Source organism: Novosphingobium sp. RL4 (genome assembly GCF_035658495.1).
Lineage (GTDB): Bacteria > Pseudomonadota > Alphaproteobacteria > Sphingomonadales > Sphingomonadaceae > Novosphingobium.
The window spans coordinates 1,053,529-1,111,199 of the sequence record NZ_CP141945.1 but is presented as its reverse complement, the minus strand read 5'-3'; the positions used below and the strand labels follow the sequence as shown (position 1 = coordinate 1,111,199).

The 57,671-nt window shown below is 64.7% G+C and carries 46 protein-coding genes (2 of these 46 only partly in view); 10 read left to right on the top strand and 36 right to left on the bottom strand.

Annotation, left to right across the window (positions count from 1 at the left end):
- The 3 genes in view from U9J33_RS21920 to U9J33_RS21910 are tightly spaced (at most 2 nt apart) and all read left to right on the top strand, a layout consistent with a single transcriptional unit that may run on beyond the window.
- Positions 1-1,852, top strand: the 3' portion of a protein-coding gene (locus U9J33_RS21920; RefSeq protein ID WP_165913296.1) for a TonB-dependent siderophore receptor. Its footprint begins 254 nt before the window's first position; only the last 1,852 of its 2,106 coding nucleotides appear in the window; its start codon lies off the left edge, out of view; it ends in the stop codon at positions 1,850-1,852.
- A 2-nt stretch (positions 1,853-1,854) separates the two neighbouring features.
- The gene (locus tag U9J33_RS21915; protein WP_324699172.1) at positions 1,855-2,415 is read left to right on the top strand and encodes a hypothetical protein; all 561 of its coding nucleotides are present in this window, start codon (positions 1,855-1,857) and stop codon (positions 2,413-2,415) included.
- A complete protein-coding gene (locus U9J33_RS21910; RefSeq protein WP_221937258.1) occupies positions 2,400-3,905 on the top strand; it encodes a PepSY-associated TM helix domain-containing protein in 1,506 nt (501 codons plus the stop codon). Before U9J33_RS21915 ends, U9J33_RS21910 begins: the two co-directional genes overlap by 16 nt.
- Here U9J33_RS21910 and U9J33_RS21905 read toward each other — a convergent pair.
- Entirely contained in the window at positions 3,877-4,338 is a 462-nt protein-coding gene (locus U9J33_RS21905; RefSeq protein ID WP_054436426.1) for an Lrp/AsnC family transcriptional regulator, read from the bottom strand. The two genes, U9J33_RS21910 and U9J33_RS21905, sit on opposite strands and share 29 nt — an antisense overlap.
- A 137-nt stretch (positions 4,339-4,475) precedes the next feature.
- Between U9J33_RS21905 and U9J33_RS21900 the strand changes: the two genes are divergently transcribed.
- Positions 4,476-5,531: a Leu/Phe/Val dehydrogenase gene (locus U9J33_RS21900; RefSeq protein WP_186000062.1), complete on the top strand. Its 1,056-nt coding sequence runs from the start codon at positions 4,476-4,478 to the stop codon at positions 5,529-5,531.
- 8 nt (positions 5,532-5,539) lie between these two features.
- On the opposite strand, the gene U9J33_RS21895 is transcribed toward U9J33_RS21900, so the two are convergent.
- The 16 genes from U9J33_RS21895 to cpaB all read right to left on the bottom strand — a co-directional run bounded on the left by U9J33_RS21895 (position 5,540) and on the right by cpaB (position 22,372).
- The gene (locus tag U9J33_RS21895) at positions 5,540-6,460 is read right to left on the bottom strand and encodes a diguanylate cyclase (protein ID WP_185999221.1); all 921 of its coding nucleotides are present in this window, start codon (positions 6,458-6,460) and stop codon (positions 5,540-5,542) included.
- Entirely contained in the window at positions 6,457-9,309 is a 2,853-nt protein-coding gene (locus tag U9J33_RS21890; protein ID WP_324699170.1) for a hybrid sensor histidine kinase/response regulator, read from the bottom strand. Before U9J33_RS21890 ends, U9J33_RS21895 begins: the two co-directional genes overlap by 4 nt.
- Positions 9,306-9,644 (bottom strand): hypothetical protein, encoded by a 339-nt coding sequence (locus U9J33_RS21885; protein ID WP_054436423.1) that lies wholly within the window; start codon positions 9,642-9,644, stop codon positions 9,306-9,308. The genes U9J33_RS21890 and U9J33_RS21885 overlap by 4 nt, the downstream gene beginning before the upstream one ends.
- Before the next feature lie 207 nt (positions 9,645-9,851).
- Positions 9,852-11,057: a GGDEF domain-containing protein gene (locus tag U9J33_RS21880; RefSeq protein WP_231635776.1), complete on the bottom strand. Its 1,206-nt coding sequence runs from the start codon at positions 11,055-11,057 to the stop codon at positions 9,852-9,854.
- 127 nt (positions 11,058-11,184) lie between these two features.
- On the bottom strand, positions 11,185-12,195 hold the full coding sequence (locus tag U9J33_RS21875; protein WP_292636583.1) for a response regulator: 1,011 nt from the start codon (positions 12,193-12,195) through the stop codon (positions 11,185-11,187).
- A 29-nt stretch (positions 12,196-12,224) separates the two neighbouring features.
- Entirely contained in the window at positions 12,225-12,647 is a 423-nt protein-coding gene (locus U9J33_RS21870) for a hypothetical protein (protein ID WP_231635774.1), read from the bottom strand.
- A 39-nt stretch (positions 12,648-12,686) separates the two neighbouring features.
- Positions 12,687-13,124 (bottom strand): TadE/TadG family type IV pilus assembly protein, encoded by a 438-nt coding sequence (locus U9J33_RS21865; RefSeq protein ID WP_054436441.1) that lies wholly within the window; start codon positions 13,122-13,124, stop codon positions 12,687-12,689.
- Positions 13,125-13,132: 8 nt separating this feature from the next.
- The gene (locus U9J33_RS21860) at positions 13,133-13,306 is read right to left on the bottom strand and encodes a Flp family type IVb pilin (RefSeq protein ID WP_054436420.1); all 174 of its coding nucleotides are present in this window, start codon (positions 13,304-13,306) and stop codon (positions 13,133-13,135) included.
- 74 nt (positions 13,307-13,380) lie between these two features.
- Positions 13,381-15,198 (bottom strand): TadG family pilus assembly protein, encoded by a 1,818-nt coding sequence (locus U9J33_RS21855; RefSeq protein WP_054436419.1) that lies wholly within the window; start codon positions 15,196-15,198, stop codon positions 13,381-13,383.
- Positions 15,199-15,200: 2 nt separating this feature from the next.
- Positions 15,201-15,923, bottom strand: a complete 723-nt coding sequence (locus U9J33_RS21850) for a tetratricopeptide repeat protein (RefSeq protein WP_132469605.1) — start codon at positions 15,921-15,923, stop codon at positions 15,201-15,203.
- The gene (locus U9J33_RS21845; protein WP_185999219.1) at positions 15,920-16,816 is read right to left on the bottom strand and encodes a type II secretion system F family protein; all 897 of its coding nucleotides are present in this window, start codon (positions 16,814-16,816) and stop codon (positions 15,920-15,922) included. Before U9J33_RS21845 ends, U9J33_RS21850 begins: the two co-directional genes overlap by 4 nt.
- Positions 16,816-17,718 (bottom strand): type II secretion system F family protein, encoded by a 903-nt coding sequence (locus U9J33_RS21840; protein WP_185999218.1) that lies wholly within the window; start codon positions 17,716-17,718, stop codon positions 16,816-16,818. The genes U9J33_RS21845 and U9J33_RS21840 overlap by 1 nt, the downstream gene beginning before the upstream one ends.
- Positions 17,712-19,079: a CpaF family protein gene (locus U9J33_RS21835; protein ID WP_185999217.1), complete on the bottom strand. Its 1,368-nt coding sequence runs from the start codon at positions 19,077-19,079 to the stop codon at positions 17,712-17,714. The genes U9J33_RS21840 and U9J33_RS21835 overlap by 7 nt, the downstream gene beginning before the upstream one ends.
- Positions 19,076-20,242: an AAA family ATPase gene (locus U9J33_RS21830; RefSeq protein WP_054436414.1), complete on the bottom strand. Its 1,167-nt coding sequence runs from the start codon at positions 20,240-20,242 to the stop codon at positions 19,076-19,078. The genes U9J33_RS21835 and U9J33_RS21830 overlap by 4 nt, the downstream gene beginning before the upstream one ends.
- A gap of 1 nt (position 20,243) precedes the next feature.
- Positions 20,244-21,422 (bottom strand): type II and III secretion system protein family protein, encoded by a 1,179-nt coding sequence (locus U9J33_RS21825; protein ID WP_082370258.1) that lies wholly within the window; start codon positions 21,420-21,422, stop codon positions 20,244-20,246.
- Positions 21,423-21,427: 5 nt separating this feature from the next.
- On the bottom strand, positions 21,428-22,372 hold the full coding sequence (gene cpaB, locus U9J33_RS21820) for a Flp pilus assembly protein CpaB (protein ID WP_054436413.1): 945 nt from the start codon (positions 22,370-22,372) through the stop codon (positions 21,428-21,430).
- Between the two features lie 652 nt (positions 22,373-23,024).
- Between cpaB and U9J33_RS21815 the strand changes: the two genes are divergently transcribed.
- Positions 23,025-24,329 carry a hypothetical protein gene (locus U9J33_RS21815; protein WP_292636586.1) on the top strand — a complete coding sequence of 435 codons (1,305 nt, stop codon included), beginning with the start codon at positions 23,025-23,027 and terminating at the stop codon, positions 24,327-24,329.
- Here the strand turns inward: U9J33_RS21815 and U9J33_RS21810 are convergent.
- The 15 genes from U9J33_RS21810 to U9J33_RS21740 all read right to left on the bottom strand — a co-directional run bounded on the left by U9J33_RS21810 (position 24,309) and on the right by U9J33_RS21740 (position 42,545).
- Positions 24,309-25,454, bottom strand: coding sequence for a sensor histidine kinase (locus U9J33_RS21810; RefSeq protein ID WP_185999216.1), 1,146 nt, complete (start codon positions 25,452-25,454; stop codon positions 24,309-24,311). The genes U9J33_RS21815 and U9J33_RS21810 overlap by 21 nt on opposite strands.
- Positions 25,451-25,843: a response regulator gene (locus tag U9J33_RS21805; RefSeq protein ID WP_054436411.1), complete on the bottom strand. Its 393-nt coding sequence runs from the start codon at positions 25,841-25,843 to the stop codon at positions 25,451-25,453. The genes U9J33_RS21810 and U9J33_RS21805 overlap by 4 nt, the downstream gene beginning before the upstream one ends.
- Positions 25,844-26,005: 162 nt before the next feature.
- On the bottom strand, positions 26,006-26,701 hold the full coding sequence (locus U9J33_RS21800; protein ID WP_132469604.1) for a helix-turn-helix domain-containing protein: 696 nt from the start codon (positions 26,699-26,701) through the stop codon (positions 26,006-26,008).
- Positions 26,698-26,910, bottom strand: a complete 213-nt coding sequence (locus U9J33_RS21795; protein ID WP_132469603.1) for a hypothetical protein — start codon at positions 26,908-26,910, stop codon at positions 26,698-26,700. Before U9J33_RS21795 ends, U9J33_RS21800 begins: the two co-directional genes overlap by 4 nt.
- Before the next feature lie 65 nt (positions 26,911-26,975).
- Entirely contained in the window at positions 26,976-28,325 is a 1,350-nt protein-coding gene (locus U9J33_RS21790) for an EAL domain-containing protein (protein WP_132469602.1), read from the bottom strand.
- Between the two features lie 68 nt (positions 28,326-28,393).
- Positions 28,394-29,866 (bottom strand): hypothetical protein, encoded by a 1,473-nt coding sequence (locus tag U9J33_RS21785; protein WP_324699167.1) that lies wholly within the window; start codon positions 29,864-29,866, stop codon positions 28,394-28,396.
- Between the two features lie 481 nt (positions 29,867-30,347).
- Positions 30,348-32,672: a hypothetical protein gene (locus U9J33_RS21780; protein ID WP_324699166.1), complete on the bottom strand. Its 2,325-nt coding sequence runs from the start codon at positions 32,670-32,672 to the stop codon at positions 30,348-30,350.
- A gap of 698 nt (positions 32,673-33,370) precedes the next feature.
- Positions 33,371-34,399 carry a ParB/RepB/Spo0J family partition protein gene (locus U9J33_RS21775; protein WP_054436438.1) on the bottom strand — a complete coding sequence of 343 codons (1,029 nt, stop codon included), beginning with the start codon at positions 34,397-34,399 and terminating at the stop codon, positions 33,371-33,373.
- Between the two features lie 138 nt (positions 34,400-34,537).
- Entirely contained in the window at positions 34,538-35,758 is a 1,221-nt protein-coding gene (locus U9J33_RS21770; protein ID WP_186000059.1) for an autotransporter outer membrane beta-barrel domain-containing protein, read from the bottom strand.
- Between the two features lie 328 nt (positions 35,759-36,086).
- Positions 36,087-36,614 (bottom strand): prepilin peptidase, encoded by a 528-nt coding sequence (locus U9J33_RS21765; RefSeq protein ID WP_324699165.1) that lies wholly within the window; start codon positions 36,612-36,614, stop codon positions 36,087-36,089.
- 24 nt (positions 36,615-36,638) lie between these two features.
- Positions 36,639-37,256 carry a 2OG-Fe(II) oxygenase gene (locus U9J33_RS21760; RefSeq protein ID WP_231635770.1) on the bottom strand — a complete coding sequence of 206 codons (618 nt, stop codon included), beginning with the start codon at positions 37,254-37,256 and terminating at the stop codon, positions 36,639-36,641.
- A gap of 37 nt (positions 37,257-37,293) precedes the next feature.
- Positions 37,294-39,027 (bottom strand): ShlB/FhaC/HecB family hemolysin secretion/activation protein, encoded by a 1,734-nt coding sequence (locus U9J33_RS21755; RefSeq protein WP_185999213.1) that lies wholly within the window; start codon positions 39,025-39,027, stop codon positions 37,294-37,296.
- Between the two features lie 496 nt (positions 39,028-39,523).
- On the bottom strand, positions 39,524-40,525 hold the full coding sequence (locus U9J33_RS21750; RefSeq protein ID WP_324699164.1) for a dipeptide epimerase: 1,002 nt from the start codon (positions 40,523-40,525) through the stop codon (positions 39,524-39,526).
- On the bottom strand, positions 40,525-41,535 hold the full coding sequence (locus U9J33_RS21745; protein ID WP_185999211.1) for a DUF1611 domain-containing protein: 1,011 nt from the start codon (positions 41,533-41,535) through the stop codon (positions 40,525-40,527). Before U9J33_RS21745 ends, U9J33_RS21750 begins: the two co-directional genes overlap by 1 nt.
- A 122-nt stretch (positions 41,536-41,657) precedes the next feature.
- Positions 41,658-42,545 (bottom strand): LysR family transcriptional regulator, encoded by an 888-nt coding sequence (locus U9J33_RS21740; RefSeq protein ID WP_054436405.1) that lies wholly within the window; start codon positions 42,543-42,545, stop codon positions 41,658-41,660.
- Between the two features lie 134 nt (positions 42,546-42,679).
- On the opposite strand from U9J33_RS21740, the gene U9J33_RS21735 reads away from it, so the two are divergent.
- The 5 genes from U9J33_RS21735 to U9J33_RS21715 all read left to right on the top strand — a co-directional run bounded on the left by U9J33_RS21735 (position 42,680) and on the right by U9J33_RS21715 (position 49,178).
- The gene (locus tag U9J33_RS21735; RefSeq protein WP_082370256.1) at positions 42,680-43,825 is read left to right on the top strand and encodes a sensor domain-containing diguanylate cyclase; all 1,146 of its coding nucleotides are present in this window, start codon (positions 42,680-42,682) and stop codon (positions 43,823-43,825) included.
- Positions 43,826-43,887: 62 nt separating this feature from the next.
- A complete protein-coding gene (locus tag U9J33_RS21730; protein ID WP_324699163.1) occupies positions 43,888-44,889 on the top strand; it encodes a GSU2403 family nucleotidyltransferase fold protein in 1,002 nt (333 codons plus the stop codon).
- A 196-nt stretch (positions 44,890-45,085) separates the two neighbouring features.
- Positions 45,086-46,279, top strand: coding sequence for an AAA family ATPase (locus U9J33_RS21725; protein ID WP_054436403.1), 1,194 nt, complete (start codon positions 45,086-45,088; stop codon positions 46,277-46,279).
- 94 nt (positions 46,280-46,373) lie between these two features.
- On the top strand, positions 46,374-47,468 hold the full coding sequence (locus U9J33_RS21720; RefSeq protein WP_054436402.1) for a ParB/RepB/Spo0J family partition protein: 1,095 nt from the start codon (positions 46,374-46,376) through the stop codon (positions 47,466-47,468).
- Between the two features lie 474 nt (positions 47,469-47,942).
- Entirely contained in the window at positions 47,943-49,178 is a 1,236-nt protein-coding gene (locus U9J33_RS21715) for a replication initiator protein A (protein WP_185999210.1), read from the top strand.
- A gap of 1,430 nt (positions 49,179-50,608) precedes the next feature.
- Here U9J33_RS21715 and U9J33_RS21710 read toward each other — a convergent pair.
- The 4 genes from U9J33_RS21710 to U9J33_RS21695 form a co-directional block, all read right to left on the bottom strand.
- Positions 50,609-51,976 carry a helix-turn-helix domain-containing protein gene (locus U9J33_RS21710; protein ID WP_324699162.1) on the bottom strand — a complete coding sequence of 456 codons (1,368 nt, stop codon included), beginning with the start codon at positions 51,974-51,976 and terminating at the stop codon, positions 50,609-50,611.
- A gap of 99 nt (positions 51,977-52,075) precedes the next feature.
- Complete coding sequence (locus tag U9J33_RS21705) at positions 52,076-54,550, bottom strand: glycoside hydrolase family 3 protein (RefSeq protein WP_324699161.1); 2,475 nt, start codon at positions 54,548-54,550, stop codon at positions 52,076-52,078.
- 41 nt (positions 54,551-54,591) lie between these two features.
- Entirely contained in the window at positions 54,592-56,877 is a 2,286-nt protein-coding gene (locus U9J33_RS21700; protein WP_054436399.1) for a beta-glucosidase family protein, read from the bottom strand.
- Positions 56,874-57,671 carry the 3' portion of a tryptophan halogenase family protein gene (locus U9J33_RS21695; RefSeq protein WP_132469598.1) on the bottom strand. Its footprint extends 759 nt past the window's final position, so 798 of the gene's 1,557 nt are visible here — the last part of the coding sequence; the start codon falls outside the window, past its right edge — the gene reads right to left on this strand; its stop codon occupies positions 56,874-56,876. Before U9J33_RS21695 ends, U9J33_RS21700 begins: the two co-directional genes overlap by 4 nt.

Sequence of the window (57,671 nt, the reverse complement as noted above, 5' to 3'; positions counted from 1 at the left end):
CGCGACCGGCGTAAACGTGGACAGTGCCGAGACCGATCGGACCTACTACAACGCCCGCGGCTTCGACATCGTCAACTTCCAGTTCGATGGCATCGGCCAGCCGCTTAGCTATGGGCTCCAGAACGGTACCATCGACACGGCCCTGTTCGACCGCGTGGAAGTGGTGCGCGGCGCCACCGGCCTGCTTTCGCAAACAGGCAACCCGTCGGCGGCCATCAATTTCGTCCGCAAGCGTCCGACCCGCGACCTCGGCGGCTTCGCCAGCCTGAGCTATGGCTCCTACGACCATGTTCGCGGCGACGTGGACATCAACACGCCGCTGACCGAAGACGGCAGCATCCGCACGCGCTTCGTAGGTGCCTATGACACGGGCGATTCCTATCTCGACTACTACCATTCGTCGCTGCTGACGCTTTACGGTGTTGCCGCGGCCGACCTTGGACCGGACACGGTCGTTACCGCCGGATATTCCTGGCAGGAAAGCGACCCCCGAGGCGTAAGCTGGGGCGCCCTGCCGTTTCTTTATGCCGATGGCTCTCCAGTGACCTACGATCGTTCGGCGAATTCGGCCCAGCCGTGGTCGTCCTGGTACTCGCTGGACCGCAACTTCTTTGCCGATGTCACTCATCAGTTCAGCGAAGACTGGAACGCCAAAATCTCGGTTCTGCGCCGCGCCCGCGACCAGGATTCCAAGCTGTTCTATGTTTACGGCGCACAGGATCCCGAAACCGGCGATGGACTGTTTTCCTATCCCGGCGCCTATCTCGACAGGCTGCGCGAGACCACCATCGATGCCCATGTCACTGGCAAGGTCCACCTGGGCGGGCAGGAGCATGACGTTGTCCTTGGCGTGAACTATGGAGAATCCCGTCTGGTCGAGCAGGAATCGGTGGATGCAGATGCCATCGGCGTCGCTCTGCCGGGTAACAGCGCCTTTGACGGCGATTTCGCTTACCCGAACTTCGGCGACTATGCCGTGACGGCCGACTTCAAGACCAAGATCGCCAGTGTCTACGGCCTGGCACGCATCTCGCTGGCCGATCCGCTCAAGGTCATGATCGGCGGCAATGTCACCAATGCCAAGCGAACCGGCATCTCCTATGACACGCCCTATTCGTTCGACCGGACCAAGTTCCTGCCGTTCGCCGGCCTGACTTTCGATCTCACCGGCACTCTCACCGCCTATGCCAGCTATGCGACGATCTTCAGCCCGCAGGTGCAACTCGCAGCGGACGGATCGATCCTCGATCCCCTCGAAGGCGAAACCTACGAGGCCGGCATCAAAGGCGCGTGGAACGATGGCAGGCTCACCGCCGCCGTGGCCGTCTTCAAGACCAGGCAGGACAATGTGGCCGAATCCATCGGCTTCGATCCCGACCTTGGCCAGACGCTTTACAGAGGTGTCAACGCCAGGTCGCAAGGCGTCGAAGTCGATGTGGCGGGCGAGCCGCTGCCGGGCCTTCAGCTCTCGGGCGGCTATGCCTATGTCGATATCGAGGATGACCAGGGCGATAAAGCCCGGACCTTCATTCCGCGCCACACGGTACGGCTGAGCGCGGTCTATTCCCCGCCCTCGCTCGACGAACTGCGCATGGGTGTTTCGGCCCGGTACCAGAGCAGGATATCGCAGCTTTACGAAGCCTTCACCGCCGATGGCGAAGATGCGACCATGACGCAGAAAGGTTATGCTATCGTCGATCTCATGGCCCGCTATCAGGTGACGAAGAACGTGTCGCTCGCAGTGAACGTCGATAACGTGACGAATGTGAAGTACTGGACAAGCCTTCAGTGGGACCAGGCCTACTACGGTGCTCCGCGCACGGTGCGCGGAACGGTCGGCTTCAGTTTCTGACGATGGCCGGGGCAACCCTCACCGGCGCGCTGGCGCTTTGTGCGGCCGGTCCGCTGCTGCTGCGCTACGGATGGCAGCGCAGCAGGGCCGTGGTGGCCATCGCATGGACGGCGATGGCGGTTGCCACGGTCCTGCTGGCAGCCGGTGAAGGCGCCTGGGGACTGACGGCGGGCGCAACCGTCTCGATGACGATGGCACTGGCCGTGATCGCGCAGGCCGCTGCCGCTACCCCGGCGCCGCAGCGCACACCGCGTGAAAGGGCGCCCGCGCCGCTGCCGGTCGGCCCGGTGGACTGGCCCGATATCGCCCGTCGCTGCGGCGTGTTCCTTGTCGTCGTCGGGCTGGATCTTGCTGCCGGGCTATGGCTCGCCTGGGTGGTGCAACGCGCGATGTTCCGCGCCGGCAGCCACGAAGCCGATGCCACGGCAACGGCGCTTTTCCTGCTTCCCCTGTTGTGGATTGCGATGGCAAGCTGGCAGATGACCTGCAGGACTCTCTCGGCGATGATCCCCGCGCCGGTCGCGGTCGCACTGATTGGAGGGATTGCATGGCTGGCAATGTGAAGCCTTCCGAAGGACTAGTGCAGCGCGCCCTTGCCGGCCATGCCGCAATCGGGCTGCTGATAGGGGCTGCGCTCTATCTCGTCTGCCTGTCCGGCGCATTGGTCGTCCTCCAGGAACACCTGCAGCGCTGGGAGGAACCCTCCGCCGCCGAAATGGCCGAAATCTCGCCGCAAGCCGCCCAGCGCGCTCTGGAAGGCCTGCTCGCGCGGCAAGGAAAGCCAACCACTCACGCCTTCATCCACCTGCCGACCGAGGGCCTTCCGCGCGTGGTCGTGACGACCGATAACGGTGCGGCCTACGTCGACGCCGCGGGGCGCTACGATGCCCCGGAAGCGCACGTCTGGACCGAGTTCGTCCTCTTCCTCCACTACTACCTGCACCTGCCGATGTTCTGGGGGCTGCTGCTTACCGGAACCTTGGGCATCATGCTCTGCGCAGCAACGGTCACCGGCGTGATCGCCCATCCGCGCATCTTCCGCGATGCCTTCCGCATGCGCCTGCGGGGCAGGCCGCAACTCAGCCGGTCCGACCTGCACAACCGCTTCGGCGTCTGGCTGCTCCCGTTCGTGGCCGCGCTGGGCTTCACCGGCGCCATACTGGGCCTGGGACAACTGGTATTCCAGACCATCGCCGCGGAACGCCATGCCGGTGACTTCGAGGCTGCTTACGGCCCCCTGTTCGGGGCCGAACCCAAGGCCGATACCAGCCCTGCACCCGTAGCCCGCGCGGACCGGGCCCTGGCATGGATGGCCGCTCACCGTCCCGGTCACCGCGTGACCTATGTGACGATCGAGGAACCCGGCACCGCTGGCCAGCAGATTGCCGTGCTTGCCGACCACGACCGGCGCCTGATCTACGGCGAGACTTATCTGTTCGGAGGCACCGGCAACTATCGCGGAAATGTCGGCCTCTCGGACGGACGGACCGGCCAGCAGGCCATCGCCTCGATCTACAAGATGCATTTCGGCACTTTTGGCGGTGTGCCCGTGGAAATCGCCTATTTCCTCTTCGGCCTCGCGCTCTGCGCCATCATCTCGACGGGCACGACGCTCTGGCTGATGAAGCGCCGTGCGCGCGGGCGGCCCTCCACCCGCCTTGAAGCGCAATGGGCGGTGACGATCTGGGGCAGTCCGCTCGCGCTGGCCTTGGTCTACTGGCTGCGGGCGATTGCGGGTGCCGAAGCCCCGCTGGTTCCGGTGTTCTGGGGCCTGCTGGTACTGGGCCTCGCGGCCGCAACGCTTCGCCCGGCCGAAATCACTTCGGCGCGCCTGCGCACAGCGCTGGGGCTCGCACTGCTGGCGACGGGGATAGGCCATTTCGCGCTGGCGCCGACCCATCCCGCAAGTTCGGTGGCGATCGACCTGGCGCTTGCCCTGTCCGGTGCAGGCCTCGGCCTGCTTCCACTGGCCCGCCGCAAGGCGAACGCCGCGTTTCCGAGCGCCGGCGTCCCGGAAAACGCGGTCAGATCGGCAACTCGGTCGTCGCCTTGATTTCCGACAAGGCCACGATCGAGTTGATTTCCTGAACGCCGGGAAGCTGAGACAGCTTCTCGAAGAAGAATTTTTCGTAAGCCTCGATATCGGCGGCGACGACGCGGATCAGGAAATCGATCGAGCCCATCAGCACGTAGCAGTCCAGAACCTCTGGAAATTCCCGGATCTTGGCGGAGAATTCGTCGAGATTGGCGCGGCCATGGGCGTTGAGCTTCACTTGCGCAAAGACATGGGCATCGAGGCCGACCTTCTTTCGATCTACCAGCGCCACCCGCCGCTTGATGTAGCCCTCGCGCTCAAGCCGATCGATCCGGCGCCAGCATGGCGAAGAGGACAAGCCCACCCGTTCTGCGATCTGCGCCGTAGTCTGGCCTGCATCGCGCTGCAGCTCGCGGAGAATCTTGCGCTCATAGGGATCAAGTTCGGTCATTTCATTCTCATATCATGTATTCTCGGGTCAGTCTTGCCACAAAACTAGCTTCCCGCACCCAAATGAGGAGAGAAATCTCCCGCCCGGCCTGCGACAATGCTTGCGGCAATTACGCCAATCCCGACTGGAGTTCGAAAATGGTCGCCCGCGCCAGCCGCATGACGCCGCCGATGGAATATGTCCGTCTCTACGACGAAGCTGCCGGCCTTGACGGTGTAATCGCCATTCACTCCACCGCGCGCGGACCGGCTGCCGGCGGCTGCCGGTTCTGGACTTACGCCGACGAAAGCGCCGCCATGGCAGACGCTGTGCGTCTGGCCGAAGGCATGAGCTACAAGAACGCCATGGCCGAACTGCCCTTCGGCGGCGGCAAGGCCGTGCTTCGCCGTCCGGCCGGTGCGTTCGACCGCACAGCCCTGTTCGAGGCTTTCGGCGAGGCTGTCGAACGGCTCGAAGGCCGCTATGTCACGGCAGAGGATGTCGGCACCAGCGTATCGGACATGGAGGCGGTTGCACGCCACACGAACCATGTGGCCGGCCGCACGGCACTGCCCGGCCGCGCCGGGGGCGATCCTTCGCCCTGGACCGCGCTCGGAGTGTTCGAGGCCATGCGCTTCGCTGCGGGGTTCCGTTTCGGCGGCGGCCTTTCCGGCATGACGGTATCGGTGCTTGGCGTCGGTAACGTCGGTGCACACCTGTGCGATCTGCTGGCTGAAGCCGGCGCCCGGCTCGTCGTGGCCGATATCGATCCGGCCCGCTGCGCGCGGATCGCCGAGAAGCATGGCGCCAGCATCGTGCCGGTCAGCGAGATCTCAGGAGTTGCCGCCGATGTCTTCGCGCCTTGCGCCCTTGGCGGCGTGCTGGATGCGGCAACCGTCTCGGCACTGCAGGCCCAGATCGTTTGCGGAGCAGCCAACAACCAGCTCTCCAGCGAAGATGTCGCCGGCCTCCTGCTGGAACGCGGGCTGGTCTACGTGCCCGACTACGTCGCCAATGCAGGCGGCATCATCAACGTCTCGGCCGAGTACCTTCACGAAAGCACCGATGAAGTCCGCCAGCGCGTCCTTCAGATCGGCCCCCGCGTGTCTGCGCTTCTCGATGAAGCGGCGCAGGACGCACTCCCGCCCTCGACCGTCGCGGACCGCATCGCCGAGCGGCTGATGCAGCCGGAACGGGTTGCCGAGCCGGCCTGACGCAGCCGTCAACCCAGGCAGGTCACCTGGAACTGGGTTCCGACGATCCGGTCCCGGCCTCCGACCTTGCTAAGGTAGAGCTGCTTGTCCGCTTCCGCGATCCACCGTTCAGGCGTCATGTCGCCAGTGCAGCGCGCACTGGCGACACCGATGCTGACGGTAACGTAGGAACTGACCTGCGATGTCTCGTGAGGGATCTGCAACGCGTTGACCTGCCTGCGGATTTCCTCCGCGACCTGCCGCGCGGAAGCCGGGTCCGCGCCGGGCAGGATACACACGAACTCCTCCCCGCCATAACGGGCCGTCACCGCCGTAACGCGGCGCAAGGCTCGGTTGAGCGTGGCCGCGATCATGACGATGCAGCGATCTCCGGCAACATGTCCGTAGGTGTCGTTGAACTGCTTGAAGAAATCGATGTCGAGCATGATGACCGACAGCCAGTCACCACTGCGGCACATTCGGGACCACTCTGCCTCCAGCGTCCGTTCAAGCTGCCGCCGGTTGCTGAGCCCGGTCAGCGCATCGGTTACCGCCAGTTCGGCCAGCTTGTCGCGAAGGCGCTTCAGCTCGACATGGTTGCTCACCCGAGCCCGCAGGATGGCGGGCTGGATCGGCTTGGCCACATAGTCGATCGCGCCTAGCGAAAGGCCCCTCATCTCGTCCTCGGAATCGTCGAGGCCGGTCATGAAGATTATCGGCACGTCCGCCAGCACGGGATCGACCTTGAGCTCCCGGCAAACCTCGAAACCGTCCAGCCCCGGCAACACGATATCGAGCAGGATCAGGTCCGGGTCCACCGTCCGCGCCGTTTCGATCGCTTCCTCGCCCGACATGGCGAAGCAGACGTCGTAATCGTCTTCGAGCACGGCGTTCATGATCTCGATGTTCGCGACATCGTCATCGACGATGAGGATGGTCGCCTTGGTCACGAAGGCATGCCTTCCGATGCGGCCGCCCGGCTGCTTCCCGCAGGTTCCATGGGCACGTCATCCAGCAGGGCGAGAGCCGAGACGTAATCGAGCTTCTGGAGTGCGCAATGCAGGGGGTGATTCAGTCGCTCGGCATCGGACAGGCCCATCGCCCGCGCCATCCTTTCGAAGGCATGCCGCGCGCCCAGACTGCGACGATGCAGCAAGCCGCGCAGTTCCTCGCGGATGGTGCCGAGATCGGAGCCGGTGTCCACCGGCAGAACCAGTCCCAAGGATGATGGCGGCGGCGGCTCCGTGGAAAGTGTGCGGGCAGCGGCCACGGCTCTGTTCAGCTCTGGAACGAGCCCGACAAGTGCAGACTGCGCCTCGGCAACAGCATCCTGTGCGAGCAGACGTTCAACCTCTGCCGCGCAGGCTTGCAGCGCGCGCAGTTCCAGCGAGCCCGCCACGCCCTTGAGGCTGTGCACCAGCCGCCGGGCATCGCCGATCTGCCCCGCCGCAATCCGCTCACGCAGTTCCTGTTCGGCATGGGCATAGGAATTGGCGAAGCTGATGACCAGCTTGCGCAGCAGGGCCTCCTTGCCATTCACCCGTTTGAGCGCGGTTTCGAGATCGAACGGGCCGAGCTGCCGGGGCAGCGCATCCGGAGAGTGGGGGGGCACATCGGGCCCCGCGGGCTCCGCCGCGAGCAATCCGACGGCAGGCTTCAGCCAGCGATTGAGAGTACGGAGCAATTGCGAAGGATCGACCGGCTTGGCGACGTGATCGTTCATGCCGACAGACAGGCAGCGCTCCCGTTCGGTTTCGAAGGCGTGAGCGGTGATCGCGATGATAGGCAGCTGGTCCGCCGTCCAGGTTTCGCGGATGATCGTCGTTGCCTCGATGCCATCCATTTCCGGCATCTGCACGTCCATCAGAATCGCGGCATATTCAGCGCCGTGTTCCATGACCTTTTCGCAGGCGATCCGGCCGTTTTCCGCGCTGTCCACGATCAGGCCGGCGTGCGTGAGCAACTCTATCGCGATCTCTCGGTTGATCTCGTTATCTTCCACCAGCAGGACGCGCAGGCCCCGTAAATGCGGCTCGACCTTGCCTTCCGCCACCGATTCCGTCTGCCTGGGAGCGGGCGCCCGTTGCGCCTCGGCGAACAACGAGGTGATCGTATCCAGCAGAGCCGCCGGGTCGATCGGCTTAGTGAGGAAAGCCGAGACCCCCGCCTCTCCGGCTTCGGCCGCCATCTCGTCAATCGCATAGGCAGTGACGATCAGCGTCACCGGCGATGGCGCGCCGTGCTGCATGCGCCGCAAAGTCCGCACCGCCTCCATGCCGTCCATGCCCGGCATCTTCCAGTCGAGCAGGACGAGATCATAGGCCGCCCCCTGCTGCGCCGCACTGGCGAAGGCGGCCACCGCCTCGTCCCCGGAGGAAACGAGATCGACGTCCATCTGCCAGTCGTTGAAGATCTCCTCCACGACCTGACGCGCGGCTGCGTTGTCGTCCGCCGCCAGAACGCGAAGCCGGCGCAGATACGGTGCGGGCATCGCATCTGCGCGCCTGTTCGCGTGCTCTGCGAAGACCATCCGGCAGGTGAAGGTGCTGCCAAGGTTCGGCGCGCTCTCCACGCCGATGTCACCGCCCATCTGCTCCACGATCTGGCGGCAGATCGCCAGCCCCAGACCCGTTCCGCCGAACCGCCGGGTGGTGGAATTGTCCCCCTGGGAAAACGAGCTGAACAGGCCCGCCTGCTGCTCCGCAGACATACCGATGCCGTGATCCCGAACCGAAAGCTCGATCGTGAGCCGCGAGGAATCCCGCGAACGCAAATCGACCGCGATCGTCACCGCGCCCCGGTTGGAAAACTTCACGGCGTTGCTGAGGAGATTGAGCACGACCTGCGAGAACCGCAACTCGTCTCCGATTACAGCGCTCGGAACCTTGTGATCGATCTGCGAGACGATCTGCACGCCCTTGGCACTTGCCTCCACCGTGAGAAGCTGGACTTGCCCGGCAATCGCCGCGCGCAAATCGAAAGGCCTCGCTTCCAGCGTCAGCTTGCCCGCCTCGTTCTTGGAATAGTCCAGGATGTCGTTGATGAGCCTCAGCAACGAGGCGCCAGCGCCGCTGATCCGCTCGACATATCCGCGCTGCCGGTCGTCAAGGTTCGTGCGGCCAACCAGATGGCAGAAGCCCATGATCGCATTCATGGGTGTGCGTATCTCGTGGCTCATGTTCGCCAGGAACATGCTCTTGGCGCGGGTCGCATCCTCGGCCTCGCGCGTGCGCGCTTCCAGCGCGGCGTTCTTGGCGACGATTTCCTCGCTCATGCGGCCGATCCGGTCGAAGCTGGCGAGCAGCATCTTGTTCAGCCAGATCAGCACGGCAGTCTGGAAAGCGACGATCGACGCATGAAGCAGGACCCGCTCCAGATTGCCTGCAGCCGGGAACACCGCATAGGGAAGCAGGTAGAGCAATAGCAGATGATGCGCTGCAATCGCCCCCGCCGCCACGAGGATGGTCTCGCGGTCCAGCCAGGCGATGGTCAGGGCCAGCATGGCGAAGAAGTACATATGCATGTCCATCTGCCACGGGTGTCCGCGAAGCAGGAACAGCAGCATCGCCGGTTCCGCCATCAGGGCGACCGCCGAAAGATAGCGGGTGGCGGGCGCCGTACCGCAGCGTCGCCATGTAAGATGGTAGGCCAGAGCGACGATGGCGGCGGCAAGCCCCGCCCGGATCGGCGATAGCCCCATCGCGTGTGCAACCACGGCCTGGAGCGGTACATGCCCCCAGAACAGGGGTATCAGGAAGCGGCCGAACTGGTTGCGCAACTTGTCGAGAACACCGATCACGGCACGGAACCTTCTTCGGAAATGGAACACCCCGGCGGCAGGGGCGCCGGCTCCACGAGCCAGGCGCCGGCAGCGCGCAGGTGAGACGCGAAGTCCGGCGAGGCGGACGAAGCGAAGATGACGTTGGGAATCCTGGCTCGCTGGAGAAGCCGGCCGTCAGCCGACCGGACAAGACCGATCGTTCGCGACAACGACCAGTCGGTCGGGGCCACGACGATGTACTTGCCATCGGCGGCATCGCTCCAGACCGAAGCCACCAGCAGGGCGGTCAGCCCGGAAGCGAGGAGAACCGCCGCCGGCACGAGATCACGCAGCCGGAACGCCTGTTTGTCCAAGGCTCCCGGCGCAGCCGCGCCATGCAGTTCCTGTCTTCCGCTGAATACCCTGGTCGATCGCAAATTTGTCCCCCCCGGTCCAAACTGTATCACTTACCTTGATTAGGTATTGTTTTGGTAAAGGTTTCTCAAGCGGGATGCCTCGATTTACGGCGGGGATTCGCGCCTGCGGTTTCGCGCCGGTGGATAACCGGCCCTAACGCTTCCTCAGGCGCGGGTCGGCGACGCGGCCGCGATCGAAAGCACGTCGGCCGAAGTCGCGGGAACGTGCGCCTCATGCAGCGCTGGAATGCTGGACAAGGCCGTATCCGCAGGCGTCGCATCGCGATGACTTGAACGGTTCCTGCCCTGTCGCTTGGCGTCGTAAAGCGCCCTGTCGGCAATCGCCTGCAGTTCTTCCAGCGCAAGCGAGCCTTCCGAATATGTCGCGCAGCCGATGCTTAGCGTGCCGCCGTTCCCCCGCGCTCCGATCCTGGCGAAGCCCTGACAAAGAGTCTTGCCCAGCGTCAGCGCCGACAAGGCGCTGGTACCGGGTAGCAAAACGGCGAACTCGTCTCCACCAAGCCGGGCATAGACCGCATTTTCGGGCAGGGCCGAGTTGAGGAACACACCCAAGGCGATCAGCAGACGATCCCCTTCAGGATGTCCGTAGCCATCGTTGATCGACTTGAAATGGTCGATATCGAGCAGCAGCAAGGCCCCTTGGCCGGCTTCCGCACGCAGCAGGGCATTCGCGCGCGCTTCGAAGCCACGGCGGTTGAGCAGCCCCGTCAGCGGGTCGTGCTCGGCCAGTTTCACGATGCTCTGTTCGCGGCGCCGACGCAGCGTGCCGACAATGGACAGCGCAAGGGCCACTTCCATCATGATCCCTTCGAACAGCGAAACCGAAATCATCAGGCCGCTGTAATGCGTCAAGTTGATGAAGGCCCCAGGCAGAAACACCGCGAAAGCCTTGAAGAGATAGAATGCCCCATGCCCGAGAAAGGCGAAGGCCAGCACCGTGGTATCGGGGTCTCGCCGTTTGCGCAGCCCGCCCAACAGATCCGCACATTTGAGCGAGAGCAACGCAACGATCAGCGAATTGGTCAGCGCCAGGACCTGCGTTCGCGCGGGCCCCTCAGGCACGGCCAGCATCGCCAACCAGGCGATCAGCACACATGTCCATGCCTTGGGCGGACGCTTTCCGGCGAAGGCGGAAGTACCGAAGAGAAACGCGATATGCGCCACCACCAGGAGGCCATTGGCCACCCAGATGCCCGCAATGAAGAACCCCTGCTCCCGCAGCGGCGTGATCGTGCAGCCCGCCACGATCGCGCCGAAACCGGCGCTCCAATATGCCAGCGACCGCTCCCGCAAGAGATGCCATTCCAGCATAAGGAATGCGGACGCCACGAAGGCGATCGCATTTGACATGAACAACATTGTCCGCGGGTCGGTAGTCATCAGGCCATTCACGTAGGTCGGAACGGCGGCTTTGCTAACGATTGTTGGTAAACAAAGCGTTCCTGATCGCCGAATTTTCGAGTCAGCCCGCGCCCTGCTACCGGGTGGAAGCAGCCGACCGCTGGCGAAGCTGTTCGGTAAGATAATCCAGCAGGGGCAGTTCGAACTTGGGATTGATGATCAGGAAGTGACGACGACGATCCTGCTCATCTGGCAATCGACAGAGCACACCTTCCCCAACCAGTCGCCGCACCAGCCGCAGCGCCGTGCTCATCGGTGCGCCGGAGGCGATGCAGGCGCTCGATACCGAAACGCGCCGGCCTTCGATCTTGGCCAGCAGAAGATCGAGCAACATTTCCCAGGCTGGATCCCCGAACAGTTCGCCGCCGCCGATCTCCCTGCGTTTCATTTCCTTGCGCAGCAGTTCCCGGATGTAATCCGTCAACTGCCCGGTTTCGGAAGCGGGCGCATTAACCCCGGCGACCGGCGCCTTGATCTCATCTGAAGGAGCTACATCGGCCCGCCGCGCGGAAGCGTCCGGGTCATCCATCAGGATCGCAAGGCGCTGAAGTTCGGTGCTCAGGCTGGAAATCTTTCCCAGCAGCGAGCCTCTCGCCTCCGGCGTCTGGCGCAATCCCTTGATACGCTGCAACGCCTTGCGGAGATCCGACTGGTTGACCGGCTTTTCCAGGAAGTCGACAGCGGAAGCCCGCATCGCGTCGATGGCGACATCCTTGCTGGCATAGCCTGTGGCCATGATGAACTGGAGCCGCCGCCCCCGCATCTCGGCGCTTTGCGAAAGCGCGTGGATCAGCGCGATGCCATCCTGTCCGGGCATATTGTAATCGACGATCGCGATCGAGATCTCGTGCTCCTCGAACAGCTCCATCGCCTCTTCTGCACTTGTTGCGACAACCGGCTCATACCCCATGAGCTGGAGGCTGAACGCACACTCGCTGCCGAAGTCCTCGTCGTCATCCACGATAAGGACCGGCTCGGGCGGCGTATCGTCGTGCACCGGATATTCGCTCTCATTTTCCGCGCTGGCCGGTCCCGGATTGAGAATGGCCCCAAGTCGCGTTCGCCAGGTCGGTGTCATCACGTTCATGTGCAAAATAACCTCGTCTGAGCGGGCCGCTAGGTGCCGGGCAGGACTTGCTGAAGTCCGACGCAGAAGATGGCGATGGCCATGATGGCCGCCGAATCAGGCCGTCGAGCGACGGTCCGGAACTGTTGGACTGCTGCCAGAGCCAGCAGGGTCAGCGCCGTGATCGCAATCACGAAAAGCGCCCCCTCGACGCCCAGCCAGGTTGCCCCCGCCGCCAGCAGCTTGATCTGGCCGCCGGTCAGGATCTGGAGCTGCATTCCGGTGCGCAGCGCAGCCACGCCCGCGGTTACCAGCAGCAGGCACCCCAATCCGGCGGCAACCGACCAGCCGACCGCCGGCAGGCCGCCCCGAGCGCCCGCGAAGGCCAGGCCGCCCAGCGCAATCGCCACATAAAGCAGATCGGAAGGCTTTCGCCCTTCCCACGGCAGGACTACCGCCGGCAGAAGCAGCAATATCAATACTGCTATATTGAAGTATCCCATCCCGCCCATTCAGTATCCCCCGTTCGTCACGATCACGCTTGCCTCCAGATTGGATGATGGCAATGGGATGAAATTCCCATACTTCATGATGGGACTGGCAGCCATGTCATAGCTGACCTTTACCTTGAACACGCCGGTACCATCCGATGCCGCCGTGATCACCGGCGACGAACCTCCGCCAAGAATTTTCCCGTAGCCGTCGATCACTTCTTTGGCCCGTGTCTCTGCAATCGATACACGTTCCTGAGTCGACAATCCCGCAACCGCGGCGCGGGCGCCTTCGGCTGCGGCATGACGCACCCCGATGAGAGCACTGAAGTAGATCGAATAGACGAATATCCCGAAAACCAGGGCGAGCAGCGCCGGAGCGAGGAAAACGAACTCCAGCGCTGCCATGCCCCTGTCGCATTTCAGCAGTCGACGGATCGGATCAGCTGACATGCGCATCATCCTTGTCAGGAGAAATTGTCGATCATCGTCTGGAAGGCGCCGGTAAGGCCGCTTCCGAATGCAGTTCCGATAGAACTGATGGCCCCCACCACAATTGCTCCCAACACTGCATATTCAACAGCCGTAAGGCCGCGTTCATCAGCGATCAGACGCGCAAAAAGCTTACGAATGGTTTTCATGGCTCAATACTCCCCATTTCCTCCGATTAAAATTCCGTAACCGGTGGAGGTATCCGGCTCCGGTCTTAAGAAATCTAGATCAATACGGGCACGCCGCAGCGCGCACCTGTTACCCATACTGTTGCGTGACCGAGCTGGATCCCCAGCGCCGCCAACAGATTGTCGAGCAGCGGATCGACCGTCCCGCCGACCAGTGCGCTGACCGGGGTCACGATGGCGCTGAGAAGCGCGGACCGCACCGCCGCGGTGTTCGCCTCGCAAACAAGCGGAATGCAAAGGCCCAGAAGGTTGACCTGCAGGCCGTCCGGTGCCGAAATGCTGCTGACGAGCGAAGTCAGGAGCGGGCCGACCTGCGATCCGTTGCCGATCGACGCGGAGCGCCCCGGTGCTGCCGGCGTGCCGATAGTGCCTTGCCCGCCGGGTCCGAACACCAGCGCGGCGCTGTTGCCGAGCACCGGCTGCGCGATCGCGCGCGCCTTTACATCGATGATCGGGATGCCCAGCAACGATGAGCTGATGATACTGGCCTGCTTGATGTCGGCCGCGGTCAGCGACGGGATAGGCTTCGTCATCGCATTGGTCGGCGCAGTGCCGATATAGGCATTGACCAGACCGCTCGTCGCATTGACCGTCACCCGGGTGTCGACCTTCTGCTCCGTACTGCCCGCGCAGTTGATCGACGCGACTTCGGCCCGCGCCGCCGCCACATCCAGAATGACGGGAATCTCCGCCGAGAGCAGGTCCTTGACCACGGGCAGCTTCAGGTTGACCAGTTCGATCAGCACCTGCAGCCGCAGCATCGAGGTTCCGGCAACGGTCTCTCCGGCAGGTCCGAAGGAAAAACGGGGGCGGTCCATCGGTCCGGACGCCACCGCCCCGACCCTGACCGTGCTGCCCGGCACCAGCAGGCTCACGGTATCGGAAAGATCGATGGCCCCGGGGCCTGCCTGCGCGGCGAACGAGATGAGCTGGTAGGCATTCATCCCGGCACGCAGCGCCGGCTTCACGTCGGCCTCGCCCACCGGCATGTTCTTCCACACGCCGAGACCGAACAACCCTGCCATCGGAACCTGGTAGCCATTGGTCACTTGCGAGGCGAAGGCTGTCAGCCCGGCCTTGGTCGCGGGATTGGTCGTAGCGCTGGCGGCGGCATTGGCCACGTCCTTCAGTCCGTAGCTGCCTTGCACGAGCTGACCGTAAGTGCCGGTGAAATTGGCGTTCCGGGCGAGGGCATCGAAGAACAGCCCGGCATCGACATCGCCGTTCATCATGCCTTCGATATCGGCGGTCGAAAGGCGAAGCTTGATGCCGAGCAACGCGCCGAGGAGGTCGTTGACGAGATTGACCAGGGAATTGGTGACGGTGAGAAGACCTGAGGTGATCCCGACGCCCGCCTCGTCCACCCGTGCCGCCGAAGCGGTAGCTCCCAGGTCGGGTATGGGGCTGGCATCGCCCAGAACCCCGGTGAGATAGCGGCGGGCGGATTTTCCGGTGGTCACACGAACGGCATTGGCAAGACCGTTTCCGGGGCAGCGGGCCATCGTGGCATCGAAACGCTGCTCGCTCGACAGGCCGGAATCCGCGCAATAACGGCCCAGTTGCACGGACTTGAGAACCGACGCATCGTAACCGTTGCGAACGAGATAGTCCCGCGCACGGCTTTCGGCCTGAAGCGGGTTCATCGCAGCCGCCAGCGCTGCCGCCTCGGTAGCGGCGCGTAGGTCCCGGTTGCCGAGATAATAGAGCCCCACATCCAGCGCGAGCCCCGCCGCGCCAACCAGCGACACGCCCAGAACCGCCACCATAGGCCCGATCACGCCGCCTTGATCGCCGCGCAGTTCCCGCAAAGGGCGCAGGCGGCGCGATCGCAGCGATGCAGCAAGGCGGCCCATCGTCACGGCTCCCGCGAAGCGGTGGCAGGAGGCGCCAGCATCAGCGCCGCCTGTTCGGCAATCTGCTGACGCAGCCTGGCCTTTTCCGTGGCATCGCGAACCTTCGACAACAGCGCGTCGGCTTCGCCCCGCCGACCGGCGACCGTCAGCGCGAGAGCAAGGTTGTTACGGACCACCTCGTTCCGGGGCGCCAGGTCATAAGCGCCCTTGAGGGCCTCAATCGCTTCGCCGGGCTGCCCCTGCCGCAACAGCGCATAGCCCAGCGCATTGCTGGTGAGCGGATTAGCGGGGCTCGCCCTCAACGCCGCGCGATACTCGGCGATGGCTTCCGGCCAGCGTTCCTGCGCAGCCAGGACATGCCCCCGGATCTCGATCGCCTCGGCGCTGCGATCCGTCGCAGGGATCAGCGCGAGGGCAGTTTGCGCTTGCCCCATCTGGCCAAGGTCAAGGAGGCAGTTGACCCGCAGGATGCGCGCTTCGCGGTCTCCGGGATACTGGCGATCGAAATCGTCGAGGAATGCGAGGGCGGCGCGCTGCCGGCCATCCTTGCGGGCCTGCTGGATAAGCACGAGGTAAAGCGACCGGGTTGATCCGCCCTGATCGAGATCGAGCGCCTCCGCCGCCTTCGCAGGCGCGATCGGCGAATGCGCGGGCAAGCCTCCCACGGCGAGCACCGTCAGGCCGCCTGTCGCGGCGAGATACCTGTAAATGTGTCGGATCGTCATGAGGAAGCCCCCCCAAGAGTATCGAGAATGGCGGCAACCGGCGGTCCCGCCAGCACGATGAACAGCGCCGGCATGAAGAACACGAGCATCAGGATTACCATGCGCACCGTGATCGAGCCGATGGCTTCGCGGGCGCGAGCGACCCGGCGCTGCGAGAATTCGCGGATGAATTCGCGCAGCGAAGGCACCAGCTCCATGCCGTGGAACAGCGATTGGCGGAACACCGTGGCCAGTTCGCGTGCGCCGTTTACCGCCACGCGCGAGGCCCAGCGATCGAACGCCAGCTGGTAATCCTGACCGCGATCGAGATCCTCGACCAGCATGGCGACCAGCCGGGCGTGATTGGGAACCGCAACCCGTTCCTCGCGGGCTATGCCGCGGAAGCACTGGTCCAGCGAGACGCCGCTTTCCAGCATCATCAACATCAGGTCGAGCAGGAAGGGGAATTCAGCCGTCAGTATCCGCTCACGCGTCGCTGCGCGCATCTGCAGCACATACTTGGCGCCGATGTAGGTCAGTCCCGCGAGGGCCAGCGTCGGAAACAGCGGACGGAGCGGGTTGCCGTTGATGACGAAGCAAGTCGCCATGGAGGCAAGGGCAACGCCGCCCGCCGCGGCGAGCCGCAGCCAGGCAAAGGTCTCCAGCGCATTGGCTTCGAAGTAGCCGGCCTTGCGCAGCTTCTGTTCGATTTCGCTGCGGTCGCGCCCGCGCACGGTGAACATGCGCGGCAAGGGAAACGGCAACTTGCCCGTCAATCCCGTGGCAGCGCCCGAGGCACCGTCGATGCGGGCGCGCAGGCGGTTGTCTGCGTTCAGCAGGCGCACTCCGGCCAGCACCATCAGCAGACTGCCAAGGGCCAGGCCGAAAAGCAGGAAGGAGGCCAGCGACTGCATCAGAATTCGAGCCTCAGCATGCGGCGGATAATCAGCACGCCCACCGCTTCCAGCCCCAGCGCGACGAGCGAAAGCGATTGCCCGCGCGGGTCCTTGATGAAGAACTCGAGATAGGAGGGGTTCATCAGCACCAACCCCACCATTGCCAGAAGCGGCATGGCGATCAGCACGCGCGAGCTGACTTTCGCCTCCGAGGTTGCCGCGACGAGCTCGCGCCGGATGCGCAGCCGTTCGCGCAGGATATGCGAAAGGTTGCCGAACACCGCGCCGATCGAACCGCCGTAGCGCAGGTTCGTGCGGATGGCGGCCGCAATCATCGAGACTTCCGGCACCTGGATGCGGTCGGCAAGCTGCTGCATCGTCTCGGCTACCGGCGCGCCCATTTCCAGCCGCCGCGCAGCCGTGTCGAAATAGGAGCGGACGACCGGCGATGCATCCGCCAGGGCGCGTGCCAGTGCCTGTGACAGCGAATTGCCCACCGCCTGAAGCTGACGCACACCGTCGAGATAGAGCGGTAGGGCTTCGGTAAGCGCCTCCACGCGCTTGCGGGCGCGCTCGCGAAGCCATGACAGGCCCGCCATCGGCAGTCCTAGCAGCAGGGCCAGTGCAGCGACCGGTCCGGCCAGCACCAGCACGAGGAAGACCAGCGCGAGGCCGATGCCGGCGAGCAGTCGTACCGTCGGCACCGTGATTTCGAGCTGGGCCTGCGCCATGAGCGGAGCGATCCGCTCCGGCACCGATATGGCGGTGACAGAACGCACCGGCGCGGCTTCGGGACCGGCCATCGCGGCAAGACGGCGATCGATGGCGGAAAGGCCCTTGGCGCGTTCGCCGGTAAGGTAGAACGCGATCAGGCCCACGATCAGGAAGGCAAGGATAAGATAGGCCCCGCCGCTCACCATGCCGCGGCCACTCCATTGGCGACGCGGGTCTTGGTCAGGCTCGGCATCGGATAGTCCTTGAGCCGCGCGGCATGATAGGGCCGGGGCGACAGCGTCTGGAACGTCCCTTCCCCGGACATCGGCGGCTGCTCATCGAAGCGGAAGAGTTCGTTGAGCGTGAAGGCATCGCCTTCCACGCCGGTCACCTCGGTCACCGAAGTCACGCGGCGGACGCCGCTGCTCAGGCGCTGGATATTGACGATCACATGGACGCTGTTGGCCACGAAACGGCGCACTGCCCGGATGTCGCTTTGCTGCCCCGCGAAGCCCAGCAGCATTTCAAGTCGCGAAAGCGCGTCGCGCGGCGAATTGCCGTGCAGGGTTGCCATCGAACCGTCATGCCCGGTCGACATGGCCTGAAGCATCTCCACGGCTTCCACGCCGCGCACCTCGCCAAGGATGATCCGGTCGGGCCTCATGCGCAGCGCGTTGCGGACGAGATCGCGGGAGCTGACCTCGCGGCTGCCATCGACATTGGGAGGACGGGTTTCCAGCCGGACGACGTGGTCCTGGCAGAGCTGCAGCTCGGCCGCGTCCTCGATCGTCACGAGCCGCTCATGATTGCCGATGCAACTGGAGAGCACGTTGAGCAGCGTCGACTTGCCGGCACCGGTGCCCCCGCAGATCAGGACATTGAGGCGCGAGCGCACCGCGCTGGTGAGGTAAGTCGCCATCGGCGCGCTCATCACTCCGCTGGCGACGCAATCGTCGAGGGTCAGCGCCTGAAGGCGGAACTTGCGGATCGATACCAGCGGCCCGTCGAGCGCGATGGGCGGAATGACGATGTTGACGCGAGAACCGTCAGCCAGGCGCGCGTCGCAGAACGGTGTCGCCTCGTCCACGCGCCGCCCGATCGGACCGACGATGCGCTGGATGATATTCATCAGATGCGCGTCGTCGCGAAAACGCGTTTCCACCCGCGACAAGAGACCGCCGCGCTCGGCGTAGATGGTATTGGCGCCGTTGACGATGATGTCGTCGATCGTGTTGTCCCGCAGCAGCGGTGCAAGCGGACCCAGGCCGACGACTTCGTCTTCCACGTCCTCGATCAGCAGCAGCCGCTCGGCGCTGTTGAGCGCAAGCTGCCCGCGCCGGCTGCGGCTGTTGATGACCTGTTCGATCTCGTGCCTAAGGGTGCGCTGGTCGAGCGATTCCGCGGTGACGCCCTGGGTTTCCAGCTGTTCGATCACCTGCTGGCAAGTGAGCGCCTTGACCGCCTGGTAACTGTCGCTCATCCGCTGCGCGGACGGCTGTGTCACCGCAGACTTGCGGCGGCCGGCCGAAAGCCCTTCGTGCAGTTCCTCGTTGGTGAGAAGGCTCATGCGGTGCGCTCCACCGAGCGCAGGATCGCGCGGCGCATCCGGTCGATGCTGCCCTTGCCGCTTTTCACGGGCGCGGCGATGTTGCAGGCCCGGCGAACCGCCTGGATGTACGGTCCGCTTTCCCGGTCGAACATCAGGGGACGCCCGGCATTGAGCGCGTTCGCAGTCCGGATCCGGTCGGTCGGCACGCCCATGAGCGCCTCGATACCCAGCGCGTCGGCCATCCGGCGACCATCGAGCAGGATGCGCGGTTCATAGTCCCATACCATAAGCCGCGTGCGCGATCCGCTGGCAGTGTCGAGCGACACCTTGTCCATGAGGCGACGGCACGCTTCCAGTTCACGGATCGACTGGCTGCAGACGATCTCGATCGCCTGAGCCTGCGACGCCAGTTCGCGCAGCAATCCGCCATGGCGCAGGCTTCCGGCACAGACCACCACCTGAACGAAATTCGCGCGAAGCAGCTGGATCAGGCCGACGACATCATTGGGACCGATGCCCACCGGCTCGCTGCCGGTGCCACCATCGAAGGTGATGAGCGAAAGCCCGCTCGCCTCATGGCGCGCCAGTGCGTCGGCCAGCAGGCTGGTGTCCATCCGGTCGAGATCGGCGACGGCGGAGGCAAGGCCATAATCGACCTTGAGATCGAGATAGGCTTCGGCCGTACTGGAAGGCAGGGTAAAATCGACAAGCAGGGTCGGGGTTTGGTTGAGGCTGAACGCCAGGGCCATGTCGGTGGCCAGCATCGCGGTTGCCTCGCGATCGTTACCCAGAACCATGGTCAGGCGGCCCAGCCGGCCCTGCGTGGCCAGCGCACTGTTGAGCACGCGCGTCAGGATTTCGGAGATTTCGGTGCCGCTCGCGCTGCGCGGAAGCACGTCTGCCGCGCCGGCCCGGATCGCCTGCAGCACTTGCCCGGCGTACATATCCTCCGTGGCCACAACCACGGCGCGTCCGGGCGCGGCCTGTGCCACTTCCCCGATCGACGAGGCCAGCGAACGCTCCGCCGGCACCGAGGCGTGATCGATCACGACGATGCCCGGCCCATCGACATCGCCCTGGTCGAGCGACTGCACGATCTCGACCGAGACATGCTCGCCCATCGCTTCGGCAATGCGCTGCGCCAGAGTGCGGTCTACCGAGAGAAGGTGGATTTTCGGCATGTCAGGGCCTCACAACGCCAAAGGCGGCAACGGCTTTCTCCACCCCGTCATTACCGACGATCATGTCGCCGATGCCGGGATCGAGTTTACGGGTGGCATTCGTCAGCAGCGGTGGAACCGCATCGGGCTCGACCAGGCGCGGCGTGGCCACGATGATCAGCTCCTGCCGTTCCTTCTGGTTCTGCTGGCGCTTGAAGAAGGCGCCGAGCACCGGAATATCGCCGAGGAAAGGCACCTTGTCCTTGGTCACCGCGCTATTGCTATAGTTGAGGCCAGCAATCACGAAGCTCTGGCCGCTGCCCAGTTCCACGGTCGTCTCTGCCGAGCGGCGACGAATTCCGGGAACCACGTAGCCCTGAAGCTGGACACCGTTGTTGTAGTCCAGTTCGCTGACTTCGGGAGAAAGCTTGAGCACGATATGCTCGGGCGAGAGAACATAAGGCGTCACGGACAGGCGAACGCCGAATTCCTTGTACTGGATCGAGATCGTATTGCCGGTGCCGCCGGTGTTCTGCGGCACCGGGACGGGAAACTCGCCGCCGGCCAGGAAGCTGGCCTGCTCGCCCGAACGCACCAGCAGCGTCGGCTGCGCGAGCAACTGCGACAGCCCGTTGGAAGACAGCGCGCTGAGGATCGCCCCGATCCCGTGATTGCGGGCAGAGAGGAACAGGTTGAAGGCGCTCTGGATCGGCGCCGAACTGTCGATAGACAGGCCATCGTTACCGAAGCTGGCACTGTTGAGGCTGCTAGGCGAAATGACCGCGCCCTGCAGATCTCCGGCCAGCTTCGAGAAACTGAACCCCAGCGCCTTGAGCGTGGAACTGGACACGGCTGCGAACTGGACGTCCACCGCAACGACCTTCTCGCCCGGACGATAGTTCGCGTTCTGCGCCGACATTCCCGGCGCGCCGACCCGCACGTTTCGCTCGCCCAGCACGGTGCCGTCCTGCGCGAAGACGGTCAGGAGCGCATCCCCGGTCGCCAACGCCTTGATCCGCAGCGACTGCGCCGTAGGCGCCGAAATGCCGATCACGTTTTCGCGGCTGACTTCCACCCGGCCGATTGCCTTGGGGAAGGACAGGGTGCGTTGATCGTCGACTTGCAGGCTCTCCTGTTCCTGCGCATGCGCGAAGGCCGGGGCCAGCGTCGACGCGCAGGCCAGCAGGCAGGAGGCAATCATGGCTTTCAACGCGATCCACTCCCCGAATAGATGACTTGGCTATTTCCTCCGACCACCAGTTCGATGGGTTGCGACCCGGAGGGCTGGCTTGTTTTAGGGCGGGATGCGGGCCGGGCTGCCGGGCGCGGCCTTGGCGCCTGGACCTGCATCGGACGCGGCGCGGCATAGGCGGGCGCGGTCCTGGGAATGGACATCGAGGCAGCCTGCGCCACCGCGACTTCCACATTGTCCTCAGGGTTGCGCAGTGACAGGTAGAGCGCGCCCGTGCTCTTCGCGAGCGAAAGCTCGGAAACCTGCTCGGGCGAAAGTGCCAGGGTTACCGTGCGTGCCGGAGGCGGCTCGGCGCTCACCGCGCCTTCGACAGCGCCGGCCGGCTGGGCGCCGACGACAGCCTCGCCCACGGCCAGCACGGGAACCCGCTGCAGGAGCGTGCGCGCGCGGCTGACGCCATTTGCCCGCGCGCCGCTCAGGGCATCCTCGCCCGGATAGACCACCTGCACGTCCACCCGGTCACCTGGCCGGACCAGTCCGGCCACGGCGATTTCCGCCGTCGTGTCGATACTGATGGCGCGCATGCCGATCGGCACCCGGATCGCGAGCTTGGTTTCCTGCGCGATGGCCGTGCGCGGGATCAGCGAATTGCCCTGGATGTCCCGTGTCGCCACTTTTCCGATGATCTCGGCAGGTGTTACAGCGGTGGGGAACTTCGCCGGATCGGACTTCGCATTGCGGATCATGTCGGCGGTGATCGTCTCACCCGTCCTGATGTCACGCGTGGTGGCGGCAAGCACTGCAAGCGCCGGTTCCGGCTTGCCCGAAGGGACCCGTGCGGCGGCATCCGCCACCGGCTTCGCAGCCCGGCCGAGCTCACGCACGCCAAGAAAAGCGAAGCTGCAAGCAGCAATCAGGCCGACGCCGATTGTGAGCTTCGCTTTCGAACCAAGGCGCATGCCAAATTCCCCCTATCCCTTGCGCTTACGCAAACCGGATCGACTGCCCCGACGATCCGATGTGGAGATTTCTACGTCGATGAACGGACGCAATCGCCGTCTTGCGTATGGATGATAGCGGTTCTCGGAATTCATCCGATATGGAGAAATAGCCGATGCGAGGGGAATCGTCGCAAGTCGATTGTCCGGCTCAACTTGAGGACAACGCGCTTCCTTGTCTTGCTCGAGCAAATTGCGCGGCAATCCAGCAGTTCAACTCGTCGCAGATGGAACTGCAACCCAAGCGAACATGTTCGGATCGGTTCTTTCCCGTGTTCCGAATTGCAGCATTGAGGGCGAAAATGGATGCAGACGCAATGGCAATTTAGGCATTCAACCAGCCTGTTGCGAATTGGCACACATATGCACACCTGGCGATTTGAGGCGTGAAGTGCGATTTTTCAGGGGATTAACATTTTGTAATCGCCTTTTCGGCGACATGATGAAAATGACCGTTAGCTGATTTACTTACGACCTAACGTGAATTTATTTTCTCTTTCCTTCGCAGTTGCGAGATGCAAGGACATTCCGCAATCTTCAGGTCGACCGGGGGCAGCCCACATCGACCATCCTTGTTCCGGAGACCCAGCGTCCGCCGGGGGGCAGATCGAACATGGACCTTTCTAGTAACAACGTCGTCGAATTCGTGCCCGCCGCGTCTCCCGCGGAGGCGCCTCGGCCCGACCTCGCTTCAGAACAGGCCCCGGACGACGGCCGCCGCAATGCACGCGCTTCCAGCCTGGGAACGCGGCTTCGCGCCTGGGAGGATGGAACCCGCTTCTATCCCGCCGCAATCGCAGTCTGCGCCTTGTGCCTGGGTTTCACCTCGGCCTTCGCTCCGGCTGCCGGCCTGATCGGCGCGGCGGCCGCCGGCGCCCTGTTCGTTCTGCACAAGACCCTGAAGGCGCTGATAATTTCGGGCATTCTCGCAGTCACCTTGCTGTTCATGCCCGAAGCCCGGACCTCCCCCGCTTACTGGACCCTGCTGATCCTCATCGCTTCGGCTGCGTTCGTTTCGCGCGGTCTGGTTCCGGTCCTTCTGCGCGCCCCGCGCTGGAGCTGGGTGGTCGCGCTGCTTCTGGCAACCGCTAGCTTCTGCGGCCTTCTCCTGATGAGCGGCCCGATGGCGACAGCGGCGATCCTCATCGGTTCGCTGTGCGCGGCGTTCCTCGGCGCCGGGCTGGCGCGGCATCTCGCAATGGTGGACGCGCGCCTGCTGGCCTGGGGAGAAGACGGTCTGGTCCCCGTCACGCGCGACCTGCTCCTGGGCCGCATCACCAGTGGAATGCTGCATGACCTTGCCCAGCCGCTCAACGTCATCTCGATGGCGAACGGCAACATGCGCTACATCGTCGAGCAGCTCGACATCGATGCGGAAAGCCGCAAGCAGCTGCTGGACCGCGTAAGCCGGGTTTCCTCTCACACGGAAGTGGCGGCCTTCATCCTGGGTCTTTTCCGCTGGTTCGGCCGCAACGGTGACAAGGACGTGACCGGGCTCAACGTGCGCAGCGCGCTCGACAGGGCGATCGCGGCCACCAAGTCGAACGTGCGCCACCACGGCGTTACCGTCGAACTGCATGGAAACGCGCTGGACCATCTCGTTCCGGAACATCACGGCGCTCTGGAAATGATGGCGGTGGCGGCACTGCTCAGCGCTTTCGGCGGCTTCATCGGCCCGAACAACGAGAAGCAGAAGGGCAAGGTCCTGCTGCGCGCAACGATCACGCCCGCCCATGTCGTGATTACCGTCCAGTGCATCGACGGGGACGACAAGCCGGCTCCGGGCCGCAAGATAGACCACGCCACGCTCTGGCTGGTAGAGCAGGTCGCGATCGAGGCAGGAGGCGATTTCCGCTCGCTCCTGCGCCGGAATCAGCCAACCCGCTTCGTCATCAGGCTAGGCCGCGACGACATCTGACGATGCCATTCCCTTCGACAGCGGCAGGCTGATATCCACTCGCGCACCCTCTGCCCCCGCGCTTTCGGCACTTGTGCCTTCACCATTGCCCGAAACCAGCCGGATCGCGCCATGCGCGCGTTCGAGAATCTGCCTGCAGATATGAAGACCCAGTCCGGTGCCTTCGTGCGCCTTGGTGGTGAAGAACGGTTCGAACGCCACTTGCGCAAGATCGGGCGGAAGGCCCGCTCCATTATCCGCGATCATGCAGCGGATCTGTCCGGCCTCGACTTCCAGAGCGATCGTGATGGTGCCCTGCCCATCCCAACCCTGCTCCCGGCGCGACTGTATGCTGTCCGCCGCATTGCGCAGGACATTGACAAAGACCTGTTCCAGCTCCACCCGGTCGAGATCGACGCAGGCGACAAGGCCGCGGCTGTCCAGCTCGACCCGGATGCCGATGCGATCGAACAGCGCCTCGAGAAACTCGACGGAATGGCGCGCGGCATCCATGACATCCGCGCTGCCGGGCAGGACATCCTCGTCCCGCGTGTCGGAAAGGGTGCGCTTGATGATGGTCTGGGCACGCTGCACCTGCGCCGCGATACGCGCCGCCGCCATGTGCAGGCGCGAGCGCGTGGTATCAGCGCGGTCCAGCATAAGGCGCAGGCTTTCGTTCGCCATGGAGATGGTGAACAGCGGCTGCCGCAATTCATGCGCTAGCGTGAGAGCCCGCTCGCCCAGGTCTGCAAGCCGCGCCTTTTCGGCAATCGCATGATGCAGGTGGCGCGGTTCGCGCATGTTCAGCAGTACCGCGCTGGACCAATGGGTTCCGCCCAGATTCTCGCGCAGGAGGAGCGTGAGGCTGCCGCTTCCGCCCGGGCCGACGCGCAAGTCGGTGACAACGTCGGAATGCCCGGCGAGCGCAGCAAGACGGCGGATATCCTCGGGATGCACGAGAAGACCTTCCGGCTGCTCTCCCGCGCGCGCGCGTTCGCTTCGGAAGAAAATCGTGGTCGCGGCGGAATCGAGACGCAGATCGCTGACCACGGTCAGCCCGACATGCGTCTTCAGTTCATGGACAATCCCCCGCAAGGCGTCGCGCTCGGCGCGCAGCGCCGCCAGATCCGGGTCGTGAAGGTTCACGCCGGCGCCTCGCTTGCCAGCAGCTTGCGGATCATCCGGATCAGTTCCTGCGGCTGGACCGGCTTCGTCAAGATCATGTAGCACGAGGTGCCGGACACCATCTCGGGCCGCATCTGGTCCCCGGTAATGAAAAGATATTCGAAATGCCGGGTGCGAAGCTCGGGGTGTTCGCGAACCCGCGAAACGATGTCGAGGCCGGATTCCCGGTCGAGCCGCAAATCGCAAGCGATCACGCTGATTTCAGGGCTCCGCTCCAGAACCGTAACCGCTTCGCCGAGATTGGACGCACCCATGCCGGGAATGCCGTGAAGCGACATCAGCGTAAGCAATTCCTCGACGATCGCCGAGAAATCATCGAGGACAAGTACCCTGGCCTGCGCGTCGTGCATCCGATCTCGATCCTCCCCGTGACGACGTGGCGTGTAGCACCAGCCGCCACTGGCCCCCTACCCATCCTATAACTACGCTCCATTATCAATAAATGAACGAGCCAAAGACCAGCTTTTCATGAGGATAACCTGTGGAGCATTGCTCCGCGCTCACCAATGGTCTTAAAACTCGATCACGATGCGTACCTTTGACGGTGCGACGTTGAAATGCGCCGCAATCTGGTCGCGATACTGCGTCATGACGAACGCCAGGTCGTCTTTGCGGGGCAGGCCTTCGAGTTCGTCGATGGACGTGCCCAGCGCACTGGCAATCACTTTCATGCGGCCATCCTGCGGCCTCGCCCGACCATGCTCCCATGCCCAGACCGTCGGCTTGCTGACGCCGATCCGCTCGGCCAGAGCGCCCTGGCTGAAGCCGTTCTGCTTGCGCAGACGCCGCAGGCGGCGTGCCAACGATTCCTGGCCGCCAGCACCATCGGCGTCGCCTTCCTCCTCCTGGGCTGGCGCAGGAGCCGGCTCACTTGCCGACACGACCGGCGCGGCGCGAAGCCGGGCCGCACCGAGGACAGCCGCGGATATCGGCGTTTCGAACCGGCAGCCGAAGAAATTGTCGCTGCGCCATACGACCCTTGCCGGGACCCCCGGGGCCATCGGCAAGTCGATCTCGATCGGATCGTCCACCTCCAGTTCGACATCCCCCTCCACGAGAAGGCCGCCTTGCGAGAGATTGTGCACATATACTTCGGCCGAATGCCCATCAGCGATCACCTGCGTGTCCAGCAGGAGGCTGAACCGGGGCGGGCTGGAGCAATCCGCCCGATCGAGCCGGGCCGGCAGCGTGTGATGACCCAGGTTCATGCGCAGCTTCGCATCGTCGGCGCGACAAGACGGGGACGGCGCTCCAAACTGGGGCGTTCCACCACGGGCCCGGAAGGACCGCGCTCTCCATCGAGGGAATCGATTGCGCCGGACACCAGTGCTCCGGTCACGAATGTTTCGCACTCGTCGAGCATCTCGAGTGCGATGCACAGGAGATCGCGTGCACGCTGGACCTTGTCGTTCGTCATCGCAGCTTCCTTTCGTTTGTCATGGTCCGTCCGGAGCACCGGCACGGAAAGTCGTGTGGGCCGGTTCAGAACACCGGGCTCTGTCTCGCCCGGCCGGTCGAAAAGGGCGCCGGGGAAAACGGGGTCGGCGTGGGAAGCACAGGCGCGAAGACGGCGGCCCGGGAACCCGGCCCTGCCGCGAGCCCTTCGCGCCGCTGGGAAGGCCGGTTGCGCGGGATTCCGGCCCGCCCCTGACGGGCGCCGGCAAGCCATTCGGCGCCCTCCTCCACCGCGAGCCTGATCTGGGCTGGCGTTTCCGCGCCACTGAGGATGACAGTGCTGCAGAGCGTTTTCGCCTCGCCGATCAGGTGCCCGATCCGCGCGCGATTCCGGTCCGAGAGCGTGGCGGTGCGCAGGAAGGCGCTATCCAGCTTGACCGCATCCGGCCGCAGGACGGCCAGTTGCCGGGTCGCAGCATGACCACCGCCGAAGCCTGAGATCGCAAAGCGCACGCCCAGCTCTCGAAGTGTATTCAGGAACGTGAGCGTATCGGGCCAGAACCGGCAACCGGCCGATTCATGGAACTCGAGCGTGAGCCGGGCGGCGTCGGCAGGCCTGTGCTCAATCCGATCGAGAAACTCGGTCCACGCGGCATCGGGGCCGCCAAGCGCGAAGGACAGGCTCTGCGGAGAGATGGCTATCGACAGCGCAGCACGCGGATCGGATTCCAGTTCCTCGAGAACCCTGAGAGCCAGAGCGCGATCGAGAAGATGGACGAACCCCAGCCGCTCGAGAGCGGCATAGGCGGCGGAACAATCCACCTGCTCGCCCTGCGGGCCGGAGACGCGCAGCAAAGCTTCGTGCTGCAGGACCAGATCGGGATCGCGGGAGTGGAAAACCGGCCGCCATGCGAAGAACGTTTCCCCGCCGGAAAACTGGTCTATGAACCGTACCGCGCGCGTCATGTCGTCTCGGTAGCGCGCCTGTCCCTGCACCGTGGAAGGCATCGGCCCGGCACCGGGCGAACAGGCGGCCTCGAGGCGTTTCCGGGCAGCCAGGCAGGCTTCCGAACGATCTTCCGGAAGCATTCCCGGCACCGGATCGCTGTATCCGACAGATACCGACAGCAATATCCGGTTGCCGCCATGCTGCACAGGCGACAGGCACAATGCCCTGCATAATGCATCGACCTGCGTGCTGACGAAATCCGCATCCAGCAAGGCCGCATGGGCGAGCACGGTGATCTCGTCGCCATCGATCCCGCATATCCGCGCGGGGTTGAGGCTCGCCGCGATCCCCTCCTCAAGATGCGCGACAGCGGCCGTCACGGCATCCCCGCCATAGACAGAGGCGATGGCCCGCGCGTTGTCGAGGCGGACGATCAGAAGGTAATTGCTGCAACGATTGGGCGGGCTGATCTTGTCGAGGTCGATCATCTTGGCGCGATCCGAAGGGGTTGTGGCGGGGAGGCCCGCGCAGGCCGCAGCCTGCACGGGCCGGCCAATCAGTTGCCGGAACCGCCGAGCAGTCCGCCCAGCAGCGAACCGGAGCCGGACGTGCTTCCGGTAAGACCGCCCACCAGCGAGGTGACGACACCCGTAACCGGCGCGAGGACAGCCCCTGAACCACTTCCGCCTCCCGTGAGCCCTCCTGTGAGGCCGCCGGTCAGGCCATCGACCAGCCCTGTCACCGGCGCCAGCACCGCGCCGGTCCCGGTCGAACCATTCCCGAGGCCTCCGACGAGCCCGCCGACGAGCCCTGTCACCGGCTCAAGTAGCGATCCCGCACCTGCTCCGGTCCCCAGGTTGCCGGTGATAGACCCAAGCGATCCATTGACAGTGGCGAGCAACGGCGACGTCACGGCATCGACAGTGGCCGTTACCGGCGCGATCACGGGTGCCACACCTGTCGTCACCTGATCCACGATCCCGCCGGCCTGCTCGCCGAGCAGGGCGCCAGCCAGATTGCCGACCGGCGCCAGCCCGGCGGCCACGCCTTCGCTGGTGGTCGGCAGCGTGACTGCGAGGACGTTGCCGTCAGCAAGCACATCGGCCGTGACCAGTTGCCCCGAAGTAAGGCCTGGATTGTCGGAAAGGACATTGAGGCCGACAAGCGTATCGTTCGTGCTCGGCCCGGACACCACGTTGTTGCCGAGGTCCAGCCCCAGCAGCGGCCCATCGTAAGTGCGCGCGGGATCGTTGCTGCCCCCGCCCAGGCCGCCCGTCAGCCCATCGACGAGGCCGCCGAGCTGGCCGGTGACCGGAGCCAGTATCCCGGTCTCGCCGGTGAGCGGCGACAGGGCGCCATTGACGGTATCCAGCAGGGGCGAGGTGATGCCGTTCACGGTGGACGTCACCGTCGCAACGGTGGGCGCCAGGCCATTCGTCACCTGCGTCACCGTACCGCCAACCTGATCGCCCAGAAGAGCGCCCGTCAACGAACCCAGCGGCGCGAGAGCCTGCTGCGTCTGCGCGGTCGTGGTGGGCAGAGTGACCTGCACAACCTTTCCGTCTCCCGTCAGCACGTCGACCACGAGGCCGCTGCCATTCGAGGTAGCCGTGCCCGGCGCCACGTTCACATCGATCAGCGTTCCCGCACCGCTTGGCCCGAGCAGATCGGTGCCACCGACGCCGACCCCGGCAAGCGGACCGGTGAAGGTTGTGGGACCGGTTGGTTCGGTAGGGCCGGTAGGGCCGGTAGGACCGGTAGGGCCGGTAGGGCCGGTAGGGCCGGTAGGGCCGGTGGGGCCGGTGGGACCGGTGGGACCGGTGGGGCCGGTGGGGCCGGTGGGGCCGGTGGGGCCGGTGGGGCCGGTGGGACCGGTAGGGCCCGTCGGGCCGCTGGGATTGTTCGGACCGGTGGGATTACCGCTCTCGAAGCCCACTCCTCCGGCACATGCCGCGACCAGCAGCAAAGGAAGCGTGGTCGACGCTAGCAGGACGTGCCTTTTGAACTTGGGGTAACAACGTGTCGCCATGGGTCTTCTCCAATGTGCTGTCGGCCTTCGCCGGCTTCATTGGAATTCACGATAGAACCACGCCGCGTGCTGGATCGCGTCCAGAAGGAGCCGCCCCGGCCATGTCCCGAAGTGCGGTTCCGATCAGGTCACTGCGTTGGTAACCAAGCGCGATGTGCAGACCGGGAGACAGCCGCCATGGACACGCAAAATCCCGGAAAGGCTTACCCGATAACGGAAATCCTGCGGGCCAAGCCCCGGCAAGGCCCGAAAATCCCTGCCATGACGGCCGAAATGGTTAAATGCTCATTCCGGCTCATTTTGCGTCGGCGCAGAAACTGATTTCCTCCATCCCGGCCATTCCACAATATCTCTGACGACAGAATCGAAGAGGCAGCCCCGTCGCCGGGACTGCCTCCTCTTCCCCGCCCCCCGTTTCAGAAGGGGAGGGTCGTTTGTGTGCCCAGCCATGGGGTTGTGGGGCGCCGGGCACACATAGCGATTATTTCCCGAGACCGCCGAGCAGCGATCCGACGAGGCCCGTTACCGGAGCCAGTACCGAACCGGTCGTCGTCCCCGTTCCCGAGCCGGAGGTCGATCCGGTCAGGCCACCGACAAGACCGGTAACGGGAGCAAGCACGCCGCCGTCCGTCGTGCCGCCGGTGAGACCACCGACAAGGCCCGTGACCGGCGCCAGCAGGCCGCCATCACTGGTGCCGCCCGTAAGGCCGCCAAGCACACCGTCGACAAGCCCGGTCACCGGAGCAAGCACGCCGCCGTCCGTCGTGCCGCCGGTGAGACCGCCGACAAGGCCCGTGACCGGCGCCAGCAGGCCGCCGTCACTGGTACCACCCGTAAGGCCGCCCAGCACACCGTCGACAAGCCCGGTCACCGGGGCAAGCACGCCGCCGTCACTGGTGCCGCCGGTGAGACCACCGACAAGACCCGTGACCGGCGCCAGCAGGCCGCCGTCACTGGTACCACCCGTAAGGCCGCCCAGCACACCGTCGACAAGCCCGGTCACCGGAGCAAGCACGCCGCCGTCCGTCGTGCCGCCGGTGAGGCCACCGACAAGACCCGTGACCGGCGCCAGCAGGCCGCCGTCACTGGTGCCGCCCGTAAGGCCGCCCAGCACACCGTCGACAAGCCCGGTCACCGGAGCAAGCACGCCGCCGTCCGTCGTGCCGCCGGTGAGACCACCGACAAGACCCGTGACCGGCGCCAGCAGGCCGCCGTCGCTGGTGCCGCCCGTAAGGCCGCCCAGCACACCATCGACGAGGCCCGTTACCGGGGCGAGGACCGAAGATCCGCCGACAGGACCGAGCCCACCAACGATGCCGCCCAGCGAGCCGTTGACGGTATCGAGCAACGGAGACGTCACGCTATCCACGATCGCGGTTACCGGAGCGATCACGGGAGCAAGCGTATTGGTCAGTTGATCGACTGTCCCGCCAACCTGCTCGCCGAGAAGCGCGCCGGTGAGATTGCCCAGGGGTGCCAGTCCGGCTGCCACGCCTTCGGCCGTAGTCGGCAGCGTCAGGTCGACTACGTTGCCGTTCGAAAGCACGTCGGCCGTTACCAGTTGTCCCGAAGTCAGGCCGGGGTTTTCGGACAGGACGTTGAGGCCCAGCAGCGTATCCCCGCTGCTCGGTCCGGTCAGGACATTGTTGCCCAGGTCGAGACCCAGCAATGGCCCATCGTAAGTCCTTGCGGGATCGGTATTGCCTCCTCCAAGGCTTCCGGTCAGTCCATCAATGAGCCCTCCGAGCTGGCCGGTGACGGGCGACAGCAGCCCGCCATTGCCCAGCACGGGCGACAGCACGCCGTTGACCGTATCGAGCAGGGGCGAAGTGATGCTGTCTACTGTCGAAGTGACCGTGGCCACGGTGGGTGCAAGGCCATTGGTCAACTGCGTCACCGTTCCGCCGACCTGATCGCCCAGCAAGGCGCCAGTCAACGAACCCAGCGGCGCGAGAGCTTGTTGCGTTTGCTCGGTCGTGGTGGGAAGCGCCACGTTGACGACTTGTCCATCACCCGTGAGCAGGTCGACCGCGATACCGCTTCCGTTCGTGGTCGCTGTGCCGGGGGCCACATTGACATCGATCAGTGTACCTGAGCCGCTGGGGCCAAGCAGCCCGCCACCACCCACAGTCACACCGGCAAGCGGCCCGGTGAAGCCTGCTGGGCCGGTCGGATTGGTTGGACCTGTGGGACCAGTCGGGCCGGTGGGACCAGTCGGGCCGGTAGGGCCAGTCGGACCGGTTGGGCCAGTCGGGCTGGTGGGGCCGGTCGGGCCGGTGGGACCGGTGGGGCCGGTGGGACCGGTTGGGCCGGTCGGGCCGGTGGGACCGGTTGGACCGGTTGGGCCAGTCGGGCTGGTGGGACCAGTTGGGCCGGTGGGACCGGTTGGGCCGGTGGGACCGGTTGGGCCGGTGGGACCGGTTGGGCCGGTGGGACCGGTTGGGCCGGTGGGACCGGTTGGGCCGGTGGGGCCGGTGGGGCCGGTGGGGCCGGTCGGGCCGGTCGGATTAGTCGGGCCAGTCGGGCCAGTAGGATCTGTGGGACCAGTAGGACCAGTCGGGCCAGTAGGACCAGTCGGGCCAGTCGGGCCAGTCGGGCCAGTCGGGCCGCTCGGATCACTCGGGCCGGTGGGGCCGGTGGGGCCAGTCGGGCTGGTAGGTCCAGTCGGACCGGACGGTGATCCTCCACCGCCGGCGCCAACCCTGAAGCCGACTCCATCGGCACAGGCACCCAACAGCAGAAGCGGAATTGCAGTCGCACAAAGCAGGACATGCCTTGTGGAACGGCGCGGTTGTTGACGCGGCATCTCGATTAACCTCCATGGAAATTGCCCACTGCGCCGAAGCCTAAGCGCATCATGGAGGGCTCCTCTCGCCGAGAAGGAACCGCGCAGAACCTGCTGTCCCTGGCCCGGAACCAGTCCCGCTTCGGGAATGCGCGATATGCCTTTCGCCCCACGCAAATTACTGACTTTGGGATATAATCCCGCGAAAATGCCAGCCTTTCGCTGGATTGAAGCTCGCAAATGGCCGCGCAGCGCACGCAATCCGCGCTTATGCCTGGATTTGGCAATCAAGCCGGAGTGAGTGTTGTTAGGGCGGCACAGCCGGTGCTTTACGCCTGAACCGGGGCATCAGACCGCAGCACACGAGGCCCCGGCTTCAGAGTCGGAATACCACCTCTGCTGCCGGGAGATATGCGACCGTCATCACCCGCCCGTAGCCGCCTCGCTCCGCCAAACCCCGCTCCCGAAACCGGGCGAAAAATCGGTTGGTCCGGTAATCCTGGGGATGGCGACGACAACAAGCCCGCCGCTCGCACGCAGCGCATGGCGGCAAAACCGGCGGAGAACCGGTCGCTCTCCGAAAATACGGTAGAACAGTGCATCACGCGCAAGGCGAGCGCGCGATAGCTGACAGACGCGCAATTCCCGCGTCTTCAGGCGCCAAGCCCGAAAAGCGCCGCGAAAGCGGCAGACACTTCTCAGCTAGGTCGTAAACTAGATCATGAGAATCCGTCGTCGCCGATATCGGCATCGGCCGGCAACTGTCTGCGACTATCGATCAGCGCGACCCGCAGGGCCCGTAGCAAGGCATCGATATCGGTATCCTCGCTGACAATCAGATCGACGGAAACACCCTCGCGTGCGGGTTTGATCCTGCCTACCCGTGCGTCTCCCACGATCAGGGGGGTGTCGTTCCCCTTTCGCGCATCGCCTTCCTTGCCTGCCTCCTTGAGGCGGCTCAACACCGTCGCGGCCGGAATCATACGCTCCCCGGAGGCCGCGAGACGCTGTTGTTCCTCACCGATCTGCCGCGCGGTTACGAGAACGCGCTGGCATTGCTCCGGGCGGCGCAGAAGCGGCGTCAGAACTTCGGAATGGCGAACGCGCAATTCATCGCGTGTGGCGAAAGCATTTACGACATCGTCCGGCATCTGCGCCAACGCAAGCAACCTGCTGAGCTGGCTGTTCGACAGGTTGAGCGCTTCGGCCATCCGCGACTGCACACCGCCATAAAAGCGATCGACCGCATTCTGGTAGCTGCGAGCGCGATCCAGTTCGGTGATATCCTCGCGTTCGCGATTTTCGATATCCGCGAGGCGGAACGCCTCCTCGTCGGTGAGATCCACGATGAGCGCGGTCAACCGGATTTCCGGTCGCCCATTGTGATTGAGCCAGTCAACCGAGAAGCGCCTCCGGCTACCCACCAGCAACTGATAGGGATGATCAGAACCGGGAGGATTGTGCCTTACCAGCACGGGAATCCGGTTCCCATCCTCCTGCGCGATGGATTCGATAAGCGAACGGCAGCTTTCAGCCGACAGTCCTGGCACGTCGCGCGGATTTCCATCCCAGACGCTGCAATCGGCAGGGCGGATCGAGATCGCCGTCCGCGCCCGTCCGCCGCCCTGCACGAACCCGGCCAGTCTCTGGTCGAGCCGCGATAACGCTTCGCCGTCAACGCCAGGCCCTTCGGAAGGATGGGGTTCGTAAGAGAGCGTCGTAAGAATGTCTCGTACAAAACCGGCCATCAAGCCCTCCATCATTTCCCGACCCGAACCGCCTTCATATCGGGCTCCTGCGCCCGAGCCGCGTTAAACTATGTTCGTATCGGCGGCTTTCCCGCAGCGTTACAGTCAGTTCGAACGATGTTTTGCGGCACGTTTCGCCTAGAAGCGGCGACTGGCGGTAATCGCAAAGGCATGGACGCGGCGGTCCTTCGCAAGTTCTCCGTTGTAGGAAAGACGAAGCGCGGTCCGGTCGCCGTGAACTGCGGTCAGCCCTGCGCCGACAATGGCGGCATTGCGCGCATAGCGACCGGCGGGCAGCGTGAAGATCGGGGTGCCTCCGTCAAGGAAGATCGCCTCGATCCGGCTGTCGGGATGCGAACGCAGTTCACGCTGCCATTGCGCCTCGACCATCGGCCGGATCGCCCATGAACCTTTCTTGACCGTCGCCGTCGTGCGCAAGCCGAGAGATCCGCGCAGCGATTCCGTCTTGTATCTTGCGACACCCAGCGCGGCGGTGCCGCCGTGCTCCGCAAACCCGCTGACGTCGGCGTATCGATACTGCAATCCGGCGAACGGTTGCGCCCGAAAGGCGCCGACTTGCAGAATTCCGCCTGCTTCGACCGTACCTGCGGCGTTATCGCCATCTGCACGGGCCTGAAGCTGATCCGTGAACCCGGTCCAGGACACCTGCCGCCGCAGCTTGTAGTAGCTCCGGTTGTATCCGGCAGTGGCATCGACGTAGAACTTGCCGTTCGTATAGCTGGCATAGGGCCCGATGTTCACGTTGAACTGGGTGATACGCGGTTGCTGGCTGCGGTCGAGATTGGCATCGAGACCGTCGATACCCAGCGTCGCGCCCAGGATCATGCCCTCGACCGGCGCGATATCGACGCCGGCGCGGATCGACCGGCTGTCCGAATTTGCAGAAGGACGATCGGTGCGGGCCTCATACTTGCCCTGCTTGAGGCCGTAGCTGAGCATGAAGGTGATCGTCTTGTCGCCGCTGCTCGGCACATCGGGCCCGGCATCAAGCGCCATTTCACGGCGCTGGACCAGATAGCCCCGGATCTCCCGGTCCGTCGCGTCCATCGACTGGATGGCGAGACGCGGCAGCAGCCGATAATTACGCGGGCTCAGCTGGTTCAGCGCGGCCGCGCGCTGCGAGGCATCCGGCAGATCGTCGATCGAATCCAGCATCGGCCCATAAGTGCTGGTCGCGGGATTGGCGATCGCATCCAGTGCCCCCGCCACCGCCGCTTCGCCCGGCGTCGTCGCGTCGGGACCATAAGGAGCGGCAAGGGCTGGAGACGCGAGGCCGATCGCTGCCACCGACACCGCGCAAGCCGCTGCGGCGAAACGCGCCGATAGCTGAATTCCCATGACGGACGATGTGCGCTGCAAGTTGAACTCCCTGGTATCTTGTGAATTGTGTTCGGCCCTTAGGGGACCACGCCGGCGGCCCGTTCGCCAGCCGAATTGAGTTCGGATCGAGGGCTTTGGGCAGCGGCGCCCCGCGATGACGGCGAAGCTGAATTTGCGGATGAAACCCGGATTTTCGAGGCGTTTATCCGCCAGCCCGTGATGCGCGATGCCTGCTGAGCATGGACTTGCGTAATTTACAGCCCCTTTGCCGACAGCCCCGCGCAGCTTCCGGCAGCGGCGGGGTTTCGAGGGCGTTTCGGCTGCAATTCCCCCGCCCGAGGCCCCCCTATGCCGCCGCGAGGCTCGCATTTGCCAGCAGCCGGCCGAGGTCGCCGGCCATGGCAACGAAAGTACCCGCGACGATCGCCAAGCCATAAGGCAGGTTGTCGGTTCGGATGCGCCAGAACACCAGGTTCAGGAGCTTCAGGGAAATGCCCAACATCCCCCCGATCACGGCGACGGCGAGCGCCATCGTCCCGACTTTCGCCATTCCAACCCAAAGCACCATGGCCAGGATAAGCTTCACGTCACCGCCGCCGATCAGTCGCAATGCAAATGCGAGCGCCAAGGGCAACGTCAGGGCCAGTGAAATCGCCAGTTGCCCGCCAAGGCTCAACATTCCAGACCAGCCCGAAATGCCGAACCAGTACGGAACCGCGCATAGAGCAACGGCGACGCAAACGAGATTGGGAATTCGGCGATATGCCAGATCCATGCAGATCGCAGCGCCGCTCAGCAGGAGCAGTGCGGCCACTGCCGCCAGGCAGACAAGAGGATGCGCCGGAGCCGAAGCGGCGAGAGCGGGAATGTTCATCGCAAAGCGCCAGCCAAAGCCCGTTCAGCGCCAGTTCGGCCCTTCGATCCATGTCACAAGGCTGCGCCGCTTTCCTTCGACCACCGGCAGGACCCGGTGCTGGAGAAACGAAGGAAAGATCAGCAGGCTGCCCCGCGGGGCGAACTGGCCCCCCGGATTGGGGATGCCGAAGAATTCGAATTGCCCGCCTTTGTACTCCTCCGGCGACGACATTTGGACAACTACGGAAAGCTTCCTGGCGTAAGGGCGGGGCGATTCAAGCCATACGTCCTGATGCCAATCGTAATGCCCTTTGTTTGTCGCCCGGTATTCAGTGAACTGAAGTTCGTACGGCGCTTCGATCTCGACGCCGAAGTTGGTGCGGTTCGAAGGGCGAACGAAATCCATGATGCGCGAAACGATGTCCTTCTCGCGCGAAACATCGAGCCAGCGGACACTCGACGTCCGATATCCAAGATCGCTGCGAAGCGAGTTCGTGAACCCTATGGTAGCGTCCTGCTCTCCGTAATTTTCGGCGCGCTTGGCGATCGCGTCGCATTCCGCTGTAGTGAGTGCGCTTGGCCAGACTTCCCAGACGTTTTTCATCGTCTTCTCTATCCCTTTGATTGAATCGATACCGCGGATAGAAAAGCCGGCGCCCATGGGACGCCGGCTTTTTGCGTACACGCAAAAGCGCAATTCAGACTGTTCGACTGACGCTGAAGAAGAAGCGCGCTTTTTTGCTGTAATACTCATATGGAGACTTGACAGGAACCGCAACTTGTGCGCTCGCCGTCCACCCCTTGATCGGCGTGATTCTCACCCCTCCGCCCGCCGTCGCGAGCGTGACGTTCTCGGAGGCGAGGGCGTAAGCCGGCCTCGCATAGCTGTGCGCCAAGGCGGCATCCGTATAGGCGAAGACGGTGAGCCCCCGTGCGCTGGCAGCCGGCTTCCCAGCCACCCGCCAGTTCACTTCAAGCCCGCCTGCTGCGGCCTTGTCCGCTGTGATGATGCCGACACGGTAGGCCATACCCGCCCCGTCACCGCCGAGAGAGAAACGTTCCGTGGTCGGCAATTTGTCTCGCGTATACTGCCCGCGCACGGTCGCCCTGACGGAGATCGTCTTGCTCAGTTCCTTCACCGCGGTGATCTGAACGTTCGCCTTGCGGAATCCGGCTTCGGAATAGCCTTCGATCGGCCGCGCGCCGAGCCCGTCGAGCCCCTGGCTGAGGCTCGTCGAAATTGCATAGCCGCCGGTCTTGTCGATCGACGACCATACCGTACCGAGACGAACCGCGCGCGTCTTGAAACCGCCGAACGTCGTGTCGAGGAAATAGTTGTTGCTGTTGGTGCCGTCCAACGAAAGGCTCAACGAGAGATTGCGGCGATAGGAGCGGATCAGGGGGTGCGAAATCGCGATCCCCGCCTGCTTCGCTTCGCCCACAATATCGAGGTCCTTGGTCTTGGTGCGGACATAGGCACCGCTCACCCCCAGCGTCGTTCCGTTCGAGCCGATCGGCGTGGCATGGCTGACCGAGTAGAACTGATAGCGCTCCGGGTTGAAGGGTACGTTGCCGGAAAGCCGGGTGGTGTCCCCTTCGCGAAGCACCCCGTTGACGCTGACGCCGACCTGCGACTGGACGCCGGTGGTGACGTTGACGACACCCGCATTGTTGACGTTCAGCGTCACGTCGATCTGCTTGCGTTCAACCTTGAGGTCGAGCGCGAGCTCGCCGGGTCGGGCCGTGGGCTTGAGGCTCGCCTGGACCGTCTGCCCGGGAATGTCGCGCAGCAGCGAGATGGTGCGTTCGATGCTCGACTTGTGGGTCGGCGTTTCACGCATCAGGCGCTTTACTTGTGCGTCGATCAGCCGGGTCGGCGTGCTCTTGGTCTTGCCGTCCAGCGCGTACTCGGTGATCCGTCCTTCAAGCACGCGAATGGTGATGACGCCGCCCGTGGGCACCTGGGGCGGAACGGTCACGGCGTAGAAGGCAATGTCGCTCTGCGCGTAAGTCGCGCTGATGACATTGGCGATCTTCTGAAGATTGTCCTGATTGAGCGGCGCGCCGATGAAGGCGGCAACGGCCTTGTCGAGCGTGGCCCTCGGCAGTGTCGAACCTTCATAGCGCAGTGCGTTGAGCATCACGCCGGGGCCTCTGGAAGGGGTGTTCGACGTGCCGGCCACGACGGGTGGCTGTGCCTGCGGAACCTGGGTCGGCGCCGGCACGCGGGGCACGTTCGGATCCTGCCGGTCGATGCGGTCGCGGTCGATCGTGGGTGACTGGGGAACGGGAACCAGGATTTGCGCCTGGGCCGACTGGCAGGGTGCCGACTGCAAAAGCAGCCCTGCCAGCAGGAGGCCCAGGCGCCGGGACAAACGCTTGTCCTGCGGCACGATGCGCGAGCGGTGGGGTAGGAATGCCAGAACCGTCATTTTCGCGTCATTGCCTAAGGTTCGTGTTTCCAGATGCGGAAAGTGGTGCGTGGGGGGGCTTTTGCTGAAAGATGAAGGACATGGACTCGCCCGGCATCCCGAACTGGAGCCGGAGCGGCTCCATCGGGCGGCAATTGCCTGCACCAGCCTGCTTGCAGGGCGAGGCAGCCGCATGAAGGAATGCGCAAGAGAGGTGTCAGGCGCCGGGAAAGCCTTTCGGGGATAAGAAACCGGTAACCATGGCGGGATGCGGCCTACAGGCGGCGGACGCGATGAGCCGTCGCGGTCACTACCGACTAATAATATGATTTATAATGATTTTTATCCGGAACATCGGTCTGGTCTGGCGCGTGCGCAAGGGGCGGAACGCGAGAGCTTCCGGCACGCAAAAGGCATGACACGTCCCGAATGGGGATCACCGCGAGCCAAGACGCGCGCAAGGCTCCCAAAGCGAAATACAGGTCGGAACGACTTCAATCGAAGCGACGACAGGCGCTTACCAACCCCATCCCAGACCGCTTGGGGCACGGAGCAGCCCCTCCTCCAGTACGCTCCCGCCCGGATGGTCGGCTGCCAGCCAGAGCGGTCCATCGAGATCGACGAAACGGCTGCGCGCGGCGAGATGCCATGCCGGGGCGACCGACAGAGAGGAGCACAGCATGCACCCCGTCATCAGCCCCATTCCCGCTGCCTGCGCCGCCTCGGCCAGAGCCAGCGCACCGGTCAGTCCACCCGATTTGTCGAGCTTGATGGTCACATAATCGTAGCGGGAGGCAAGCAACTCCACCTCGGCCGCGACATGCGCGGATTCGTCTGCGGAAAGGGGAACGGGAGAGGCGAAGCCTTCCAGCGGTTCATCCGCGCCAGCCGGCAAGGGCTGTTCCAGCAGTTCGACACGTGCGGCGGCCAGCGCCGGCAGAACGCGTTCGAGCAAGGCCATGTCCCAGCTTTCATTGGCATCGGCAATGAGCTGGGCCAGCGGTGCGGCCTCACGCACAGCCTGAACGCGGTCGATGATATCATCGGCGTCCAGCTTGATCTTCAGCAGCGGCGCAGGACCATCCGCCTCTTTCGCGCCGGCAAGGAAGCGGGCCCGCGCCGCCATGCCTTCGGGCCTGTCGATACCCACGGTGATGGCCGTCACGATCCCGCCGGGCAGAGGGCCAAGACGGTCGGCAACGGCGACCCCAGACAGTTTCGCCTCAAGATCCCAGAGCGCACAGTCCACGGCGTTTAGCGCGGCGCCGGGCGCCATGACGGAGAGCAGTCCCTGCCGGTCCAGCCCCGCTTGGATGGCGGGCCTGATGGCCTGCACTTGCGCCAGCACGGATTGCGCCTCCTCGCCGTAGCGGGCGGAGGGGGCGCCCTCCCCTCGCCCGATCTTTCCGTCCTGCCCGATCGACACGGTCACAAGGTCGATGGCCTCCCGCGTGCCCCGTGCGATGGCGAAAGGCTGCGCAAGACGGTGCCGATCGGCGCGGGCGGAAAGGCGGCGCATCACGCCCAGCTACCGGCCGCGATCCGATCGACCAGCGCGTCCATCCCGGTCACCAGCGGATCGACGCAGGGCAAGCCGAGATCGTCCTCGATCCGGGCGCGAAAATCGGCGGCATCCTCCGGCGCAAGACCGGACCCGTTGATCGATACGCCAACCGCCTCCACCGAGGGACTGGTAAGGCGGGCACAGCGCAGGTTCTCTTCGAGGCAGGCCTTGAGATCAGGTACCGGCATATGCGGCAACCCGCGAATGTGCGGACGCGCGGCTTCGTGGCACAGGACCAGCGCCTGCGGCTGCGCGCCGTGAAGCAGCCCGAGCGACACGCCCGCGAAGGAGGGATTGAACAGAGACCCCTGCCCTTCGATCACATCCCACACGGTATCCTCGCGGGCAGGCGAAAGCGCCTCGGCCGCACCGGAAATGAAGTCGGCGATAACGCAGTCGATCGCCACGCCTTCGCCCGCGATCAGGATTCCGGTCTGGCCGGTCGCACGGAAGCGGGCGGGAAGGCCGCGCGCGTTCATCGCCGCCACGAGGTGGAGCGAGGTGTACATCTTGCCCACCGCACAATCGGTTCCCACGGTAAGCAGGCGCCGTCCGGACCGCCGTGCACCGTTGCCGACCTTGAGCCCGGCCGGGGCGGCGCGGACATCGATAAGCCTGCGGCCGAGCGCTGCCGCGCGCTCGCGCACCCGGGCGTCTTCTCCAAGGTGCTGATGCAGGCCCGATACCACGTCGAGCCCGGCATCGAGCGCAGCGAGAATATGCGGGATCATCGCCTCCTCAAGCCGGCCGCCGCTCGTGGCGATCCCCAGAACCAGCGCCCGCGCACCTGCCGCCGCCGCTTGCTCCACCGTCATGCACGGCAGCCCCAGCGAAAGCGGGCCATCCGGCTCACGCAGTTCCCCGATGCAGTCCTGCGGACGGAACGCGGCCAACCCGCGCGAGGTCTTCACATCGAGAGGGTTACGCTTGTCGCCTATATAGAGAAGAAAGGGGCCGGAGATCATGTTAACGCCATCCATCGTTGCTGCTGTGGGACTGGCGCATGATTAGCAGCCCCGTCCGCCCGGCGCGCATACCGACATCCGGCCAACCCATAGCCTGCGATTATAGGCCAAGCCCTGCCGGATCAGCCGGCCGCCGCCATGACGGCGACAAGATGATCGAGGAAATCCAGCGCCAGTCGCGAAGGCGGGCGAGCCTCCAGGTAAACCGCGTGAATTTCATAGGACTGCGGCGGATCGAGCGGCCGCATCGCCATCTCCGGCCCCTTCATGGCCAGGGCAGTATGAAGGTCCACGATGGTCACGCCGAGCCCCGCACGGGCCATCGCCGCGGCAACGAAATAGGTCCGCGATGCCCCTGCCACGTCCAGTTCCACGCCCTGCCGTTCCAGTTCTGCGGCAATGGCCAATGCCTGCGGCCCGCTGTCGAACGTCGAGATGAAGGGCCGGCCGGCCAGTTCCCCGAGCGGCAGCCGTGCCGGAGCATTCGGCATGTCCTGTTCGCGGTAGCAGGCGACCATTTCGCCCATGCCGAGCCGCACGCTGGCCACCGGAGATTCGCGCGGCGGCGTGTAGCAGATCACCACATCGGTCTCCCGCTCATAGAGCCGGGCCGGCATGTCGCCGTGGTGCAGGGTGTGGAGTTCGATGGAAACGCCGGAATGGCCGGCCAGATATCCGGCCAGCGCAGCGGGCAGCAGTTCCATGCCCAGCGAAGGGAGCACCGAAAGCCGCAGCGTGCGCCCCCTGCCCCGCCGCATGTTCCGCGCCGTTTCGCGAAGCCGGTATACCTGTCCCTGGATCTCGTCCGCCTGCTCGTAAAGGTCGTGCGCGTCGGCGGTCGGCACCAGTCTCCCGCGGGATCGTTCGAACAGGGCAAACCCCAGGAGGCTCTCGGCATGGCGCAGGAGATTGGTGACCGCAGGCTGCGAGACGTTGAGCAGCCGCGCGGCGCCGCTCACCGACCCGGTCGAGTAGACCGCATGGAACACCTCGATGTGACGCAGGTTCATGTGGCAGGGATACCCAGCCGAACCGGGAAGTTAAAGCACCTCGGCAAAACTGGCAGACGGTGCCGCGATGCCGTAGATCGTGGACAACAATAAAGTCGGCGTCGCGCCAGCGTGAGCGCAGGCCACTGGGAGAGATGATCGTGATTTCGTCAACCGCGGGAAATCCGGCCGAGCCCCTTTCGGACAGGGTCTACGTCGAACTCGTGCGCAGCCTCTACGAGACAATCGCACAGGCCATGTACATGCTCGTGGTCTTCGCGATGTTCTTCGTGCTGATCTACCGCGCGGAGGGCGATGGGACGATCCTCGTCATCGGAACGGCCGCGCTCCTGACATGGGCCGCGCGCATAGAAGTGGCCCGGCGCTTGCGCGCGCGCGTGCTGACCGCCGTCATTCACAGCCGAGAGGCCCGGCGGCTCGAAGTCGCCTTCGCAATCCCTTATGTGGGCTTCGCGATTCTTCTCGGCGCGCTTGCCGCCTATGTCTTTTCGCTCGAAAATCCCGAAGCACACATGCTGGCCATATGCGTCGTCATGGGATTCTGCGCAGGGGTCGTCACAGGTGTCGGGCGGCGTCCGCAGATTGCCGGGCTCTCCCTGCTTGCGGCCGCCGGTCCCTGCATCGCGGTGGCCTTTGCGCGTGCAACGCCGATCTACGTAGGACTGGCGCTCGTTACCACCGCCTACCTCGTGGGTGGAATACAGGCGCTGACGATGCGTTTCGAGATCGTGCAGACGGAAACCGTGAAGCGATTGCTCTCCGTCACGCTCGCCCGCAGCGACAGCCTTACGGCGCTGCCGAACCGGCTGGCCCTGCGCGAATACTTCGACGAGAACGCGCGGCTGATCTCGGCCTCCGGGCTGGTTGCGGTTCACTATCTCGACCTTAACGGGTTCAAGCCGGTAAACGACGAACACGGCCATGCCGTAGGGGATACCCTGCTCGCGTTCGTGGCCGACCGGCTGCGCGGCGCGATCCGCAGCGGCGACATCGTCGCCCGCCTCGGCGGAGACGAATTCGCGGTTTTACAATATGGCCTGCACCGGGGCGAGGAAGCCGAACTTCTCGCCCAGCGCCTGGTCTCGGCCATCGCGCAGCCCTTCACCATCGGCACCCTGACCATCGCCATCTCCGCCGCGATCGGAACGGTTGTGACCAATGACCGGAACGACGATCTCACCATCCTCCTCGACGAAGCAGATGCACGGCTCTACCTGGCCAAGCGCGACAGGGACGAAGCCCGCGCAGCCCGAAATGCCGCTAATGGAGGCCTTCATTAGCTTGGAATTTGGCCGTTTATCCCACAACTTTACCGTATCCGATATTTGTGGGATAAACGTTCATGCCCCGCATCCGCCCCTTCAGTGACGAACAATCGCGCCTGCTGGTAAACTTGCGCCAGCGCTACGAGGTATGGATCGACGCCGAGCGCGACCTGGCCGCCCTTCCCTACGATCTGCGGCGCAAGACGGTCAGCGGCCGCGAATATCTCTACCGCATCTTCGATCGCGGCGGCAACGGCAAGAGCCTCGGCCCGCTGACGCCGGAACGCGAAGCCGAACTCCATGACTATCATTCGCGCAAGGATGCCCTGAAGGAGCGCATCCGCGGCCTCCGCCCCGCCCTTGCCGAAAGCGCCGCACTCTACCGCGCGCTTCGTCTGCCGCTGCTGTCATCTGACGCCGGACCGATCCTGCGCGAGTGCGACCGGCGTGCCCTGCTCGGTTCGCACCTGCTGGTCGTGGGCACCAATGCGATCGCCGCCTACATGGTCGAGGCCAACGGCAGGATCGATCTGCCCGACGAGACGGAAGATTTCGACCTCGCCTGGGTTTCCCGCTCGGCGCAGGAGAACGAGCGGCGGGTATGGGACATGCTCAAGGCGGTGGATTCGACTTTCACGATCAATGCCGAGCGCGATTTCCAGGCGCGCAACGCCCGCGCCTATGAAGTGGAACTGCTGGTGGCGCCCTCGCGTGCCGCCACCCTCGGCGGAAGGGACCAGCCCCGGCCGGTTCCCCTGCCCGAACAGGAATGGCTGCTGCTTGGCCGTCCGGTGGATCAGGTGGTGGGTTGCCGCGATGGTTCCCCGGCACGGATCGTTGCGCCGGACCCGCGCTGGTTCGCGCTTCACAAGCTGTGGATGGCCGCGCAGGCGAAGCGCAACCCGCTCAAGCGCCCTAAGGACCGCGTTCAGGGCCTCGCATTGCTGGACGCGGTGGCCGAAGCCATGCCTCACTATCCGATGGACGCAGCCTTTCGGGCCGAGATTCCCGAGGAGATCCTGCCGCATTTCACGCAGTGGCAGGAAGAGTCAGGCCCCGCGGAGGATTCGCAATGGTGAGGCGCTGGCGCGCGATTTGAACACCTGCGCAGCCCGTCAGACGAGGCGGTGAACTTTCAGCACCGCGAATGCCGTTGCAGACTCAATATCCACAGACCGTTCAAATCGGCATTCTGTTTCCTGTATTTGTGCTCGACTGAACATCGGTTCATGCATATACCTGCAAAATCGTTCAAAAGTATATTGCGGGCAGAACATGCATTCACAAGTCGAGCGTATTGCCGAGATGGCTCAGGCCGGCGAAAAGATGATCGAGCGGCTGCGGCGCAAGGCTTTCCTGCCTGAAAGCCGCAAGGGTCTCAATGTCCGTTTCGGAATCGCCGAAGCGGCGACCCTGCTGGGCTGCTCCACGAATCGCATTCGCATGGCCGAAGACGACGGACGCCTGCCGCCACCTCCGGCTGCCGGAAACGGACGCCGGCTCGGCTATACGGTCGAGGAAATGCTGCACATGCGCGAAGTGCTGGGCGCCTCGCCCGCCCGTGCCCCGCTCGACGTTCCCGCCATGATCGCGGTCCAGAACTTCAAGGGCGGCGTCGGCAAGTCCACGGTCACGACGCACCTCGCGCACTATTTCGCGGTGCAAGGCTACCGCGTGCTGGTGGTGGATTGCGATAGCCAGGCGACCACGACGACGCTGTTCGGCTTCAACCCGCATTTCAACATCACCCGCGAAGAGACGCTCTACCCCTATCTCTCGATCGACCCGACGCAGGCCGACCTGCTCTATGCCGTCAAGCGCACGCCGTGGCCGAACGTGGACCTGATCCCGTCGAACCTCGAACTGTTCGATGTGGAATACGAACTGGCGGCTGCGGGTTCGGACGGACAGTCCGTTCTGGCCGCCCGCTTCCGCAAGCTCAAGGCGGGCCTCATGGATCTCGCGCGGGATTACGACGTGGTGATCCTCGATCCGCCGCCGGCACTGGGCACGATCTCGCTTGCGGTGATGCAGGCAGCCAATGCCCTGCTCGTTCCGCTCGCAGCCACGACGCCGGACTTCTGCTCGACCGTACAGTTCCTGTCGATGATGGATCAGGTGCTCGAACAGCTCGTGGGCGCGGGCATCTCGGTGGACTATTCCTTCGTGCGCCTGATCTGCTCGAAGTTCGACGGCAACGATCCCAGCCACGACATGGTCCGCACCATCATGGAGCAGACTTTCGGACCGGCTCTGCTTCCCGTGCCCATCCTGGAGAGCGCCGAGATCAGCCATGCGGCCTTGCGCATGATGACCGTCTACGAACTGGAAAAGCCGATCGGCACGCCCCGTACGCATAAGCGCTGCAAGGCCAATCTCGATGAAGCCATGGGCCAGATCGAGCAGCTCGTCCGCACCAGCTGGGGCCGCTCGCAGCGGGTTGACGAGGAACTTCTCGTCAATGGCTAAGCCACTGCCCTGCATCGGAAAAAACCTCTCAGACGGCGACTTTGTTCGCCTTATGTTCAAACCTCTCCATCTCGCGCGTCCTTCGAGGTAAGCCATGGCCCGCAAGCAATCCGACTATCTGGCAGCGCTGCTTTCCGACGACGATCTGGGGGGCGAAGACCAGGTCGCGTCCACCGCCGAAACGCCGCTGGATGATGCCACTACCGCCGCCGACCCGGCTCCCGAACCGCGCCTGCGCACCGAACGGACCCGCGGCACGACCCTGCTCGGCCGCGAAAGCGCACTGGCCCGCGTCGCTTCCGGCGAAGTGCGGCAAGTGACCCAGCTTCTCCTCGATCCGGCCCGTGTCCGCATCTGGCCGGGCAACGCCCGCAGCTATGCGCACCTTTCGGAGGAGTCCTGCCAGGAACTGATCGACTCCATCGTCGCCGAAGGGGGCCAGAAGGTTCCCGCCGTGGTGCGCCGGGTCGAGGGAGATGCCGATCACGATTATGAAGTGATCGCCGGCACGCGCCGCCACTGGTCGATCTCCTGGCTGCGCGCGCATTCCTACCCCGACATGCAGTTCGTGGCGCAAGTCGCCCAGCTTGATGACGAAGCCGCCTTCCGGCTTGCCGATCTCGAGAACCGTGCCCGCAAGGACGTGTCGGATCTCGAACGCGCCCGCAACTATGCCCAGGCCCTGCGCGATCACTACGGTAACCACATGACCCGCATGGCCGAACGCCTCAAGCTCTCCAAGGGCTGGCTTTCCAAGATGCTCAAGGTCGCGGGCATCCCGGACGCCGTCCTGTCCGCTTTCGCCTCCCCTGCCGATGTGCAGCTGAAGCCGGCCTACCCCCTCGCCCAGTTGCTGGACGATCGGGACAAGGCGGCCGCCGTGCGCAAGGAAGCAACCCGACTGGCGCGGGAACAGGCCGGCCGCCGCGCAGACGGTCGCCCTGCCCTGCCCGCTGCCGATGTACTCAAGGCCCTGCTCGCCGCTCCCGAAATGGACAGGGCAAAGCCCGAGCCGGTGGTGATCCCCTCAAGGCACGGCCGCCCCATGGCATCGGTCCAGTCAAGCAACCGCCAGGGCGTGACCTTGCGTCTTCATTCGGGCTCCGGTGCGAGCCGCGAAGAAGTGCTCACCGCCGTCCGGGCCCTGCTCGTCCAGCTCGACGAGGAAGGCCGGGGCCTGCAAACGTGACATGGGGGCAGGAACGGGGCGACGGCGCCCCGTCCTGTTTCTGCCGCCGGAAATCCCGGCGGCCCTCGCGGGCATTTCCTTTTGCCCGGTCTGGCTTTTTCGAAAGCCGACTTCAGATCCGAAACATGAGAATGCAGGGGCCGGTGTCCCTGCATTTTCTTTATCGGCCTCCTGTTTCCCCCCGGTTGTTTCCCCGGGGAAACATCATCTCGCCAGACTTGCGGCGATCGGCGCCGTTCCAGGCAGCTTCCGCAGCGGCTTCTACAGTCTGGCGCGGTGAAACCGCGCCAAAAACCACGCACAAGTTCTGCACAACCAAGCTTCGCGGCGATTTGCCCCGCCCTGCCCTCCTCGCCATTATGGCAAGAATCACCCGAATCCGCCTCGTCCTGTTTCCCCGGGGAAACATCGCCGGGTCGTGTCCGGAATACCCTGTCACCTGCCCTCGCATGGGCCCTCGGTCGGAATGAAATGATGAGTCGCCCGAACAAAGAGACGACATCCGAACAGTTCGACCTGTTCCTCCCCTACATCGCCAACCTGCCGATGCGCGACCAGCGCGAGATGATGGAGCGTCCGTTCTTCAGCCTCGCCAAGTCCAAGCGCGTGAAGCCGATCGACTATACGAGCCCGGACGGCAAGCTGTGGGTCCACGTCTCCGCCAATCCGGACTATGGCATGGCCACGATCTGGGATGCGGATATCCTGATCTACTGTGCCAGCATGCTGGCCGACATGGCCCGGCGCGGCGTGAACGACGTGCCCCGCAAGCTGCACCTCATGCCATACGACCTGCTCCGCGCGATCGGCCGCCCGACTACGGGCCGTGCCTATGAACTGCTCGGCCAGGCGCTGGACCGCCTCGTGGCCACCACCATCAAGACCAATATCCGTGCCGAGAACCGCCGGGAAGCCACGTTCTCCTGGCTTGATGGCTGGACCCAGCTGGTCGACGAACGAACGGAGCGTTCGCGCGGCATGACCATCGAACTGTCGAACTGGTTCTGGGAAGGCGTGATGATGAAGGGCGGCGTGCTCTCCATCGATCGCGCCTATTTCAACATCACAGGCGGGCGGGAACGCTGGCTTTACAAGGTCGCCCGCAAGCATGCCGGCGGCGCAGGCGAGGGCGGTTTTGCCATCACCATGCCGGTTCTTTTCGAAAAGTCGGGTGCCGAAGGGCAGTATCGCCGCTTCAAGTTCGAAATGCTGAAGCTCGTCGAGAAGGACGAACTTCCGGGATATACCCTGTCCGTCGAAACGGCGAAGGACGGCGAACCCATGATCCGCATGCGGCGGGTGGACGGGAAGGGCGGGGCCGAGCCCGCGCTGCCGGGCGGAACGGCCGAAGCCGACGAACCTGCGGCGCAAGTCGAGATTTCGGTAAAGACCAGGGCCTCCAAGGCAACTACACCGGATGCCGGCAACGCACCTGTTTCCCCGGGGAAACCGGCCGCCGTCGATGCGCGGCAGCTCATCCGCCGCACGGTCTCCGGTCTTTCCGATGCCGCCACGCGCGGCTTCATGACGGACGAGACCATCGCCTATCTTCGCCAGAACTGCCCGGGCTGGGACCTCCATGCCCTTCACGCCGAGTTCGAACGTTGGGTCGCCGCCTCGCCGGAACGAACCCCCGCCGACTGGCAGCGTGCGTTCGTGGGCTGGGTCAAGCGCCATCACGAAAAGAATGGCCAGATGCTTCGCGGCTAGCCGCCCGTTCGGCCAGACGGCGGAACCTCCATCCATGACAGCCCCGGTGATCGGCGACGGTCTCCGGGGTTTTTCTTTGCCCGCGTGACACCCAAGACCGGCTCCCGGCCGGGTCTGCCCCGCCGATGCCACTCCCCGCCCGGGTCTGAAGCCCTGCGGCGCTCCCTTGCGAAATCCCCATCCAATTTCCCATCGGCAGGCAAAACCCATCTGCAAATCCCGATTCCGAGAGGGCAGGGTGGGAGGCCGAGTCAGGCGGTCTCTCTACCGAACCCGCCCTCAAGGGAATGCCCGGGCCCGCTGACCCTTCCCGCACCGCGGCGACATTCCTGCTTCACGTGCGCACTTGCTTGCCGCGCCCCTATCCAGCGGCCCCAACCAAACGCTGAGGGGCGAACAGTGCAGGCCAGATCATCTCGCTCGCAGGAACGCCTCCCGTTCCGGGAAACAGGGGTTCGCAGGGGAGGCGTTCCCGAAGTGTCGCGTTCTGCGATGAACCGCTCGGCGTGAACCTGCCGAATGCAGCGCACGAGCAGTGCTTTGAACCTTTATCAGGTGACCCCCGGAAAAACTGATTCAATTGAGCCACGGTTTTCCGGGGTTTCGACACACCGGGAACGCCCTGTCGCCATGCTTCGACCTATCGGGAACACCAGCTCGACCTTTCGGGAACAGGTACCCGATCCTTCGGGAACGCGTCAAACGTCACTTCAGGAACGGAGAGACGACATATCGGGAATGCCCCAATTCGCCGAATCGCAACGCTTGCGCGAGTCACGCGCAGTTCGGCCGCGCGTAACCTTCTAAATGATTCCTTCTAAAAAGGATTCTAACGCAGAACGAAGTTCAATTTCGGACTGAATGAGGGAAGGGCGCAGCGCGAGGACTGCCGGCCGCGCAGGCCAGCAACACTGGCGGCCGCGGCAATCGCAAAAAAAAAAGCGCGATCCTTACCGCGTGGCGACGATGAGGCCCTCACCGCACTCACCGCACAGAGTGGAAGCCCGCGTCCTCATTTTAGGTTGTCGCTCAATTGGCTCAGGGATCAGATCCGCCCCGGCCGCCCGAATTGCAGCAAAATCGACGCCGAACCGCCAGACGAGGTTCAAATTCGAATCAACCGCGCCCAGCCCGCAAACAGATACCCCGAAATTTGCCCTCAGAAGCCCGTACAGCGCGATGATAGCCTCGCCGCACCCCAACCCTCTCCAGGTGTCGTTTCTGCGTTCTCACGGCGAGCCCTGCAAATCCGCAGATTTCTGCGGCTTTCCGGTCCATCGGGCCCGAAATCACCGGTTAACTGGGCATCGAGGCAGGATTTGTGCGTCAGACCGCCTTTGCGGCACACCGTCCGTTATCAAAGCCGTTTCGGACAACCACCTCTGTAGGATCGAACTGCCAGGGCATCGTGCGGTCTTTGCCCGGTCGGACTATTCGCCGAAGGAGGAGCGGCTCAGCAGTTCGTCGATTCGGCGCATCGATGCCTCGTATTCCTCGATGTCTGGCGAGGAGGAATCGAGCCCCGAAACTTCGGCGGGATCGGAAACCCTATCTCCCGGCGCATAGCTATGAAGGCGCGCCGCGTTGCGTGAAGCATGGGTGGCGATCAGCCCCGCAGCTTCGAGGCTGTTCACGATCACGCCGACACCCGGCCGCGAAGCGCCGAGCAGTTCCTCGATCTGGCGACCTCTCAATGCTCCGAACCCTGACAGCTTTCGGGCCAGCTGAAGCGCACGGCCGCTGCTGCGCCGATCCTGAAGGCGAGCGCGCAGCAGGGCGGCATCCCTTTCCGCGTCCCCCAGCCAGCGGTCGAGCCGGAAGAGCGCATCGTGCAGCGCCGAAATTGCCGCCTCATCCGCATTTGCAGCGCCGGGCATGTCCGGATCGGGAAGGGCGAGAGGCAAGACGACGAGCCCGGGGATCGGCATCGCGACGGGGAGCCCGTGGCGAGGGGCCAGATAGCCCCCGGCCAGAATATCCAGCGCCCACCGCGAATTTGCCAAATCCTCGCGTTCCACCGCGATACCGCCGATCAGATCGAGGGTTCTTTCCTGACGGGCGAAGCGCGCGGTCCGCGCAGCCGCCGCGAAAAGCATGCGCACCGGATCGAAGGGCAGGGCATCGTCAGCGGCGTCAAGCCCGCCAATAAGGCTGCGAGCTTCCGAAATGACGGAATGCGTATCTTCGTGTTCCCCGCCGCGCAGAAAGTCGGTGGGGGCCAGAAATGCCTTCAGGAGGCTCTCCGAGGCATCGGCCAGTTCCTGCCAAGGGCTATGCCGGAATTCGGTGAGTATGGCTTGGCAGAGGGCCTTGGGCGGGCGTAAACTAGGCCGTGAACCATCCGAAAGCGTTTCAAGGCCTGCGTACCAGGTGAAAAAGCGTTCGTCAGTGAATTCGTGCCCTTCCTGTCGGAGCGCGGCCATGAGGCTTTCGCGGATCAGACGTGCCGCCAGGATCTGCAAGGTGCCGTCGCCGGCTCGTGAAATGCCGACCTGGATGCGGCCGAGAAGCAGGGCGCAAAGGACCGCCGGTGTCGTCTCGAAGGCTTTCGGCGCGTTCTTGGGCATGAAATACCCTTGAAAATCATCAGGATAGCGGGCTTGAAACCTAAGTAAGGTTAAGTATACACCCTCTGATGTCAAGGTTTTAGTCGCTATCGATAGTCGACAGCCCGATAGCGCCTGCGGTGTCGAGGCAGAACCGGCCGAAAACGACAAGGGCATCAGCCCATCAAAGCGAACCGCAAGCGTCGGTTCCCGGCAGGCGGGCCGGTTACGCCAACCGGGCGTGTCCCGCAACAACGGCAAGTTCCCGCTGACGGCAGGGAGATGCCGTGGCAATGCCCGCGTCCGGCGGCGGTGCCGGACGCGGGGGAAGGGCGGGCAGGGGGCCTTTGTTCAGTCCCCGCAGGCGTTCATCGGCATGGAAATGTAGTCCAGTTTCACGTCGGAGACGGCGATGGACAGCGGCCCGGTGGCCGAGAGCACCAGCGGCGCGGTCAGGGCGTGCATGTCGGCACCGCGACTGGCGAAGCATTGCAGCGGAATGGCGAAAGAGCCCCATTCGCCCGGCGCCGTTTTGGCCAGGGTTGCGCCGACCGGCACGCTGATGGTCTTGCCGCCGCTCTCTACGCCGATGCTTACCGGCGTGGCCGGACGGTCACCGAGGCGGTACTGGACGACGAGGCTGATTTCACCGTTGCTCTCTCGCGAGAGGTCCAGAGGGCGCGGTGCGACGATGGCGACCCGGCCGGGCGAGCCGGCGGCCCAGGTGAACAGGCGGGCATCCTCCTGCGCGCGGCGATCCATTCCGGATTGCTTTACCAGTTCGGTATCGATGGACCAGCCCGGCGGCACCTTTCCGGCCCCGTAGAACACGCCCGGCGTGGCCTGCGCCATGTCGGCAGGGCGGGTTTCGTCGAGCCGTGCAACCTTGCCGGGAGCAGCATAGGACAGGCCGTATCCGAAGGGGAAAAGCGGATCATAGCCGGGATCGCGGCGGTTGAGCACGTATTGGTCGGGGCGTTTGGGCCAGGAGAAGCTGAGCTTGCCCTTGAAGTCGTGATTGATGGCACCGTCCGCCCTGGTGAACAGGACATCGGACACACCGCCGCCCTCGCTGCCCGGCAGGAAAGCTGCGACGAAGGCATCCGATGCGTTGAGCTCGGCATTCACCCAGAGCGGACGCCCCGAAAGGAACACGGCGACGACCGGGATGCCTGCCGCCTTGAGCCGCTTGAGCATGGCAAGGTCGGGCTTGTCTCCGGGGCTGTATTCGAGGTTGGGAATGTCGCCCTTGAATTCTGCATAGGGCGTTTCGCCGAAGACGACGATGGCGGCGTCCGGCTTCTTCGTGAAAGTGCCATCGGGCGCGTAAGTCGCAGTGCCGCCTGCCGCGCTCACGGTTTCCTCGATGCCCTTCCAGATGGAAGTGGCGTTGGGGAAGGCGCTGTTGGGCAGATCCGCGCCCTGCCAGGTGATGGACCAGCCACCCGCCTGCTGGCTGACGCTGTCCGCCGCCGTGCCCACCACGAGGATGCTGGCGTTCGGCTTGAGCGGCAAGACGCCTTCGTTCTTGAGCAGAACCAGCGAATCCCGCACCGCCTGCCGGGCGATGGCCTTGTGGGCGGGGCTGGAGATCACATCGAACTTGCCCGCGACGGCGCGGCTCGACGGGCGACCACGGTCGAAGGTTCCAGCGCGAACTTTCACGCGCAGGATACGGCGCACCGCATCGTCCAGACGGGCGGCAGGAATGGTGCCGTCCTTCGCTTCGCGCAGGGTATTCTCATAGAGCTGCTTCCAGCCCGGGCCGGAATACATGAACATGTCCAGCCCGGCATTGATCGCCTGCGGGCAGTCCTCGTTGGTGCAGCCCTTCACCTGCCCATGGCTGTTCCAGTCACCCACCACGAAGCCGTCGAAGCCCATGCGTTCCTTGAGCACGCCGGTCAGGAGCGATGCATTGCCGCTCATCTTCTCGCCGTTCCAGCTTGAGAAACTGGCCATGACCGACTGGGTGCCTGCCTCGATCGCGGCGGGATAGCCGCCGAGATGGACGTCGCGCAGCACCTCTTCCGAAACCCGCGTGTCGCCCTGGTCGCGCCCGCCGGTGCCGCCGTCTCCGAGGAAGTGCTTGGTCGTGGCGATCAGGTGGTTCGGGGCGAGGAAGTCCTTTGTGCCGACTTTGCCCTGAACGCCTTCGATCATCGCGCCGGCATAGTCGGCCGCGATTTCCGGTTCCTCGCCATAGCTTTCGTATGTGCGGCCCCAGCGATCGTCCTGCACCACGGCCAGCGTGGGCGCAAAGGTCCAGTCGAGCCCGGCGGCGGCGGTTTCCAGCGCGGTCACTTCGCCGATCTTGCGGATCAGGTCCCGGTCCCGCGCGGCGCCGAGGCCGATGTTGTGCGGGAAGAGCGTGGCGCCGACGATGTTGTTGTTGCCGTGGACGGAATCGGTGCCCCAGATGATCGGGATCTTCGGGCGACCGTCGCTTCGGGTCATCGAGGCATCGTAGAACTCGTCCGCCAGTTGCAGCCACTTGGCGGGAGAGGCGTATTCGTCGTCATAGGGGCCGCTGTTGCCGCCGTTCAGCACGGAACCGATCTTGTAGGTCACCACGTCGGCGGGCTTGATCGAGCCGATGTCGACCTGGATGAGCTGGCCCACCTTGTCTTCCACGGACATGGCGCGGATCAGCGTATCGACGCGCTTCTCCACTTTCGGATCGCGCTTGGGCTGGGCGTTTACCCTGGGCCAGATCGCGGGATTGGCCACGGAAGATGCGGACAGGGAGGGCGATTGCGCGCCCGCCGCACCGGCCAGCGCCAGGGCAAGGATCGACAGGGAAGCGGCGGGGGAAAGGCGGGTCATGAAGTCTCCTGCAAAGGGTGGCTATCAGGCAGCGTCGGCGATCACGGCCTTGCCGTCATCCGGTCGAGGCGGGCAGAACCTGCCAGGGCGGCGTCGCCTGCGAAATGGCCGATGCGCAGCGAATATGTGCCTGCATCGAGAACCCAGCCCGGCGCCGCATTGTCGAAGCGGGCGATAACGCGCGGATCGACGGTCAGCGAGACGTGGCGGGTCTCGCCGGGCTTGAGCCAGACCTTCTCGAACCCGGCGAGGCGATAGGCCCGGGTGCCCGCAGCGCTCTTCGCCTCGACATAGAGCTGCGGCACGTCGGCGCCTTCGCGCTTGCCGCTGTTGGTCACGTCGAACTCGACGGTCAGCCTCGCGCCATCGGTGACCTTGAGGCCGGCGTAGCGGAAGCTGGTGTAGGTGAGGCCATGGCCGAAGGGGAACAGCGGCTTCTCGTTCCTTGCCGCATACCAGCGATAGCCGACATCGGCGCCTTCGGGGTAGTCCACCGGGAAGGGAGCGACGCCGCCGCTCATGCCGTAGACGGTCTTGTCCCCGGCACTGCGGCGGGCATCGGCGGCGTGGAGTTCGGCAAGGCCGAGCGGCTGCGGGCGCGGCGCCTGCGCGATGCTGGCCGGGAAGGTGATGGGCAGGCGGCCCGAGGGATCGACATCGCCGAACAGGATATTGGCGATGGCCTCGCCGCCGCGCTGGCCGGGATACCAGGCGTGCAGGATCGCGGGCACGCGGTTGACCCAGGGCATCAGCACCGGCCCGCCCGCTTCGACGACCACCAGCGTCTTCCTGTTGGCGCCTGCGACCGCGTCGATCAGGGCGTCCTGGTTGTCCGGCAGGGCCATGCTTTCGGGGTCCTGCGCTTCGGTGCGCCAGGCCCAGGCGAAGACCACCGCCATGTCGGCGCCCTTGGCAGCGGCAGCGGCGGCCTTGGGATCGCTGCCATCCACGTAAGTGACGCTGGCCCCCGGCGCCAGCGCCTGGATCGCCTTCAGCGGCGAGGAGGCATGCCAGGTGATCCGCGCGAAGGAGGCGGCCGCGCCTTCGGTCAAAGGAATCTCGACCGGCGCGCCGCCCACCGAGCGGACCTGCGAGGAACCGCCGCCGGAAAGCACGCCCACATCGGCATGGGCGCCGATCAGCACGATCTTCTTCGCCGTCTTGGCCAGCGGCAGCAGGTTGCCCTGGTTCTTGAGCAGGACGATCCCTTCCTCCGCTGCGCGCTGGGCGACGAGGGCATGGGCGGCATAGTCGATGGGCTGGGCGCTCTCGGGAACGGGATTGTCCATCAGCCCGCTGTCGATCACGCCGAACAGGATGCGGCGGACCATGTCGTCGAGGCGGGCCATCGGGATGCGCCCGGCCTTCACCGCTTCGGCAAACCTGGTGTCGAAGAACATCTGGTCGTCCAGTTCCTGCCCGGAATCCTGGTCGAGACCGTTGATGGCGGCCTTTTCGGTGGAGTGGACGGCCCCCCAGTCGGACATGACCCAGCCCTTGTAGGCCCAGTCCTGCTTGAGGACCTTGTTCAGCAGCCAGTCGTTCTCGCAGGCATAGTCGCCGTTGACCTTGTTGTAGGCGCACATGACAGAGGCGGGGCGGCCGCTTTCGATGCCGAGCTGGAAGGCCAGCAGGTCACTTTCGCGCAGTTCGGCGGTGCCGATCCGCGCGTCGAGCACGGTGCGGCCGGTCTCCTGCGAATTGAGCGCGAAGTGCTTGATGGTGGAGACGATGTGATTGCTCTGCACGCCCTTGATGTGCTCGCCCACCATGACGCCGGCGAGCAGGGGGTCTTCGCCGAGATATTCGAAATTGCGGCCGTTCCAGGGATCGCGGGTAAGGTTGACGCCGCCCGCCAGCAGCACGTTGAAGGTCTTGGCGCGCGCTTCGGCGCCGATCATCGCGCCGCCTTCGTAGGCGAGCCGGGGGTTGAACGTGGCGGCGGTGGCGATGCTGGCGGGAAGCGCGGTGGCCACGTCGCCCTTGCGCTGCTCGATCTGGTTGGCAACGCCGAGGCTGGCGTCGCTTTCACGCAGGGTCGGGATGCCGAGGCGCGGGATGCCGGGTATGTGCCCTGCCGAGGGGATCATCGCGATCGGCACAGCGGGCTTGGCCAGCGGCGGGAAGTAGCCGTGGACGAGCTGCAGCTTCTCTTCCAGCGTCATCGCCTTGACCAGCGCATCGGCGCGCGCCTCTGCCGACTGGCCGGTGCCGGCGGTTGGGGCGGTTGCGGCGGCGGGCGCTATGGTCTGCTGCGCCAGGGCGGGCGAAGTCAGGCTGCTGCCGATGGTCAGCGCGGCAAGCAGGGCGGCAATCTTCATCGTCATCGGGAAACCTTGGAAAAGCGGGGGACGGAACGGGCGTGATAGCGCTCGAGCAGGGTGCGGTGATCGGGCAGGGCGGCCCGCGCTCCGGCATGGGCGGCGCGGACGCGGGCAAAGACGTCCCGCGCTTCCTGCGCGCCGGGGTAGCGGCGGATACCGGCGGAAAGCCGTGTTTCGAAGCCCATGCCGTAAAGGATGTAGTGGTAGCTCGGCGGCAGGAACGTCTCCAGATCGACCACGAAGTCGAACCGCGAGGGCGGGCGGTGGCGCCACTGGGCCAGCATGTCCTGCAAGGCTTCGGGGATCGAGGCCGGATCGGCGTTGTCCCGCCAGTAGGCGGTGTCGGTACGGCGGGTGATGCAATAGTGGAGCTTCAGGAAATGGACGATGCGCTCGAAGCGCGCGGCCATCAGCCGGTTGAAGCTGCGCGCGGCGGCCGCGCGGGCACCACGGTCGCCGGGAACCAGGAATTCGCCGATCATCTTCAGCGCGGCTTCGATCAGCATGATGCCGGTCGATTCCAGCGGCTCGAAGAACCCGGCGGAAAGGCCCACCGCCACGCAGTTGCCGATCCACTGGGTCTCCCGGTAGCCGGTCTCGAAGCGAAGCTGGCGCGGGGTGAGGGCGGCGCCCTCGCTGCCGAGATAGCGGCGCAGGGTCGTTTCCGCCTCGTCGTCCGAACAGTGGTTGCTGGAATAGACATAGCCCACGCCCCGGCGTTCGCTGAGGCCGATATCCCAGGTCCAGCCTGCCTCGTGCGCGGTGGCCAGCGTGTAGGGCCGCACCGGCGCGCCGGG

What these genes read in the sequence shown, in the direction of transcription:
- U9J33_RS21770 (WP_186000059.1), bottom strand. Translation starts at nt 35,758, where the DNA reads ATGGGAATTCAGCTATCGGCGCGTTTCGCCGCAGCGGCTTGCGCGGTG.
- U9J33_RS21805 (WP_054436411.1), bottom strand. Translation starts at nt 25,843, where the DNA reads ATGCACGACGCGCAGGCCAGGGTACTTGTCCTCGATGATTTCTCGGCG.
- U9J33_RS21825 (WP_082370258.1), bottom strand. Translation starts at nt 21,422, where the DNA reads ATGATTGCCTCCTGCCTGCTGGCCTGCGCGTCGACGCTGGCCCCGGCC.
- U9J33_RS21905 (WP_054436426.1), bottom strand. Translation starts at nt 4,338, where the DNA reads ATGACCGAACTTGATCCCTATGAGCGCAAGATTCTCCGCGAGCTGCAG.
- U9J33_RS21790 (WP_132469602.1), bottom strand. Translation starts at nt 28,325, where the DNA reads ATGATCGACCTCGACAAGATCAGCCCGCCCAATCGTTGCAGCAATTAC.
- U9J33_RS21740 (WP_054436405.1), bottom strand. Translation starts at nt 42,545, where the DNA reads ATGAACCTGCGTCACATCGAGGTGTTCCATGCGGTCTACTCGACCGGG.
- U9J33_RS21860 (WP_054436420.1), bottom strand. Translation starts at nt 13,306, where the DNA reads ATGAAAACCATTCGTAAGCTTTTTGCGCGTCTGATCGCTGATGAACGC.
- U9J33_RS21865 (WP_054436441.1), bottom strand. Translation starts at nt 13,124, where the DNA reads ATGCGCATGTCAGCTGATCCGATCCGTCGACTGCTGAAATGCGACAGG.
- U9J33_RS21760 (WP_231635770.1), bottom strand. Translation starts at nt 37,256, where the DNA reads ATGGGCGCCGGCTTTTCTATCCGCGGTATCGATTCAATCAAAGGGATA.
- U9J33_RS21755 (WP_185999213.1), bottom strand. Translation starts at nt 39,027, where the DNA reads ATGACGGTTCTGGCATTCCTACCCCACCGCTCGCGCATCGTGCCGCAG.
- U9J33_RS21845 (WP_185999219.1), bottom strand. Translation starts at nt 16,816, where the DNA reads ATGCAGTCGCTGGCCTCCTTCCTGCTTTTCGGCCTGGCCCTTGGCAGT.
- cpaB (WP_054436413.1), bottom strand. Translation starts at nt 22,372, where the DNA reads ATGCGCCTTGGTTCGAAAGCGAAGCTCACAATCGGCGTCGGCCTGATT.
- U9J33_RS21910 (WP_221937258.1), top strand. Translation starts at nt 2,400, where the DNA reads ATGGCTGGCAATGTGAAGCCTTCCGAAGGACTAGTGCAGCGCGCCCTT.
- U9J33_RS21775 (WP_054436438.1), bottom strand. Translation starts at nt 34,399, where the DNA reads ATGGCCGGTTTTGTACGAGACATTCTTACGACGCTCTCTTACGAACCC.
- U9J33_RS21800 (WP_132469604.1), bottom strand. Translation starts at nt 26,701, where the DNA reads ATGAACCTGGGTCATCACACGCTGCCGGCCCGGCTCGATCGGGCGGAT.
- U9J33_RS21830 (WP_054436414.1), bottom strand. Translation starts at nt 20,242, where the DNA reads ATGCCGAAAATCCACCTTCTCTCGGTAGACCGCACTCTGGCGCAGCGC.
- U9J33_RS21850 (WP_132469605.1), bottom strand. Translation starts at nt 15,923, where the DNA reads ATGACGATCCGACACATTTACAGGTATCTCGCCGCGACAGGCGGCCTG.
- U9J33_RS21785 (WP_324699167.1), bottom strand. Translation starts at nt 29,866, where the DNA reads ATGGCGACACGTTGTTACCCCAAGTTCAAAAGGCACGTCCTGCTAGCG.
- U9J33_RS21815 (WP_292636586.1), top strand. Translation starts at nt 23,025, where the DNA reads ATGGACCTTTCTAGTAACAACGTCGTCGAATTCGTGCCCGCCGCGTCT.
- U9J33_RS21900 (WP_186000062.1), top strand. Translation starts at nt 4,476, where the DNA reads ATGGTCGCCCGCGCCAGCCGCATGACGCCGCCGATGGAATATGTCCGT.
- U9J33_RS21765 (WP_324699165.1), bottom strand. Translation starts at nt 36,614, where the DNA reads ATGAACATTCCCGCTCTCGCCGCTTCGGCTCCGGCGCATCCTCTTGTC.
- U9J33_RS21835 (WP_185999217.1), bottom strand. Translation starts at nt 19,079, where the DNA reads ATGAGCCTTCTCACCAACGAGGAACTGCACGAAGGGCTTTCGGCCGGC.
- U9J33_RS21780 (WP_324699166.1), bottom strand. Translation starts at nt 32,672, where the DNA reads ATGCCGCGTCAACAACCGCGCCGTTCCACAAGGCATGTCCTGCTTTGT.
- U9J33_RS21855 (WP_054436419.1), bottom strand. Translation starts at nt 15,198, where the DNA reads ATGGGCCGCCTTGCTGCATCGCTGCGATCGCGCCGCCTGCGCCCTTTG.
- U9J33_RS21730 (WP_324699163.1), top strand. Translation starts at nt 43,888, where the DNA reads ATGCCCCGCATCCGCCCCTTCAGTGACGAACAATCGCGCCTGCTGGTA.
- U9J33_RS21840 (WP_185999218.1), bottom strand. Translation starts at nt 17,718, where the DNA reads ATGGTGAGCGGCGGGGCCTATCTTATCCTTGCCTTCCTGATCGTGGGC.
- U9J33_RS21875 (WP_292636583.1), bottom strand. Translation starts at nt 12,195, where the DNA reads ATGAACGTGATGACACCGACCTGGCGAACGCGACTTGGGGCCATTCTC.
- U9J33_RS21700 (WP_054436399.1), bottom strand. Translation starts at nt 56,877, where the DNA reads ATGACGATGAAGATTGCCGCCCTGCTTGCCGCGCTGACCATCGGCAGC.
- U9J33_RS21745 (WP_185999211.1), bottom strand. Translation starts at nt 41,535, where the DNA reads ATGATCTCCGGCCCCTTTCTTCTCTATATAGGCGACAAGCGTAACCCT.
- U9J33_RS21720 (WP_054436402.1), top strand. Translation starts at nt 46,374, where the DNA reads ATGGCCCGCAAGCAATCCGACTATCTGGCAGCGCTGCTTTCCGACGAC.
- U9J33_RS21750 (WP_324699164.1), bottom strand. Translation starts at nt 40,525, where the DNA reads ATGCGCCGCCTTTCCGCCCGCGCCGATCGGCACCGTCTTGCGCAGCCT.
- U9J33_RS21725 (WP_054436403.1), top strand. Translation starts at nt 45,086, where the DNA reads ATGCATTCACAAGTCGAGCGTATTGCCGAGATGGCTCAGGCCGGCGAA.
- U9J33_RS21705 (WP_324699161.1), bottom strand. Translation starts at nt 54,550, where the DNA reads ATGACCCGCCTTTCCCCCGCCGCTTCCCTGTCGATCCTTGCCCTGGCG.
- U9J33_RS21880 (WP_231635776.1), bottom strand. Translation starts at nt 11,057, where the DNA reads ATGTCAAATGCGATCGCCTTCGTGGCGTCCGCATTCCTTATGCTGGAA.
- U9J33_RS21915 (WP_324699172.1), top strand. Translation starts at nt 1,855, where the DNA reads ATGGCCGGGGCAACCCTCACCGGCGCGCTGGCGCTTTGTGCGGCCGGT.
- U9J33_RS21795 (WP_132469603.1), bottom strand. Translation starts at nt 26,910, where the DNA reads ATGACGAACGACAAGGTCCAGCGTGCACGCGATCTCCTGTGCATCGCA.
- U9J33_RS21715 (WP_185999210.1), top strand. Translation starts at nt 47,943, where the DNA reads ATGAGTCGCCCGAACAAAGAGACGACATCCGAACAGTTCGACCTGTTC.
- U9J33_RS21735 (WP_082370256.1), top strand. Translation starts at nt 42,680, where the DNA reads ATGATCGTGATTTCGTCAACCGCGGGAAATCCGGCCGAGCCCCTTTCG.